This window comes from Roseovarius atlanticus (assembly GCF_001441615.1).
Taxonomy (GTDB): Bacteria; Pseudomonadota; Alphaproteobacteria; order Rhodobacterales; family Rhodobacteraceae; genus Roseovarius; species Roseovarius atlanticus.
Genome location: NZ_LAXJ01000027.1, coordinates 1 through 56629 on the forward strand (window position 1 = coordinate 1; position 56629 = coordinate 56629).

Consider the following 56629-nt stretch of genomic DNA (forward strand, 5'->3'; position numbering starts at 1 on the left):
TGATCGAGATGCCCTCGGGCAACCGCATCATCCTGCTGTCCGAGGGCCGCCTGCTGAACCTTGGCAACGCCACCGGCCACCCGTCCTTCGTGATGTCGGCCAGCTTTACCAACCAGGTTCTGGCGCAGATCGAGCTTTGGAAGAACGGCGGCGAGTACGAGAACAAGGTCTACATCCTGCCCAAGCACCTGGACGAGAAAGTGGCCCGTCTGCACCTGGACCGCATTGGCGTGAAGCTGACAGAACTGGCGCAGGACCAGGCGGACTATATCGGCGTGCAGCCCGACGGGCCGTACAAGCCGGAACACTACCGGTATTGAGGGGCAGGACATGACGGAACGAACACCGCATATCGTCGGGCTGGGCAACGCACTGGTCGATGTCGTCGCCGCGGTCGAGCCCGAGGTCGTCACGCGGCACGGGCTGACCCCGGGGGGGATGCACCTTGTGGATGCCGACGCGGCCCACGCTCTGTTCAAGGAGGTCGGCCCCGGCATCCGCCAGTCCGGCGGATCGGTGGCCAACTCCATCGCGCACCTGGCCGATACGCCTGTCCGGGGGACCTACCTGGGCAAGGTGGCCAACGATGATCTCGGCGATGCCTTCTGCGAAGAGATGTCCGGCATGGGGCTGGCCGCGCCGGTTGCCGTTGCCCAGAAAAGCGATCACGGCACCGGCCGCTGCGTCGTGCTGGTCACGCCGGACGGCGAGCGCACCATGAGCACCTATCTGGGGGCGGCGACCACGCTGATGCCCCCCGAAGCGCTCGTTGCCCTGCCCGAAACCTTCGATATCCTGTTCATCGAAGGCTACATATGGGATGCCCCGCATGGCGCCGCGGTCATCGAACGCCTGGCCGAAGCGGCCAAGGCCGCCGGTGCCAAGGTGGCGCTGACGCCGTCGGATCCCGGCTGCGTCGAGCGCAACATAGACGTCATGCGCAACTTCGTCTCGCGCCATGTCGACATCCTTGTCGGCAACCAGGCCGAGGTGGCCGCGCTGGCCGGACGCGACGGCGCGGACGCGGCCCTTGGCTGGGCCATGACGCGGGTGTCCATCGCGGCGGTCACAGAGCACGACAAGGGCTCCATCGTGGCCGATGCCGACGGTCGCCACCACATCCCGGCGGTCGACGTGGCACAGGTTGTCGACAGCACCGGCGCAGGGGATGCCTACGCAAGCGGTTTCCTGGCGGCATTGGCCCGCGGCCTGCCGGTGCAAGAGGCCGGCCAGTTGGGTGCGCAAAGCGCGGCCAGAGTGTTGGTCCACTACGGCGCGCGCGACGGGGACGCAGCCAAGGCGATCGCCTTGCCGGCGGCCTAAGACCAACCGCCAGCAGCCGTTCGCAGGCCCCGAGGGCCACGCACCTTCACGGTGCCACCGACCGGCGTCGACGAACCAGGTCACGGTATCGGCCAGACGCATTGGCTGGCCGATACCAGGCGCGCCTTTTCAGCAAGCCTCACCACCAGACCGCCAGGCGTGGGCCGAGGATCGTCATCACGGCCACGAAGCCCGGCACGCTTTCCCACTGCACCCGTGCCCTGGGTTCGACCAGCAACACCGTGTTCAACAGCGCGACAAGGTCGACAAGAGCAATCGCCGCCATCGACGCCGCCCCGCCGACGATCAGGGCGATGCCGGCGCGGATCACCATGCGCAACGGCGCAGGTGCCGTGTCTGCGTGCGGTACAGACGTCATTGCCTCAGTTCATTGGCCGGATCAGCACGTGACGGAACAGTGCGGCTGGCGCGGACGCGCAGGTCAACCCAGGCAGTGCAAGCAGGAAAACCTGGCGCGACATGTGCAAGGACTCGATTGGCACAAGACAATTTCCGCGGGATTCACCGATTCCGAGCGTTCCCGCGAACACGTGCCCTATACAGACCGCACCCTTTACAAGATGGTCGCCCTGGATGCGCTCCGACCGATTCGGTCACCGCAAACAATCCGTTCTGTCAATCTTGATTTGATCGCTTTTCTGCGCTTCGCTTCAAAATTGTATTGCGCAGCCATGGCTTCGCTGCTGAGACAGAGGGGCAAATTCATGTCTGCATTCAAGAACGCATCTTTCAATACGGTTTTCATCGTCGCGATGGTCCTGTGTCTGTCGATCGGCGTCTGGGGCGTCATCAGCCCCGAAAGCATGACCGGCTCGGCTCAGTCCTTCACCAGCTATCTGCTGAACGGGGCAGGCTGGATGTGGCTGGCCCTCTGCTCGTTCTTCCTTCTGCTCAGCGCCTACATGGCGTTCGGGCCCTATGCCAATATTCGCCTCGGCAGGGATAATGAAGAGCCTGAATTCGGCACCGGCTCCTGGATCGCCATGCTTTTCGCGGGGGGCATGGGGTCCGGCCTGCTGGTCTGGGGCGCGGCAGAGCCCATGTATCATTTCGTCTCTCCCCCGGGGATGGAGGGCGAAACCCCCGCCGCCGCCCGCGAGGCACTGGTCATCACCAACCTGCACTGGGGTCTGCACGCATGGTCGATCTATGGCTGCTGCGCGCTGGTGATTGCCTATTTCACCTTCCGCCGCGGCCAAAGCTCGATGATCTCGACGCCGATCAAGCATGTCTTCAAAGGGCGCACGGGCGAGAATGTCGGCAAGGCGGCGGACATCCTGGGCGTGATCTCGGTGGTGTTCGGCCTTGCCGGATCGCTGGCCATGGGCGCGCTCGCGGTGCGGTCGGGCATGTACTACGCCTTCGACACGCCGCAGGACAACACCATGTCGATGATCATCCTCGCGGCCCTCTTCGTGTCCTACATGCTGTCGGCCACCACGGGCGTCGACAAGGGGATCAAGATCCTGTCGAACATCAACATGATCCTGACGGTCGCCATCATGCTGATGGTGATATTCGCAGGTCCCACAGCCTTTATCCTGGAGGCTTTCGTCGATTCCATCGGCCAGTATTTCAGCGCCATCATCACGAAGTCCTTCACGCTCTACCCGTTCGAGGGCCTGCAAGGCTGGACCTCGGGGTGGACACTGACCTACCTGATCTGGTGGCTGGCCTGGGGGCCTTTCATCGGCATCTTCGTCGCGCGCATCTCGCGCGGTCGCACCATCCGCGAGTTCATCTTCGGCGTGGTGCTGGTGCCGACCCTCTTTTCCATGCTTTGGTTCGCAGCCTTCGGTGGCGCGGGCTTCTACATCGAAATGTATGGCGGCGGAGGATTGAAAGAGATCATCTTCGAGGACGTCTTTGCGGCGCTCTTCGCCTTCCTCGGTTACTTCCCCGGCTCCACGCTGCTGGCGGCGCTGGCGGCGTTGCTGCTGTTCATATTCCTGGTGACCTCGGCGGACTCGGGCACGTTCGTTTTGTCGATGATGACGACCGACGGAAACCTGAACCCCCCGATCATCCAGAAAATGATCTGGGGCATCCTGATCGCCGTGCTGACCTTCTCGACGCTGGTGACAGAGTCGGTGACCGTGGCCAAGGCGATGGCGATCACCGGCGCGATCCCGTTTGCGGTGATCGTCTGCCTGCAGGTCGTCGGCTTCCTGCGAGAGATCCGCAGGGAGATCACCGAACCCGAAACCATCGAGGCGCGCGGCGAGGCCGAGGGCAAGGCACCCGACCCCGCCGAAACGCCCGCTCAATGACAACCGGAATGAAAGGCATGTCTCATGTTTAGAAAGGCAGTCATCACCTTCATCGCCGGTCTGTTCATCCTGACCGGCTGCTCCGAGGACGAGCGGAAGATCCGCATCGGTTCGAAAAACTTCGGCGAAAGCCGGATCCTCGCCCACATGATGGCGGCGGTGATCCGCGAGCAGGGCCTGCCGGTCGCGGGCGTCGTGGAATACGAAAACACCCCCGCCATCCTCGAGGCGCTCAAGCGCGGCGATATCGACGCCTATCCCGAATACAACGGCACGGGCCTCGTCATGCTGGGGCAAAGCCCGCTCACCGACGGCGACGAGGCGCTGGCACAGGTCAAGAAGGTCTTCGAGCCTCTGGGCATCTCGTGGCGCGAACGCGTGGGCTTTGCCAACAACTACGGTCTCGCCATGACGCCCGACCGCGCCGATGAACTGGGCGTGACCTCCATGTCCGATCTCGTGCCGCGCAGCGCCGAGGTCACGATCGGGGTCGAGGATGATTTCACGCAACGCCCTCTGGACGGCCTGACGCCGATGAACCAGCGTTACGGCTTCGAATTCGGCTCGGTCTCCGAGGTGCCTTTGTCGGATCGCGGACAACTTTACGATCAGTTGCTCGACGGCTCGGTCGATGTCATCGAGGTCTACACCACCGACGGGCAGATCGCGGATTACGATCTGCAACTGCTGGAGGACGATCTTGATTTCTTCCCGGTCTACGAACTTGCGCCCATCGTGCGCACCTCCGCGCTATCCGAATTCCAGGGGCTCGGCGCCGCGCTGGATACGCTTGGCGGCATCCTGACCAACCAAGAGATGCAGGCCCTCAACCGCCGGGTCGACCTCGAGGGCCGCGCGCCCGAGGCCGTGGCGCGCGACACGCTGGCACGTCTCGGCATCATTTCCTCCGGTGCGGTCGAGGCCGCCGATCCGCTGACCATCTCCACCTCGCCCCTGATGAGCGAGGGCGGGCTGTCCGGCACGGCCCTGCGTGCCGCGCGACGCGCCTATGTGGGACGCGAGGTTGTGATCCAGCCCGCCAACCGGCCGCTTCAGTCGGTGACCGACGGCACCGCCCGTCTGGCCCTGGTGGGTGCCGAAAGCTTCTTCGACCTCTCCGGTCCGACACCGTCGCGACTGGACCAGTACGAAGGGCTTGCCGTGATCGGCACCAACGCGGTGCATCTCGTCGCCTCGACGGCGGACGACAGCGCCGGCACGATCCAGGACGCGACGGCTTTGCTCACCGGTCCCGAAGGCTCCGGGTCATACCTGATCGCGACGATCCTGAAGGACGCGCTCGGTCTGTCGGCGGACATCACGCCGTCCGACGCCGCGGCCCCGGGGGATATCCTGGCCGGTCTCTCCGGCGCACAGGTCGCCGTGATCGCCGCGCCGCCGGGGGAAAACAGGCTGGAAGCCGCGTTCGAAGAAGGCGGGCTGAAATTGCTGCCGGTGACAGGCTGGGAAGACGGCGGGAACCTCGTGAAATATCCGTTCCTGCGCCGCACGCGCGTGCCGGGCGGCACCTACGCCCTGCAATTCACCGCGGTCGAGACGCTGTCCAGCCAGGTCGTTCTGGCCGGCCCCGCCCCGGGCTCGGCCGATGCCGCGATCGGCGAACAGGGCCCCGGCGCCACCGCCGCGCCCAGCCTGAAACCCGTGCCCGACAGCACGGTCGTCGCACTGGCCGAGGGCGTGTCGGGCGGCGAGTTGATCGACCCGGTCCTGCCGGTCGCCGCCGCCTTCGCCCCGAAATTGCCGGAACCTCCGGCCGCGATGAACCCCTCGCCGGACGTGTCCCTGCTGAACCTCGGACTGACAGCGATGTTCGTCTGGCTCGGATGGCTGTTCGTCCGACGCGAAACACCCTGATCCCTGGAAGGAGTTGCAGGAATGGTCGAAAAAATTCTCGTTCCGATCGACATGGCCGATCAGGAGACAGGCATCAAGACAATCAAGGAAGGCGTGGTGCAGACCAGGGCGCGCGAGGGCGAACTGACCGTGATGACCGTGGTGCCCAATATCATGGCCGGGCTCGACTGGCGCTACGCGATCCGCGGATCGATGCAGGGGTCCGAAGACTACGACCTCAAGGCCATCGTGAAAGAGGCGCTCACCCAACTCAACAAGCTGGTCGAGGACCACACGCCCAGCGGCATGAAGGTCAAGACGATTGCGCGGCACGGCACCGCCTACGAGGAAATCCTCGAGGTGGCCAAGGATATCGGGGCCAGCATGATCGTGCTCGGCGCGCATCGGCCGTCCCTGTCCGACTACCTGATCGGGCCCACCGCGTCACGCGTGGTGCGACACGCGGAATGCTCGGTCAACGTGATGCGGGATACGTGATGGCCGCTTCAAGGCCAAGATTGCAGACACGGGGATTGCCCTCGGCAAGACCGCGAAAACCTGACTCGGGTCGCTGATGCTATTTGGTGAATAAGCGTTGCGCGATAGACGCGGATCACAGCTAACCCGCGGAACGCCGCGCCGCACTCAATCGATGCATGCGGTTCGCCTTTGGCCGATGCCTTGAGCGAAAGACGCATCCCTTCGGTCTTTCCGCGGCAGGCTCGGCCGCACTGTGCCCGCAGACCAAAGCCCGGCGTTTTGGCCTGCTCCCGGCCCCGACCGGACAGCCGCCGATCTGCTTCAAGTGCCGGCCGCCAGGATCGGCTCCGAGCAGTGAGCCTCAGTCGGCAACGGACGAGGATATGCGGTCTTCACCCACCAGATTGAAACATCGGCGCAAAACCGCGTCCACGTCGAGTATCATGATGGTGACTTCAGGCACGGGCTTGATACAGCCGCAAATGTCGTCGGCAACCTTCTTCGATTTGCTGTGGTGGCTCAGCGAAGGCATCTCGCCAACCTGGCTTTCCGTGGTGTTCACGATTTTATCGACGGAATCGACCACGAGCCCGTATTTGTGGCCGTCCTGCTTGAAGATCAGAACCCGTTCGCCACGACGTTCGGCGACCGGCATACCGTAGAGCTTGCGCGGATCGATGAGGCTGATCAACTCGCCGCGCAGATTGACAACGCCATCGACGAAATCGATTGCGAATGGCGGTTGCAACAGGGTTGTCGGATAGTCGATCACTTCGCTGACATCCGACGTGTTGAGGGCCAGGCGCATGTCGACGGTGAAGACGATGAATGTCAGCCGTGTGCTGGCAAGCTGGGTCTTGGACCGGGTCTTGGCCCGGTCCTCGACGGGGTGGATCTCGTTGCATCGCCGCGCCGTATCGACCAGCAGCGGGTCGCGCTTCAGGGCGTCGTGATCCAGCAGCATGATGATTGAATTGTCATTGCCAAGAAGACAGCCCCTGACGATATCCCCCCGCGGCAGCGCCAGCTTGGTGAATTGCAGTATCTCGTCCGCGAAACAGCTGACGATGCTGTCGATCGAATAGACGAGAAGCCCGATCGCGCCGCCTTCGGTTTCAACGATCAGCATCTTGCGCTTCGGCGGCACGGACTTGCTGTCCCTGAGGCGCGCCGTGTCCCTCATGAAGTTTCGGAAGTCGGCCACCGGGATGGTTTTCCCGCGGACATTCGTGATCCCGACAAAGCAGTCATGGACAAGAACCGACTCCATGATCTCCGGGGCGTCCATCACTTCGGTCACGTGGCGCAGGTCGATGGCGCAGGTCGTGTGCCCGAACTGGAACGAAATACAGTTAAGCCGGGGGCCACGCGACGCTGCCGCCACCTCGGCGCCACTGCCCGCCAGAATTTCGCCCTGCGGCACCTTCTCAAGGTTCAGGATCTCGAAAGGGTCGAGGATTTGGACGATGCGCCTGCCCCCGTCGAGCTTCAGAAGCCCTTCGACCACCACATCCTTCGGCTGGCCCTGCTTGGGGCCGAAATCGACCCGGGCGACACCCTTGGTATTCAACACCTCGCCCGTGCGGTCGACCATTAGGCCGATACACAGCTGCCCATCCTCGATGATCGCCACTTTGCGGTCGGGTGCGTCACTGTCCGGCACCTCCAGCAGCAGGCGCAGATCCACGATCGGAATGATCCGGCCACGCAAGTTGAACAGGCCCAGCATGAAAGGCGGGGACAGCGGCACCGCCGAAACAGCCGCCGGTGCGTTGACGACCTCCCGTATCGCGCCGGCGCGCAGTGCGAATTCGGTATTGCCCAGCCAGAAGGAGCCGTAGACAGCCGAAACACCGGCGCCGGATACGGGGGGAAGCACGTTGTAACCAGGGCTTGGACACGCGTGCACGAGCGGCGGCGTCACAATACAGGTGTTCGACGGTTGCCGAGTTGTTTCAGAAGTCATGCGTTCACCCCCAGGCGCGGGATTTGCGCGACCTCGAATTCACCCGTCGTGCAGTCGATCGTCACCTGGCGGCCGTGGACGCCACCGGTATCGACATGGATGTTGCGCAGTCCCAGGTCCCGGACCGCCTTGTAGGCGCTTCCGGAATTGATCGTACCTACCAGCCGCTTCGGGTCGGTGTCCGGCGGCATTGTCATATTCGCGCCTCCCACGACGATGGCCTTGATGTTGCGATACTCCGACGGCCCGAGCGCCATCAAAGAGACGAGCGAGCGCACGGCCTGATCGACGTGCCGTCCACCAATCCGGTCGTCCGCGGTCCCGGATTCCGACAAAAGGCAATGCGCCAGCCCAAAGATGCCACGGGCCGGGTGAAGGAACCCCAAGCCGATGCAGGACCCCAGGATGGCCGTGAGGATCTCACCGGACCTGCCGACCTTGACCTGTCCGATCTGGACGTGGATCTTGCTTGCCGTCGTCATGATGCGGCCTGGACCTTGCGCAGGACAGGCCGGTAGATGATCGGCTCGATCTGCTCGAAATCGGTTTCTATATGTTTCAGCGACTCGCTTTCGCCGATGAACAGCACGCCGTCGGGATGCAGGACCCTGCGAACATGCCGGAGGATCCTTTGCTGGTCTGCCGCCGTGAAATAGATCAGCACGTTCCGCAGGAAGACGGCGTCGAACTGGGCCGTGTTGGTCAGCGGCCCCAGCAGGTTATGGGGCCGGAACCGAAGGCGCGACTTGATCTGCGGCGCGACCGACCAGCCGGCCTCGTCGGACCCGATCATGTGGCGCTGGAAAATCTCCGGCCTTTCCTTCTGGAACCGGTCGACGGGACGTCCCTTGTACAGCCCCTTCGTCGCGATATCGATGACGCGGGACGAAATGTCGGTTCCCAGGATCGTGTAATCGAAGCCGCTGTCGCGCTGTCTGACCTCTTCCAGGAATACGCCGGCTGTATGCGCTTCTTCGCCGGTGGAGGCGGCAGCGGACCACACGCGCATCGCGCGATTTCTTGTGGTCGCGGTGAACCCCGGTACGAACACATCGTTGAAATACGTCCACACCCTCGGCGTCCGGTAGAAATAGGTTTCGTTCGTGGTGACGCGGTTCGTCAGCTCCTGCTTCTCCGCGGGGTCCTGGGCCACGCGGGCGATGTAGTCCTTGTAGCTGGACAGCCCGAGTTCCCGCAGCCGGGGCCGGAGCCGCGTGACCAGCAGGGATCGCCGTGCATCTCCGATGCTGATGCCGGTCTGGGCATAGACGACGGCGCGCAGTTTCGCGAAATCACCGTCGCTCATCATTTTCGGAAGTTCCATACATATCCCTGCGTCCCCAGTTCTGTCGGTCGGCGGTCAGCCGTCCAACTTGGCGATTTCTTCCGTCAGGCCCTGGGCGCCGTGCCTCAGCCCGTCTGTCGCACCGGCGATGGAGTCGCTGGCGACAACCGCCTGCTCTGACGCGTCGACGATATTCTGGATCGCCTCGGCCACGTCGCGCGCCGCCGTCTGCTGTTCGTTTGCAGCGACGGAGATCTGGGTGATGGACTCCGTCGTGTCCGATATGCCGGCAAGGATCTTGGTGAACGCCGCGCCCGCCTCGCGCGAGACGTCGCTGCCCTGGGCGACACGTTTCACCGTCTCGTTGATCAGCTTGCTGATCTCCTTCGTGGCCTGCGACGACCGCTCGGCCAGCTTGCGCACCTCATCGGCGACGACGGAAAAGCCCAGGCCGTGCTCGCCGGCCCGCGCTGCCTCGATGGCCGCGTTGAAGGCCAGCAGGTTGGTCTGCCCGGCGATTTCGCTGATCACCTTCACGATCTCGCTGATTTCTTCTGACGACGCATTGATCAGGTCCATCGCTTCGATCGACCGGTCGATCGCCTTCGCGCCAAGATCGGCCTCTTCCTTCGTGCGCTTCGCGATTTCATCCGACAATCCGCTGTTCTGGGCGATGGAGTCGATCGAGGCGCTCAGCTCCTCGACCGAGGCGTTGATCTCTTCGGTGGTGCAGCCAAGCGACTGCGCTCCTGCCGCCACCGTCTGGGCCTGCTCGGCGATTGCGGCGGATTTCGTGACGAAATCCTCGGCGATCTTCGAGACGCTGCGCTCCACGGCTTTCTGTGCCGAGATGTCGGTGGCGAACTTGACCACCTTGAACGGCCTTCCCTTGGCGTCGAAAATCGGATTGTAGGACGCGCTGATCCAGACCTCCTTGCCGTTCTTGCCGAAACGCTGGAACTGCCCCGTCGCGAATTCCCCGGCTGCCAGTTCGGCCCAGAAGCGCTTGTAGTCCTTGCTTTGCACATAGTCGGGATCACAGAACATCCGATGGTGCTTGCCGCGGATCTCGTCGAGCGCATATCCGGTCACGGCCAGGAAATTTTCGTTCGCCGTCAAAATCGTGCCGTCCAGGGTGAATTCGATCACCGCCTGCGCGCGGTCGATGGCGGCGATCTTGCCGTCCTGTTCGGCCGTGCGTGTCTTTTCGTCGGTGATGTCGGTCGCAAACTTGACGACCTTGAACGGCTTTCCATCCCGGTCGAAGATCGGATTGTACGAGGCGTTGATCCAGACCTCTTTTCCGCCCTTGCCAAAGCGCTGGAATTCGCCGGAGACGAAATGGCCCATGGCCAGTTGCATCCAGAAATCCTGATAGTCGCTCGACGCGACCAGCTGCGGATCGCAGAACATCCTGTGATGCTTGCCCTCGATCTCGCTCAGCTTGTAGCCGAGTGTCGTCAGGAAATTCTCGTTCGCAGTCAGGATCGTCCCGTCTAGGTCGAACTCGATGACAGCCTGAACGCGATTGATCGCATCGATCATTCCGGCCGCATCGCCGTCGCCGCCCGAAACCTCGACCGCCGCCACTGCTTTCTCTTCGACACCCATATGCCCGCCTCGATTTGAATCTCACCTGGCGGCAATCTACGCGTCAGAGCTTAAGGGCTGATTACTCGACGGACGCAAGCGCGAGAAAACTGATGTCAATTTGCGCCGAAATCGAACGGAACACACGGCACTGCACGCTCAAGGCGTTCAGGTCCAGGCGTTGACATGCGTCGAGGAACTGATCGCCGCGCTCGGGACGAATGCCAAGAAGCCGCCCGCCCACAGCCGGTATCGGCGTGGAACCTCAGTCTACAGGGCCGTATTGTCGCAAGTCACAGCGCCTTACAGGCGCCGGCAAGACCTCTTGGCTGACGCATGGCAGTGTCAGAGCAGCCATAGCTATGCCAACCGTAGAACCGACAATCGAAAAACCTCAATAAATCAATGTATGAAACTTTACGATCTCAAAATTGGCGGGCAAAGTTGCCAAGCAATCCAGTAATGTTTTGCCAAACATATTCGGAATTAGCCTTGCCAAACAGGCTTCAGGCAACAAAAAAGCCGCCCGATTGTGCGGCTTCATTCAGCAAGATCTTAGGGAACTGGGACTACAAATCGGCTCGCCTGTATATCGCGGCGTTCAGGAGTTCCCGCCTCATAATCGGCTTTATGTCAAGCTTCCGCAACTCCCTCGCAGTTGTCCTTGAGCTCTGCCCCCTCTCCTTGGCCAGCCCCGAATGCGTCACATAATCTGCCCGGAACCGTTTCACCTCTTCCTCCGAGAACCGATGTGGAACGGTCCCACTTGGGGCCACAATTTTGAGTGAGGATAAAATGGGCGGCCCGACGTTTCTAATTTTGTCCGAAGGTGCGTGACGCCAGACGGTAAAACCCCGAGACGTTTGGCGACATCATGCGTGGATAAGCCGGTCTCGCATTCGACCGGCGAGAGCACCGAGCAGACTTCTTCCGGGGAGATCAGTACCGAGCGAAATCCCACTTCCTCGGGCAAAAGTTCGACCGATGTCAGTTTGTGATCCAGAACAAGCTGAACGATGTCCATAACCGGAGTCTTCACGACCTCGGACGCAGTGATGGCGTCAATCACCCATCGCTTGCCTGGCGCACCGGTGTCCCGTTCGCCCGAAAGCGACAGACAAAGTCATCAAGGTCTCCGAGGGCCACCTTGGTCAAGACGCCGCCGCCACGACCGAGACCCGGCACCAGCTGAGATACGATCCCCCTCTTCACGAGCATTTGTGCCTGGGTCCGATTGCAATTCAGGTAGTCCGGGATCTTGTTGATCGAGATTGAATGATGAATGCGATCAGCCAGCCTTTCTCCCTCCCCTGCGTCGATGGTCAACCGGTCGTCTGGTTCAACATCAGCTGGAAGAACACCGGTGAGTTTCAGCGCCCGGCGCAAGGTCGACCTATGAACGCCGGTCGATCGCGACAGACTGGCCAGCGAATGACGGCGCCGCCCATCGACAGGGATGGTCGAACAGGGTGGTACCGGGGTCAATCGGCATCGTATCCAAGACAAACTCCCTTACGACATCTCGGACGGGGCGCGGGTCCACCTTCGACTTCTTGAATTGCAGCCACTGGTATATCCGGCCGAGGGCAGCTTGCGGGCCACCCTTCGAGCTTCGGCGAAAGGACTCTCTTGAGATCTCTTCAAGCGCCTTGCGCAAGCCATCCACGCCATCACGGGCCGCCTCGAATCCGGCGCTCCCTGCCTCCGACCATTCACGAAGCGAGAGCTTATCGAGGTTGGTATGCGCGCCGAACACAAGCCAGGCCCCCAGCATCTCACAAGCTTTGGACGCCTGATCCACATCCTGGGTGTCGAGCCAATCGGGACCGGGCACGCCACTGAAGCGCCGCTCGACATAGGACTGCAAGCCAAAAGTATTCGCTGACGGCGCATTGCCTGCCAGCTTCTCCAGGACGGCATCGTCCGGCGCCACAAGGTTCATATCCTGGAACTGCTCGTGAAACCCGCTGTTACGGCGCCGATGAAGAACAATCCCGTGCCGGCGGCATGTTCTGACCGGACTGAACATCCAGCCGATCCTGCCAACACGCCGCCCGGAGCTGGCCCCAGCCGGATCTGCATCCTCCAACAAGCAGGCCGGGCAAAAGATCGTATGGGTGCGCAGCGCGAACCGCATGCCGAAAACTACGTCACGATGCTTGAAGCGCGCCGCTTCTATACGCGAAATGCCAAAGACCCGAATGCGATCCTCAGAGACCCCGGTCAACTCATTGAGTCTGCCGATGCAATCATCGGTCATATCGACGACGCTCTGGCGACTGAACTGCATCAATTGCAGGAAGTGGGGACCGGAGAGGCCGGCATGAAACGGATCAAGCCGAGAGCACCATGAGACGGTGCTCTCCCCCTCGATCGGTGAAAGGTTAGGCAGCATGACCATGGTTCAACCCCGCTCGATCTTTTTCTTCTGGCGCTTGGAGCGCGCCTGCTCGTATTCCTCCGCCTCGGCATCCAATGGAATGGACATCCAATCAGGCGCGAAAAAAATGTTGGAGCCAGGATCACAACCTTCCTGCATGGCCCAAGCCTCGGCGAAGTGATCGACGGTCAGGAAAACCTCACCGTCCAATATTGCACACTCGATCGCGTTCACGATGGTCTCGATCGCCCGCCCGAAACGATAGCGGCTACCTGTCATCAGGCGCACCGCCAAATCTTCGGGCAGCCGTGCCGAGATACCAGCCTCGTTACAATAGGCATCGATCATCCCGAAAATGTTGTCTTGGTCCGAGCTGTGGTCGAGATCCGATGGCGCGATCTTGGTGAATCGCCGCGACACTTGCGGATCGAAGCTGGGCATCTCACCGAGCCTCCGTGTCCCGCTGAGGATTGGGATCACCACATTCTCACCTTGCATGAGCGTCTTGATCGTCCTCAAGGTCGTCTCGGTCTCGTTTGCCGACTGCGCCATGACAAGGTCCTGGGCTTCATCCAACCACAGCACCGTGATGCCCATCTGGCCCAATCGATTCCGTACGGCGCTCCAGATTTCCCAAGCCCTGGCACTCGACGAGACACCAGACATACCGGTTGCTTCCAGGATAGCCAGGCCAACGCTCTTGTGCGTCGCAGGACTGGGAGTTTGGATTTCAAGAGACCGCGGGAGACCAGTTTCAGGGTTCTTCTGCAGCGCGCTCGTCGATTGCAGGACAGTCCGGATTGCAATGGTCTTGCCGCCACCTGCAGCTTCGATGACGGCAATGCCGCGCGTCTCCTTATCCGCGGTGAATCGGCATGGTTCAGCGGTCACGGGATTGCGCAGGCAATACGCGACCCTCCGAATAAATCGGCATTTTGATTTCCTTTCGCATAGGACGACCACCCGCCGGGCTTCAGCCCGACGCTGCCCGAAGGCGGCGATCGTATTTTCGGGATTTGGTTGCAGCGACCGCTCGGATCTCAGATGGCGGTCATTTCAACTTCTTGGATCCAAGGATCCGAGTGGGTGGGTTGAGTGTTTAGCTTCCGGCGTTCACCTCGTTCTCCATTCTCTTTCAATCGCGTTTCCTGAACCCCTTACCCGGGCTCTTGGGTTGGGCAGCCAAGATGTTGGCCGGTTGCATTTTCGGCGAAACGATCTGGTTGAGCCGACCTTTGAAAATCGCCGTCCCCGGCCTCGTTTCGATGCTCAAAGTACCCAGCAGGCCACCTCGGACAACTGCTCATTTTGCCCAAAATTTTTTTCAGAAAATCATTTCCGCGCCGGATCAATCGATCCCAGTGAAATTCTCAGTTCCGCCTATTTAGCTGTTTTATATAAATTTCATTTCTTCTCACGCGGCTCGTGAACCGATGCTGAAAATTGCGCAAGATCTTACACGTGTGTTACGTCGCCGAATTGACCCAAAACACTCGAACAGCTGCGTGGCGGAAATGACACACGCTTATTGGATTTGAAAATTGTGACGGAGGTTCGAGCCATGTCGCACCGGAGAAATCGATTCGATTCCGATACCCACCCTCCACTCAAGTCACCGCGCTAAACCCCTCTTCATCTCTTGGCGTCGACGTTCGCCAAGGAAGGCCCGAAGCGCAAGGAGCCGGCGCGGCCTAATGCGGCTCCTTCCCAGCTTTTCCTTCTCAGTCCTTTGAGACGCGGGTCTGCAAATCTGATAGCGGCCCGGCAGTATGGCGAAAATATCAATAGGTATGCTCGGTATACCTGCATATAGGACTGGCCGTCGATTGCCGATGCCACGTGATGACGCTGCCCACGGACTAACTTTGAACATGCTGACCCCCGTTTTGTGCTAAGCAACGGGTTTCTGGTCACGACCGGCCCAATGCGGCGGTTGGTCAGCCAGTCTGGTGCCGCGGCGCAGCTTCACCGAAGCAGCCATTCGCTGCACGTGCATCATCCCGCTTCAGGTTGACGCTCATATACGGCCGAACCCCGCAGTGCGATGCCTTGCTTGCCGTTGCGCGAGACGTCGGGATCCCAGGAACAACTCGTGCGTTGCTCCGGTGATGGCAATCACGAGGAACGGAATGACAAACGACATCGGAAGCCTGACCGCCACGCAACTCGCGCAGGCCTTTCGGGAAGATCGCGCCACTCCGAGCGACGCCGTTCGGGCCGCTCTGGATATGATCACGCGCTACAACCCGGCGGTGAACGCCTATGTCCACGTTGATTATGCCGGCGCCGAGGAGGCCGCCCATGCCTCGGACCGACGCTGGGCGGACGGCGCTCCGCTGAGCGCAATCGACGGGCTGCCGGTCTCGATGAAGGATCTCACCGAGGTCGCCGGAATGCCCGCCCGGGACGGCTCGCTCCTGACGGGTGACGGGCCCTGCGACACCGACGCCCCGCCGGCACGCATGTTGCGCGAGGCCGGAGCGGTGATCCTCGGCAAGACCAACACGCCGGAATTCGGCTGGAAAGGCGTGACAGACAACCGGGTCTTCGGCACGACCCGAAACCCGTGGGACACCAAACTGACGCCCGGAGGATCGTCCGGCGGAGCCGCCGCCGCGGCAGCGCTCAACATGGGTGTCCTGCACCAGGGCGGGGACAGCGGCGGGTCGATCCGCATCCCGGCCTCCTTCACCGGAACGTTCGGGTTCAAGCCGACCTTCGGTTGGGCGGCGCAATGGCCGCCGTCCCGGGCACCGACCCTGTCCCAGATCGGCCCCATCACGCGGACTGTCGAGGACGCGGTCTTGATGCTGAACGTGATCGGCCGATACGATCAAGCTGATCCGTATGCGCACCGCGGCCAGCCGACCGACTGGGGCGATGACTTGGGCCGGGGCCTCGACGGGCTGCGGATCGCCTGGTCGCTCGACCTCGGCTATGCGTCGGTCGATCCCGCGGTGGCGGCCCGCGTTCGCGAGGCCGCCGAGCGCATGGCCGCACTCGGTGCGGACATGGTCGAGATCGATCCCGGATTCGAGAGCCCGATCGAGATCTTTCAAATGATCTGGTTCACCGCCTCGCTCGATCTCTACCGCCAATGCGACGAGGAAGAGCGTGACATGCTCGACCCTGGCCTCGTGGACAACGCTCTTCGGGCGGAGGCTTGGGACGCGGTCGACTATTTTCGCGCGCAGTCCAGAGGTGCCGAGTTCACCCGCCATCTCGAGCGGTTCAACCAGGACTATCACCTGTTGATGACGCCGACCGTGGCGATCCCGCCCTTCGAGGCCGGCCACGATGTTCCTCCCGGCAGCGCCAAGACCGACTGGACCGAGTGGTCGCCTTTCACATATCCGTTCAACCTCAGCCAGCAGCCGGCGGCCTCGGTGCCCTGCGGGTTCACGCGAGCGGGCCTCCCAGTGGGTTTCCAGCTGGCCGGCGGCAAGCACGACGACACCCGCGTGTTGCGCGCCGCGCATGCCTACATGAACGCCCACCCGCCGATCCTTCCGGATGCCGCTGACAGCCGCGGCGGACCGAAAAAAGCGAGCTGAAGCCGGCGCTGATCAGGTCAGGGTGACGGATAAGAGACCTCACATTCTGGATGTTCGGCAAATAGGTGAATGACGGCCCAGAGCGGTCCTTCATGGTATATTTTGCGAAGGTCCGGTCAGCTCCAATCCGGTACAGGCATCACGACCGGACCCCCAATTCCACGGCGTTCGGTGGTACCGCTCCGGGCAACAAGTCGGTCAGGGAATTATTTCCAACTCGGCTATTTTGTCTCCTTCCAGACGAAACAGATACCGCAGATCGACCGGGCTCCCCGGAAAATTGCCGACGAGATGGCTGGTTACGATAGTGCGACCGCCTTCCTCGGTCAGCGAGAATGGTTCCACGGTATAGGTATAATGCGTTGAGGCGTTGGCCATCCACTGCCGGATCGCCTCCCGACCCTTGTACGTATTGCCTTCATCGACAACGATCGCGTCATCGGTAAAGCATTCCGCAATCGCGTGCGCGTTGCCTTTCTTGTCGGCCGAGAAATACTGGGCGATCACTGCCGGTAGTTCGAGTTTCATCATCATTCTCCTGTTGCGGTCCAAGGCGCGACAACCCTCAGACCGCCGCGCCAACAGATAACCTAAGTGAGGATGAAAATTCGATAATAGGGATAAAACAACACGCCGAATTCCGGAATCCGGGATAATCAGTCTGCCGGAACCTCCCGGACATTATCCCGGATTTCAAGATAGCTCATGCCGTTTAATCCATATTTTTCGAACACACGACGTCCCTTAAATTTTCCAGAAAGCAACATTCAGCAATAAATCTGGAGCTCAGATCATGACCGATTTTCTCAACCTGACTGGTAAGCGCGCACTCGTGACCGGGGGCACCCAAGGTGCCGGAGCCGCGACTGTCGAACTGCTGCGAACGTTCGGCGCAACGGTCCTGACGACCGCGCGCTCGCGCCCGGAGCAGATGAATGCAGACGTATTCGTCGCCGCAGACCTGACGACACCCGCAGGCTGCAAGGCGGTGACCGATGCGGTCCGGGAAGAACTGGGCGGCATCGACATCGTCGTCCACATGGTCGGCGGGTCATCCGCGCCGGGCGGCGGCCACACGGCACTCGATGACGATCAATGGCAAACAGAGCTCGACCTGAACCTCTTTCCTTCGGTTCGGCTTGACCGGTTGCTGGTGCCCGAAATGGTGGCTCAGGGCCACGGTGTCGTCATTCACGTCACCTCGATCCAACGTCTCCTGCCCCTGCCGGAGGCCACGACAGCCTATGCCGCGGCCAAAGCCGCTCTTTCCGCCTACAGCAAGAGCCTGTCCAAGGAGGTCTCTCCGAAAGGCGTCCGGGTCCTGCGCGTTTCGCCCGGCTGGATCGAGACCGAGGCATCAGTGCGTCTCGCCCAGCGCCTCGCAGAGGAGCAAGGGACCGACTACGAGGGTGGCAAGCAGATCATCATGCAGTCGCTTGGGGGCATCCCAATAGGCCGCCCGACCAAACCCCAAGAGGTCGCCAGCCTGATCGCCTTCCTGGCGTCGGACCGCGCGGCCACGATCACGGGCGCCGAGTACACCATCGATGGCGGAACCGTTCCGACCGTCTGAGCGCCCGCCCCTTTGCGCGTCGGACCCCATAACCCCGGCGCCGGGCCGCATGGCCAACTTGTGGCGCTGCATCGTCCATTCCGGTGAACGGTGAAACCACCAACGGTGGTCTGTTCGCGGTGTGCCGCAGCAACCACTTCATCTCGACCAAACCGTTTTCGACATCAACACAGCCATCCCACGGAGAATCCTGCATGGACACCGATCCGACCCTGACGCGGCACGACCTCGCCGTCTTGGACAACCAGAAAGCCCTGCGCCAAGCGCTTCGATCCGAATACGACTTCATCGTCTGTGGCGCCGGGTCCAGCGGCTCGGTCGTCGCGGCCCGGCTGGCCGAACAGCCGGACGTCAGCGTTCTCCTGCTCGAAGCCGGCGGCGATGACACGGCAGACACGGTCACCAACCCGGCCCTTTGGCCCCTGAACCTCGGCAGCGAGCGTGACTGGGGCTTCTCGGGCGAACCCTGCCCGACCCTCAATGGCCGCAGGCTTCCGCTCAGCATGGGCAAAGGCCTCGGCGGTGGATCGAGTATCAACGTCATGGTCTGGGCCCGGGGCCACAAGGAAGACTGGGATCACTTCGCTGCGGAATCCGGCGATCCCGCCTGGGGGTACCAGTCCATCCTCGGCTATTACCGCCGCATTGAGGATTGGCAAGGCGCACCCGACTCTGAAAGGCGCGGCACGGGCGGCCCCGTCCACGTCGAACAACCGGGCTCGCCCCAGCCCGTCGCCCGCGCGATGCTCGAGGCTGCCGGGCAGATGGGCATCCCGGTCTTCGACAGCCCGAACGGGGCGATGATGGAAGGCCCCGGCGGGGCCGCTAGCGCTGATCTCCGCATCCGCGACGGCCGGCGCCAGTCAGTGTTCCACTCCTACACCCACCGCGTCATGCACCAGCCCAACCTGACCGTTCTGATCGGCGCCCTCGTCTCCCGCGTCCTGCTGGATGGCACGTCGGCGATAGGCGTCGAAGTCCTGCTCGACGGCAAGCCCCGGCAGGTCCGCGCACGCTGCGAGACCATTCTGTCGCTTGGCGCCATCCAGACCCCGAAAGTCCTGATGCAATCGGGTATCGGACCGCAGCACGAGCTTGCCGCACATGGCATCCGGACCGTGCGCGACCTTCCCGGCGTCGGCCGCAACCACCAGGACCACCTCGCCTTCGGCTGCACCTGGGCCTATCACAAGCCCGAGGGCGTCGGCGGCGGCGGATGCGAGGCGACGCTCTACTGGCAAAGCTCTGCGCGCCTCCAACAGCCCGATATCCTGCAATGCCAGCTCGAATTCCCGGTGCCCGCCCCAGAGGAAGCCGGCATCGAGACGCCACAGCATGGCTGGACCATGTTCGCCGGGCTGGCCCAGCCGAAAAGCCGGGGCCGCCTGCGGCTGTCGGGGCCAGATGCCGACGATCCGCTCCTGATCGAGCCGAACGCGCTCAGCGAACCCGAGGATCTGGAGACCGCATTTGCCGCCGTCGAGATGTGCCGCGACATCGGCAATCACGGGGCTTTCGCCCCGCTCGTCCGGCAGGAGGTCGCCCCCGGCGGTCGAAATCGAAAGGCGATGGCCGATTTCATCCGCAAATCGGCGGTCACCTATTGGCACCAGTCCTGCACCGCCAAGATGGGACGGGACGAGATGTCGGTCGTCGATCATCAGCTCAAGGTCTATGGCATCGACAACCTGCGCATCGCTGATGCCTCGATCATGCCCCGCATCACCACCGGCAACACGATGGCCCCCTGCGTGGTGATCGGAGAGCGTGCCGCCGACATGATCCGCCAGCAGCACGGTCTGACGCGCGCCGAACAGCCCCTCGCAACCGGGGCATGAACCAAAACCGACGCGGATCGGGGCCACGACATCCCCCGGTCCGCATGATCCGGCGCATCCAAATCAAACGGACAATGACACCTCCCGAGGCCGGACTGTGCCAGCCGACATCGCCCTCCATGCCGCATGGCCACGCACCGACAACCCGCTTTCTTCGAATCCGGAACTGTGCCTTAGATGATGTAGCAAGGCGCATCAGAACGCCCGACAGCTGCGGAAACCCGAACAATGCCGGAAGATCCTTTCAGCCCGGACCTCGATCGGATCGATCGAAATATTATGCGTGCGCTTCAGAAAGATGCCCGGATGGCCAATTCAGATCTGGCTCAGCTGGTGAACGTCAGCGCCGCGACATGCCACCGCCGCACCCAGCGTCTGATCGAACAGAAATACATCACGTTCGTCCGAGCTCAGATTGCGCCGGCCAGCGTGGGGCTGGGGACGCTCGTGATGGTCGGCGTTGTGCTGGACCGGTCCACACCCGAAAGCTTTTCCGAGTTCGAAGAGACCGTCGCAGGTATGAAAGAGGTCCTCGACTGCAACCTCGTCGCCGGGGATTTCGACTATCTGCTGAAGATCAGGACACGGGACATGGAAGGGTTCAACCTGTTGCACAGCCGCAAACTCATCACTCTGCCGGGCGTTCGCCAGATCCGCACTTTCTTCGTACTGAAAGAAGTCAAGGACAACGCGCCCTTGGCATTCTGACAGAGCCACCCGTGGCCCGCGTCCCGGACCGATGCGGTCGGACCCGAGGGGCGGCATGACCCGCCCCTGTTGCATGCACCCCTGGCGACCCGGCGGCCACCGGATCGCACGCGCACCGTCACGCCGCCCTGACCCGACGCACCGCCTGCGCCCATGTGGCCATCCGGCCCCCCTGGTGCCGAGCCGCACGCAACGTCGCCTCGGGAAGCGGCGCGCCTTGCCCGTCGGTAAAGCTGGTGCCGTACGGGTTTCCCCCGGCGGCATGAATCGCCGGATCTGTATACCCGGGCGGCACCATGATCGCGCCCCAGTGATAGAACACGTTGTGCAGCGCCAGAAGGGTGGATTCCTGCCCACCATGAACGTTCCCGGCTCCCGTGAAGGCACTCACGACCTTGTCGGTCAGCTTCCCGTTCATCCACAGACCGCCGCAGGTATCCAGGAACTGCTTCAACTGCGCCGCCGGCAGGCCGAAACGCGTCGGCGTGCCGAAAACGAAGCCATCCGCCCATTCCAGATCCGAGTGGGTGGCAACGGGAACTTCACGCGTTGTCTCAAGGTGTTTTCGCCATGCCGGGTTGGCATCTATTGCCGCGTCGGGTGCCAGTTCCGCCACCCGCCGTATCCTGACCGCGGCGCCGTGCTTTTCGGCGCCGGCAGCGATTTCCTGTGCTATCGTGAATGTGTTGCCGGTACTGCTGTAATAGACGATTGCCAGCCGGACGGGATCTTGATCTGTCATGTCGCTTTCCTTTGTTTGACGCGTGGAAAGTTATGTGCGCGCACCCGTCTGCACTACGGCGTCAAATTTCGTTTCACTGTCTGCCCGGATGGACGATCACATGTCTAAGACGCCCAGCCTCGATGACCTCGCCCGCTTCAGGAAAGTCGTCGACAAAGGCTCTTTCGCAGCCGCCGCCCGGGATCTCGGCATTCCCAAAAGCACCCTCAGCAAGGCCATCGCACGGCTGGAGCAGGATCTGGGCGTGCGCCTGCTCGAGCGGACGACGCGCAACATGCGGCCGACCGAAACCGGGCGGATCGTGGCGGATCACGGCAAGACGATGGTCGACGCCTTCGATGCGGCCCGGCGCGCGGCCAGCGACACCGACGGGCCGTCGGGCCGCATCCGTGTCGGGTGTCCACCGGGCCTGTTGGATGATCTGCTGGATGATGTCGTCGCCGATTTTCTCATCGACTTTCCCAAGGTCCGGATCGAACTGGTCGCAATGGCGGGCCCGCTCGACCTCGTAAGGGACGATGTGGATATCACGATCCGCGCGCGGTCGCAGGTCGAGGCCGGCGCCTCGCACGTCGTGCGGCGGCTCGGCGTGTCGCGTGGCATTCTTGTTGCCGCGCCGTCCCTTGCCGGTACGGGCCAACTGCTGACGCCCCGGGACTTGCAGACCGTCCCGACCCTGTGCCTGCCTGGCGACAGCCGCGTGTGGGAGCTTTTCGACCGGGTTGGCACAGCCCATACCGTCGACGTCTCCCCGCGGCTGGTCACGAGCGACATCGCCACCCTGCGGCACGCTGCAATCAGGGGGCTGGGCGTCGCCCTGCTGCCCGAACATGCCTGTATGCCGGATATTGCAGGCGGCCAGCTGATGCGAGTCTTGCCCGACATCTCGACGGTCGAGGGCACGATCTACGCTGTGTTCTCGCGCGACACCGCAAGGGCCTCGGCGCTTCGCGCCTTCATAGACCACCTTGCACGCGCCTTCGCCATCGCCCCATTCCGGCGATAGCCGGGCCAATCTTCACACCGCCCGGGCCGAGCGCGCCAGCTCGCGCGCAAGATCGACGAACACCTTGAACGCGGCCGGCGGGTTGCGCCGGCTGGGGTAATACAGGCACAGCGGCGCAACCGGCGGGGTCCAATCGTCGAGAATCCGCACGAGTCGGCCCGCCGCGATATCCGCACGCACGTTCGACTCCATGAAATAGCCGATGCCCACGCCATTGAGGACCGCGGTGCGCGCCAGGCTGGCCTCGTCCAGAGTCAGTGGCCCGTCCACGTCCACATGCACCGGCTGGCCCTCGGCTTCGAACTGCCAGCGATACAGCGCGCCGTTCGGCAGGCGGACGCGAATACAGGTATGCGCCTTCAGGTCGGCCGGCACGCGCGGGACATCCCGGTTCGCGAAATAGGAGGGCGCAGCCACGACGGCATGTCGGCGCGCGGGTCCCAGAGGAATCGCGATCATGTCCGACGGCACGAGGGTCTTGCTGCGCACCCCGAAATCGAACCCGTCCGCCACGATGTCCACAAGACTCCCCTCGGTCACGAGATCGACCTGAACTTGGGGAAACCGCTTGAGGAACTCCAGGATCAGTGGTTCAAGAATCTCCTGCGCAGCGGTGACGAAGGTGTTGATACGCAAGGTGCCGGAAGGCGTCTCCTGCTGCGATCGGACCGTGTCCAGAGCCTGGTGGATATCCCGCACCGCCGGGCTGACCTGATCGACGAACCTGTGCCCCGCCTCGGTCAGCGAGACACTCCGCGTCGTGCGATTGAACAGGCGCACGCCCAGTTGTCCTTCCAGCTTGGAAATCGCATTGCTGAGCGCGCTCGTTGACATTCCCATGTCGAGTGCCGCAGCCCGGAACGATCCTCTGCGGCTGATCGCTAGCACGGCATCGAAGTCGGTCAGCTTGTAGTTTTTCATTGTCCTGAATTCCGTAATTCAACATCTCACTTTATCCTAATTATCAAAACGCCGTCAAAAGCATTATTTACGGTCACACATCAACTGACCGAAAGGAGCAGACAGCACAAAAGCTTACCCGAACCGGCGCTGATTCGAGCGAGCCGGACATGAAATATTCTTTCAAATATTGGGTAAGCCTTGGCCGAAAAAACGCCGATCTTCAATCATGCTGCAGCGTATCCAGCAAACTATACGCCAAAGTTGCAAGCACCCGTCAGCGTCAAAACGCTACGATGCCGACGCCTGCGACAGGGATGCCATCCAGAAAAACAGACCGGAAAGCCGCCCTCCCACGGCCTTTATGGACCTCTGCCAATATCAACCAAAGGAACTTCAAATGTCCAAGAAACTCAAAACTGCCGTCGCCGCCGCTGCCGCCGCCGCGACCATCACGACCAGCGCAAACGCGCAAGAGACGATCCCGTCCGAACAGCCGGTCAAATCCGTCGTCCTCGTTCACGGCGCCTTTGCCGACGGGTCGGGCTGGCGCGGCGTGTACGACATCCTCACCGCGCGCGGCTACCGTGTCAGCATCGTTCAGAACCCGCTGACCTCTCTCGCAGATGACGTGGCTGCCACCGACCGCATCCTTGACCGTCAGGACGGTCCGGCGATACTCGTCGGGCATTCCTACGGCGGAACGGTCATCACCGAGGCGGGCATCAACCCCAAGGTTGCAGGCCTTGTATACATCTCCGCGCTGGCCCCAGACGTGGGCGAGACCACGGGCGACCAATTCTCTGACATCCCCGCTCCGCCAGAATTCATCATCGAGACCGGCGATGACGGGTTCGGCTTCGTCAACCTCGAAGAGTTCAAGACCGGCTTTGCCGGCGACACCACCGATGCGGACGCGGCTTTCCTCCGTGACAGCCAGGTGCCCATCAACATGGATATCTTCGGAACGCCGGTGAAACACGCCGCCTGGAAGGAAAAGCCGAGCTGGGCCGTGATCGCGACCGAGGACAAGGCCATCGACCCGAAACTGCTGCGCCAAACCGCCGACCGGATTGGCGCCGTGTCGGTCGACGTGTCCGGCAGCCATGTCGTCTTTCTGACCAAGCCGGATGAAGTCGCCGACGTGATCGATGAGGCCGCCCGCGCCTCTGGCGGAAGCTGAATTAGCAAGCGCGTGCGGCGGGGCCCGCCTCGCCGCATGAACCCGCAATCTGCTCAACCAAAAATCTCACTTGGGGAAATCACCCCGGCAATGGAGCCACACCATGTCCCATCTGAAAGTGAAATCTATACTCTCCTGGAGCGCGATCCTGTTCCTCATCTCGGTCGCGGCCGTCGCCGTCGCCTCCTGGATCGTCAATGTAGACAGTTTCATCGGTGGTCACGTTCAGGCGAACCGTACCTGCAAGCTGCCCAAATCCGACCCGTGTCAGTTGATCATATCGGGAAAACGCCATGTCCGGACCTGAACCAATCCGGCTCACCCGTCGCTGCGCGATTGCCGGCGGCACGGGCCTGTTGATTGCAGCGACCACACCGCTGCTGACGGCTTCCGGCCTGCGGGCCGAAACATCACCTTCCAACCAAGGATCTCAGACCATGACCCACATTTCCGCCAACGACGGCACGCAGATCTTCTACCGCGACTGGGGCCCGCGCGACGCGCAACCCATCGTGTTCCACCACGGCTGGCCTCTGACGGCCGACGAATGGGACGCCCAGATGCTCTATTTCCTCGGCAAGGGCTTTCGCGTGATCGCCTTCGACCGGCGCGGACACGGGCGCTCGGACCAGACGGAAACCGGCAACGAGATGGACACCTATGCCTCCGATGTCATTGCCCTGGCCGACGCGCTGGATCTCAAGGCGGCCGTGCATGTGGGCCATTCCACAGGCGGTGGAGAGGTCGTGCACTACGCCGCCCGCGCCAAGCCCGGGCGCGTCTCGAAGCTCGTCCTGATCGGTGCCGTGCCGCCCGTCATGGTGAAGAAGGACAGCAACCCCGACGGCACGCCGCTTGACGTGTTCGACGGCTTCCGCGAGGCGCTTGCCGCGAACCGGCCGCAATTCTACCTCGACGTGGCATCAGGCCCGTTCTATGGCTTCAACCGCCCGGACGCGGAGGTCAGCGAAGGCTTGATCCGCAACTGGTGGCGGCAGGGGATGCAGGGCAGTGCCAAGGCGCATTTCGACTGCATCAAGGCCTTCTCCGAAACCGACTTTACCGAGGACCTCAAGGCGATCCAACTGCCGACGCTGGTGATGCATGGCAGCGACGATCAGGTCGTGCCCATAAAGTCCTCTGCCTCAAGGACGGTCGAGATCATGCCGAACGCGACGCTCAAGGTCTATGACGGCGCCTCTCATGGCATGGCGGCGACGATGGCTGAAACGATCAACACGGACATCTCGGACTTCTTGCAGTCCAGTTAACGAACCGTACCAATCTGGCGCAAAACGCGCCAGCGCAGGCCTCGCCTTCCAAGCTTCCCCCGTCTCTTCCCGGGGGAAGCTATTGCAAGTTCAACCCGTATTGAGCCCATTCATTGAAACGATGTGCCTTTGAGCCACCAATCGGTTCCGGAAAAGCATTAGAAACTCCCACTTCAACTGACCGATGGCATCCAGACAGGCTGTACCTACCGTTCTACATTTGATCGACACCACTCTTACATGCATGTCGGACGTTGGAGCTATGTGCAGCGAATGTCGGCAATCCGCCCTTCCTGCTGGTGACCATCGCAGGTGCGACAAGAATTGAGCAAGCGCGGCGAAGGTCCGAGAGGTCCCACAAGCTGTCGCCCTCAAGTTTGGCCCGCCTACTGTTTTTTCCGTGGATATTAGAAAAAACCCCTTGGGACGCCTGCTCCAACGGCGAAGATCGGCAGTCGGCATCATGGGACCGATTGACGACCCTCGAAGCGAGATTTCCGGCAGCGCCGAAAAAACTGAAGTTTTTGCTTCGTGCGGCCGGCGATTGGCCAATCTCCATATCAAGACACCGAAACAACGACCATTCAGCCGAGGCAGCAAAAAGGAGGATCATCTCGGAGAAACACATTCGGACGGCTTGATGCTGCCACGAATGGCAGACGCGCAAAAGGAGGACCACAATGCTGCGTAACTTACCCACGAAGACCCTGTCCGCAGACCTGCAACTCGCTACCGCACGGGCGCATTTTGACAAGCACGGATCGGCTCTGTGCGACGGCGCGGGGCTGATCGACGGCGAGGCCGGAATGGCCCGTGTCCTGCGTCTTATGACCGGCTTGCGCGAAATATCGCGCCTTGACCGGGCGACGCGGCGTAGGCTGGTCGATCTGCACCGGCTCCTATCCTTCGATTTGGTCAGCGATAGTCTCAACCCGGAGTTGTCGTCTTGGCCCCTCCTCGATCCCGCGAGCATCGAGGTGGAAGAGCTCTACCTTCCGACCGACCGGCTCTATGACCTCCTCGTCGAGATCGGAGAACTGGACGACGAGCGCGATGCGCTGGCGCTTGCCCTCCCGGCGCGGGACGCCGCTTGCCCTCCCGGCGCGGGGCGCCGCTTGACCTGTGGCGCCGGCCATGCGCGGTTTGCACGGTCGGCGTCATGCCCTCGGACGAATGCAAGGTTCGATACCCAGCCTTCCACCGTCGTGGAACGTCTTCGCCGATGCGGCGCGACAGCAGAAAAGTCATGCGCCCGGCAGATTTCTTCTTCGTCATCCGAATGATCGACCAATGTTCTCGATACCAGCACAGAAGTCCAGTCATTGAGAACAACCGAAAGGAACCTGCCAACGCCCACCTTCTCTCTGCGACGGAACATGACGCCGATGAACCAGGCACACCAGCACAGTTTCCGCCACTGCATAAAGGGAGAACATCATGCTGAATTCCACCACCCTCAACACCACCACCATCGACACCGCCGAGGCGCGTCTCGGCGCGGCTTGCACTGTGGAGCAGCACCTCCGACGCCACGGCGCGAGCCTCTGCGACCTGCTGGATGCGCTCGATGATCCGAGCGGGTTCGCGGCGCTCTGTGATCTGCACGGCGTCTTCGGGCAGCCGATCCCGGATACAGATGCCGTCGAGGCCGCGCTGCGCGACGTCCACCGCGTCCTGGCAGACCAGACGCCCTCGTCGCTCGACCGGATCGGTCAAGAGCGAGGCCTGCCAGCCTCAGACATGATCCTCTGGCACGGCGCGCGCGTCAGCGAACTGCTCGCGCGGTTCCCTCACGCCGAGTGAAACTCGGCCGTGCCCTTCAGGTGGCGCGCAAGCGCCGCCTGAGCGTCCATCCTGACGAATTCGGGATGGAGCAGGATATCTGTGACGTTACGCTGTGGCTCATCGAGAAGCACAGCCTGTCTCGTGTCCACGCCTGGGTGATCCGGCCCGACACGCAGATCGACCGGAATGATCAAAAATACCTGCGAAGACACTTACGGTCACCAGTTCTGCGACGGGCATCACTCGAAACACGAAGCCATTCAGGCCCATGCGCGAGTCGAAGCCGCACTGCGGCGCTGGCGATCGGCAGGTAAACCAAAGGTTTCTCGAAGAAAGGGCGGCGAAAGCCGCCCTTTTTGTGCCTCGGTTCGCGGGTCGTCGTTCCTATGTTGTCTATCGCTCAATCCTATAACATCGAAACACTGGCAGACGCACTCATCTCGGTGAACTGGTGAACGGTGACAATTGCGCGAAAGTCCAGGAGCGGTATGCGGGCCCTGACCAAACCCAAAAAAGACCCCACAAGCGCTTCTGTGGCGTGTTTCCACTTCCCAAACCCATCTGGTCAGGCTCGAACCTTCGCTCGCGCAAGAAACCGCAGAAATACCGGAAAATCCAGCGCCTACGCCCGATTGACCTTTTTCGCTTGCAAAATGGACATTTCAAGCCCGCCGGTGGCCATTAATTGGTAGTCAGAACAACAAATCCGCCATTTTCCGCCTCATGCGCATTTGGAATGCCCGCAGGATGCACAGGTCAGGCAGCCTTCGACCTTGCGCATGTCATAGCTGCCGCAGGACGGACAGGCCGGCCCGCGCGGACCGTCCAGGCTCACCACGTTGGCCGTCGGGTCTTCCTTCAGGCCCAGCCCCTCGCCTTCGAGAAAGCCGATATTGATCATGTGGTTCTCCAGCACGCCGCCGATCGCGGCCAACATCGAGGGGATGTACTTGCCGTTCATCCACGCCCCGCCGCGCGGATCGAACACGGCCTTCAGTTCCTCGACCACGAAACTCACATCGCCGCCGCGCCGGAACACGGCGCTGATCATCCGGGTCAACGCCACGGTCCAGGCGAAATGCTCCATATTCTTGGAGTTGATGAACACCTCGAACGGCCGCCGCCGCCCGTCCAGCACGATATCGTTCACCGTTACGTAAATCGCGTGGCTGCTGTCGGGCCATTTCAGCTTGTAGGTGGCCCCCTCCAGCTCCGCCGGACGGTCCAGAGGCTCGGACATGTAAACCACCTCGCCGCCTTCCACGGGCATTGGCACCTTGTCCTCGGACGCGCCCACGCTCAGCACGCTGCCGGTGATGTCGTTGGGCCGATACGTCGTGCATCCCTTGCAGCCCGTATCCCAGGCCTGCATGTAGACTTCCTTGAACGCCTCGAACCCGATGTCGGCAGGCACGTTGATCGTCTTGGAAATGCTGCTGTCGACCCATTTCTGCGCCGCCGCCTGCATCTTCACATGCGCCTGCGGCTCCAGCGTCTGGGCATTGACGAAATACTCGGGCAATTCCGCATCGCCTTTCGTCTCGCGCCACATCTGCACGGCGTAATCCACCACCTCTTCCTCGGTGCGGCTGCCATCCTTTTGCAGCACCTTGCGGGTGTAGGAATAGGCAAAGACCGGCTCGATCCCGCTGCTCACGTTCCCCGCATAAAGGCTGATCGTCCCCGTCGGCGCGACACTGGTCAACAGCGCGTTGCGGATGCCATGCTCGGCCACCGCCGCGCGCACGTCCTCGTCCATCGCCTGCATCATGCCGCTTTGCAGGTACGGCTCCGCCTCGAAAAGCGGAAACGCCCCCTTCTCCTTGGCCAGATCGACCGACGCCAGGTACGCCGCACGGGCGATGGCCTTCATCCACGCCTCGCACTGCGCCGCCGCCGCGTCGTCGCCATAGCGCAGCCCGCACATCAACAGCGCGTCGGCCAGCCCCGTGACCCCCAGCCCGATCCGCCGCTTGGCCTGCGCCTCGGCGCGCTGCTCGGGCAGCGGAAATTTCGACACGTCCACCACGTTGTCCATCATCCGCACCGCCGTCGCCACCAGCTCGGCCAGCGCAGCCTCGTCGATGCCCGCGCCGTCCTCGAACGGCTCCGTTACCAGCCGCGCCAGGTTGATCGACCCCAGCAGGCACGCGCCATAAGGCGGCAACGGCTGCTCGCCACAGGGGTTGGTCGCCGCGATCGTCTCGGCATAATGCAGGTTGTTCGCGGTGTTGATCCGGTCGATGAAGATCACGCCCGGCTCGGCGAAATCATAGGTCGCCCGCATGATCCGGTTCCAAAGGTCCCGCGCTTGAACCGTCTTGTAGACCTTGTCGCCAAAGACCAGTTCCCACGGCCCGTCCGCCTTGACGGCCTCCATGAAATCATCCGTCACCAAAACGCTCAGGTTGAACATCCGCAGCCGCGCCGCGTCGCCCTTCACCGCGATGAACTCCTCGACATCCGGGTGATCGCAGCGCATCGTCGCCATCATCGCCCCGCGCCGGCTGCCCGCACTCATGATCGTGCGGCACATCGCGTCCCACACGTCCATGAAGCTCAAGGGCCCGCTGGCATCGGCGGCCACGCCCTCGACCAATGCGCCCTTGGGCCGGATGGTCGAGAAATCGTACCCGATCCCGCCGCCCTGCTGCATGGTCAGCGCCGCCTCGCGCAGGCCTTCGAAGATACCGCTCATGCTGTCGGGGATCGTGCCCATCACGAAACAGTTGAACAGCGTCACCGCCCGCCCCGTGCCGGCGCCCGCCGTGATCCGCCCCGCGGGCAGGAACCTGAAATCCTCCAGCGCGCGATAGAACCGCTCTTCCCAGGCCTCGGGCTCGGCCTCCGCCTGCGCCACCGCCCGGGCGATCCGCCGCCAGGTATCCTCGACCGTGCCGTCGATGGCCGTGCCATCCGCCTCTTTCAGACGGTATTTCATATCCCAGATGGCCTCGGCGATGGGGGCGGCGAATCGAGTCATACGAGGACCTGTTTTCTCTAGGGTTTCGGGGCAGCGTTAGTGGCAGACGAGACGTAGTACACTAGTCGTTGTAGCGGAATCGGTCAACCAAAGGCATCTCTTCCTCTGGCTGAAAATATCCCAGGGGTATGGGGGACTGGTCCCCCATGTAAAATGGGGTATGGGGGACTGGTCACCCTTATTAGGCCGGGGGTTTGGGGGCCTCGCCCCCAAGGCCTGCGTGGCCCGAACGCGGGTCCGACCTGCGTGCCACCGGCACACCTCAAGGTCGCACCCGCTTGAAATTCCCCACCCCGGCCATAGGATATCAGATGGTGGATATGGGGGCAGTGGTGGCAGACCAGAAGATACATCTCGTCAAACTCTCGGTCGGCTCGGAAACCGTCGAAAGCCTCATGGCTTGGCAATCCAGCAAAAAGGCGCAGGGCCCCGATGGCCTGCCGCGCCACGTCACCCGCATGTGGCCCCGGCGCGAGGCCGAGCTGCTCGAGGGCGGCTCGATCTACTGGGTCATCCAGGGCCTCATCCAGTGCCGCCAGCGCATCCTCCGGCTGGACGAAGTCATCCGCGCCGACGGCATCCGCCGCTGCGGCATCGTGCTGGAGCCGGACATCATCCGCACCACCACCGCCCGCAAGCGCCCGTTCCAGGGCTGGCGCTATCTTGCCCCCGCTGACGCGCCGGCCGACCTGCCCGAGAACCGCCAGAACGAAGACGCCCTGCCCGCGGATCTCAGCGCCGCGCTGGCCGATATCGGCGTTCTCTAAGGCGCGACACTGCGCGCGCGCACAGCCAACTGATCACCGGCGAACAGACACCCGTCGCCTTTGGCAAACTTCCGCCTTTTTCCCTTTGAGTTCAATTGGATTCCGGCAAGTTTCCGCCACCATTCCGGTGTTTTTCCGGCGCCATGCCGCGTCTCACACCGACGTGATCACATGTGCCTGGCTCCCCCCTTGCCGCAGTGTCGTCAAAGGACATATCTGCCGACAGACAGCGCGCTGAAAGACGCGCTGCGGAACGAAACAGACATGCCGAAAGGAACGCATGATGAAACGAGCAACACCGATCCTCGCGGCCGCCCTTGCCGTTGGCGCCGCCCCCGCATTCGCAGGCAACACCTCGGCCCCGGTCGACGACACCATTGTCGCCGCACCGCAACCGGCGCCTGCCCCGACCAATTTCGGCCCCAACTGGACCGGCGCCTACGGCGGTGTCCAGCTCGGCTATGGTGACGTCGACACCAACGTCTCGGGCAGCGACGACGGCGTGATCGGCGGTCTGACCGCGGGTTACGACTATGACTTCGGCACCTTCGTGCTGGGTGGCGGCCTCGATTATGACTTCGCCGATATCGGCGTGGCCAACAATGCCGCGACGCTGGAAAACGTGTTCCGCGCCAAGGTGCGTGGCGGCTACAAGCTGGGCGATGGCCTGCTCTATGCCACCGGCGGTTACGCACAGGCCGAAACCGACAACCTCGGCAGCGATGACGGCTACTTCATCGGCGGCGGGTACGAGCACATGATCACTCAGAACTTCTCGATGGGTGGTGAACTGCTCTATCACGAGTTCGACAATTACGGCGGCACCGCTGTCGACGTCGAAGCCACCACGCTCCAGGTCCGCGGCACCTTCCGCTTCTGAGGTGCGAGCGCCCATCGGCGCTCCCCACCTTTCCACGCGACCTGATGATGAAAAAGCCCGGGCCGGCATTTCGCCGGTCCGGGCTTAACTGTTTTGAACGCCCGCCGAACGGAAAAGTTCCGCGTTTTCGAGTGAGGCGAGTCGCCAAAAGCGGATTTCCGCCCAAGGTGTATCCCCCATGCATCGCCCCATGAAATAACACGTCCCGAACACTGCCAATCAGGCGCCGTCTATTGCACAGTCGCCGGCAGAAGCCATATCCCCCGCACAACGGCGCGCGCCTCCGCGTTCCGCCTCTCTTGGGTAGTAAACGGTCCTGAAAGGATAGCAGTATGAAACGAGCAACCCCCCTCCTCGCGGCCGCCTTCGCACTTGGCGCCGCGCCCGCATTCGCCGGCAACCTGACGCCGGTGCAAGACGATGTCGTCGCACCGCCCCCGCCGCCCCCGGTTGCCGCGACCCCGAACTGGACCGGCCTCTATGGCGGTGTTCAGCTCGGCTACAACAACCTCGATTCCAACATCTCCGGCGGCGACGAAACCGTCATCGGCGGTCTCTTCGTCGGCTACGACTACGATTTCGGCAACTTCGTGCTGGGCAGCAGCCTCGACTACGACTTCACCGAAGCCGACGTGTCGAACGCTCCCAACCCGCAGGTCGACCTTGAAAACATCTTCCGCGCCAAGCTGCGCGCCGGCTACAAGCTGGGCAACGGTCTGATCTACGGCACCGGCGGCTATGCCAAGGCGTTCACCGACAACCTCGGCGACGATGACGGCTACTTCGTCGGCGCAGGCTACGAGACGATGGTCACCGACAACTTCTCGCTCGGCGGCGAACTGCTCTACCACGAGTTCGACAACTTCAACGGCTCCAATGCCGATGTCGAACCGACCACGGTTCAGCTGCGCGGCACGTTCCGCTTCTGATCCTGGACCTAGGGTCTTGCCGTCCGGCGCGCCGGGCGGACCCAATGCAGGCGGGTTCCCGAAAGGCCGGGGACCCGCTTTTTGCATGCCCGCGACCCTGCGTGCGCAGCAGGTGCACCATCCGGTCTCTTAATCTCGGGCCTCGGGAAACCACACTGACACGATACAGACGGAAATACCGACGCGATACCGACGCGGTTTTAAGGATTTCCTCTGGATTAAGGGTTGAGTCGAAAAACGCCGGCTACAGGATCTCCAGCACCGCCTCGGGCGGCCGTCCGATCGCCGCCCTGTCGCCGACAAACACGATCGGCCGCTCGATCAGGATCGGATGCGCCACCATGGCCGTCAGCAGCGCCGTCTCGTCGCTGTCCTTGCCCAGCCCAAGATCGCGGTACACGGATTCCTTGTTTCGGATCAACGCACTGGCCGTCATGCCCAAGGCCGCCAGTGCCGCCCGCAACTCCGCTTCATCCGGCGCATCCTCCAGGTAGCGCCGCACCTTCGGTGGGGTCCCACGCTCTTCCAGCAGGGCCAGCGTCTGCCGCGATTTCGAACAGCGCGGATTGTGCCATATCTCGATCACAGCCATGCGTCTCGCCCCGTGCCAACCGCGTCGCCGACACTCGAAAATCCCTTTTCTTCCAACAACTTGTCCAGACCCCTTGCGATCCGTTCCACAAGCCCGATCCCCTCGAACACCATGGCCGAGTATAGCTGCACCGCACTCGCCCCGGCCCGGATTTTCTCCAGCGCCTGCTCGGCGCTTCCAACCCCGCCCACACCGATCAGCGGCATCGCGCCCCCGGTGACCTGCGCCAGCCGCGCCAGCACCCGTGTCGACCGCTCGAACAGCGGCGCCCCCGACAACCCGCCGGCCTGCTCCCGCATCGCGCTTCGCAGCCCGTCCCGGGTCAGGGTGGTGTTCGTCGCGATGATCGCCGCAACGCCTCCCGCCTGCGCCACGTCGGCCACTTCGGACAACTCCAAGTCACTGAGATCAGGCGCGATTTTCAGAAAGACCGGGATCGGCTCCTCCAGCCAGCTTCGCGCCTCCATCACGCCTTTCAGCAGCGCCGCCAGCGCCTCGGCCCCTTGCAGATCGCGCAGCTTTTCGGTGTTGGGGCTCGAAACGTTGACGGTCGCGAAATCCAAGTGCGGCCCGCACCGCGCCAGCACCCTAGCGAAATCCTCGGCCCGGTCCGCGCTGTCCTTGTTGGCGCCAAGGTTCAGCCCGATCACGGCGTCCCGCGGACGTGCCGCCAGGCGCTGCACCACATCCTCCATCCCCTTGTTGTTAAAGCCGAAACGATTGATCACAGCCCGGTCTTCGGTCAGCCGGAACAGCCTCGGCTTCGCGTTGCCCGCCTGCGGTTTCGGCGTCACCGCGCCAGCCTCGATGAACCCGAACCCGGCCCGCGACAGCGGCGACAGCGCCACCGCGTTCTTGTCGAACCCCGCCGCCAGCCCGATCGGGTTGGCCAGCCGCAGCCCCGCCACCTCGCAGCGCAGCCGGTCCGACGTGACCAGCCCCGGCAACGGCACCACCCCGGCCTTCAACGCCTGCAACGCCAGGCCATGCGCCCGCTCCGGCTCTAACCGGTGCATCAGGCCAAGCCCGATCCGGTCGGTCAGTGTCATACCGCGCCCGCCGGAAACTGGTGCACCCCGTCCACCAGCGGCAGTGGCTGAGCCCAGACCACGTCCTCCAGCCGCAAGACCCTGTAAAGATGAGGAAACTTGTCGCCCCCACGCGAGGTCTCCCAGCGCAGGTCGTCGCCCAGCCGGTCGGTCTCCACCGCCACCAGCACTAGGTCGTCCGCGCCCTTGAAATGCTTGGCCGCCGTCTCGGGCGCCTGCATCGGCGTCGAGAAATGGATATAGCCATCCGCCACGTCCACCGCCGCGCCGCGCGTTTCCTCGTCGGACCGCAACGCGGCCCACTCTTCTTGGCGGAAAATCTTGTATATCAGCATGGCGTTTTGATGCCTCGCCACATGGGCGCGGTCAAGCAGATTGCCTTTGACGCAGTGCCCACCATCCCGCACTCTGCCTGCATTCCTTCAGGAGACATGCTCATGCGACTCATTTCCCTTGCCCTTTCCGGCATCCTGTCCGCCACCGCCGCACAAGCCGATTACACGCTCAACATATTGCACACGAACGATTTTCACGCCCGGTTCGAGCCGATCAGCAAGTACAACTCCACCTGCGCGCCCGAGGATAACGAGGCCGGCGAATGCTTCGGCGGCTCCGCGCGTCTGGCCACGGCGATCGAACAGGCCCGCGCCGACGTCCCCAACCCGGTGCTCTTTGACGGCGGGGATCAGTTTCAGGGCACGCTTTTCTACAATTATTACAAGGGCAAGCTGGCCGCGGAGATGATGAACCGGTTGGGCTACGACGCGATGACCGTCGGCAACCACGAGTTCGACGACGGCCCCGAGGTGCTGCGCGGTTTCATGGACGCGGTCGAGTTTCCCGTGCTGATGTCCAACGCCGATATCAGCCGCGAACCGCTGCTGAAGGACGTCATTCAAAAGTCCACCGTGATCGAACGCGGCGGCGAAAAGATCGGCCTGATCGGCCTGACCCCGCAGGACACGGATGAACTGGCCAGCCCCGGCCCCAACATCATTTTCACCGATCCAGCCGATGCCGTGCAGCACGAGGTCGACAGGCTGACCGAACAGGGCGTCAACAAGATCATCGTGCTGTCGCATTCCGGGTATGGCGTGGATCAGCGCGTGGCCGAAACCACCACCGGCGTCGACGTGATCGTGGGCGGCCATTCCAACACCTACCTTGCCAATGACGACCCCGACGCCGCCGGCCCCTACCCCACAATGGTGGGTAACACGGCCATCGTGCAGGCCTATGCCTATGGCAAGTTCCTGGGCCGTCTCGACGTGGTTTTCAACGACGCGGGCGAGGTCACATCAGCCACCGGCAGCCCGCTGATCATGGACGCCGCCGTGGCCGAGGATTCAGAGGTGGTCTCGCGCATCCAGGAGGCCGCCAAGCCGCTGGACGAAATCCGCAACAAGGTCGTCGCCGAGGCGTCGGAAGCCCTCAACGGAGACCGCGACGCCTGCCGCGCGGGCGAATGCGCCATGGGCAATGCGGTGGCCGAGGCGATGCTGGCCCGCGTCGCCGATCAGGGCGTCGAGATCGCGCTGATGAACGGCGGCGGCGTGCGCGCCTCGATTGACGCGGGGCCCGTCACCATGGGCGAGGTGCTGACCGTGCTGCCTTTCCAGAACACGCTCTCGACCTTCCGCATCGACGGCGCCACGCTGAAAGAGGCGCTGGAAAACGGCGTCAGCCAGTTCGGCGAAGGCGCGGGCCGCTTCCCCCAAGTGGCCGGTCTGACCTTTGTGTTCGATCCCTCTGCCGAAGTGGGCAGCCGCATCACGGAGGTCACCGTCGGGGGCGAACCGCTTGATCCTGAACGCGATTATCTGGCCGTGTCGAACGATTACCTGCGCAATGGCGGCGACGGCTACTCCATGCTGCGCGACGCCGCCGACGCCTATGATTTCGGTCCTGACGTGGCCGATGTGCTGGCCGAGTACCTAGCGCAGAACTCACCCGTCTCGCCGATGACGGACGGCCGCATTCGCCAAGCCGGACAGTGACAGCGCACTGCGCGGCACGGGCTTTGCAATCGCGCTGCCGCGCGGCATAAAGGCGCCATGACCACGGTGCGCGACCAGTACGAGGCCTTTCCCTATCCCGAGCGGGATCCGAGGGACGAGAAAAAGCGCCTGATCCTCGGCTCGCCCTCCCTGCCGCAGGAGATCGACCACTACGTCTTCGGTGGTCAGCGCGACTGGTCGCATCCGCTGCGCATCCTTGTGGCGGGCGGCGGCACCGGCGACGGCCTCATTCAGCTGACCGCCCTTCTGACCCAGTACGGCAAGCCTTATGAGGCTACCTATATCGACCTTTCCACCGCCTCGCGGAAGGTGGCCGAGGCGCGGGCAAAGACGCGAGGTCTTAAGAACATCACCTTCATCACCGGCAGCCTGCTGGACGCCCCGGATCATGGCCCGTACGATTACATCGACTGTTGCGGCGTGCTGCACCACCTGCCTGATCCCGATACCGGATTCCGCGCCCTGCGCGCGGCCCTCGCGCCCGGTGGCGGCATGGGTTTCATGGTCTATGCGCCCTATGGCCGCTCGGGTGTCTATCCTTTGCAAGAGGCCTTTGCTACGCTTTATGGAGACACGCCGCCGAAAGACCGGCTGAAGGCCGCAAGGCAGGTCATGCAGAACTTGCCCGCGGGCCACCCGTTCAAGTCCAACCCCAATCTCAACGATCACAAAAGCGGCGACGCGGGCTTTTACGACCTGCTCTTGCACAGCACCGATCGCGCCTATGACGTGCAGACGCTGGCCGACACGCTCGACCGCACCGGCTGGTCCTTCGCGGGCTTCACCGTCCCGATCCTCTATGACCTCTCACGCCTCGCACCCGTGCCCGAGGGTCTTGACCCGATCCGGGCGATGGCCGTGGCCGAGAAACTCAATGGCACGATCCGCACCCACACCGGCTATGCCACCGACACACCGCGCTCCACCGCCTCCGGCAGGACCCGCACGCTCGTGCCGCACATCAAGGGTCTGCAAGCCGCGCAACTGGCCCGCGCCGTGGCGCAGGGTCAGACGCCGGCGCTCGACACGGACGGCATCAACGGCAAGCTCGCCCTGCCGATACAGGCCGCGCCTGTGATTGCCGGCATCGACGGGCGCCGCACTCTTCAGGACATCGCCGCGCAGACCGGCCTTGATCCGATCAGCTTTGGCGGGCTCTGGACACAGGTCGAAAAGGCCCTGCTCCCCTGGGGAATGCTGGTCTACTCGAACGTGCTGAGGTAGCCCCATGTGCGGACGTTTCGCCGTCACCCTGCCGCAGGACGCCATGGCACAGCTCTTTGCCGCGCGCCCCGTTAACGATTTGCCAGCGGTTCCCAATTACAACGTCTGTCCGACCAACGACGTGCACGTGGTGACCTCGGATGGCAGCGACCGGCAACTTGGCTCGATGCGCTGGGGCTTCATCCCGCGCTGGTACAAGAAACCCAACGATGGCCCGCTACTGATCAACGCGCGCGCCGAGACCATCGCGGAAAAACCCGCCTTTCGCGCGGCGGCCCGCGACCGGCGCTGCCTGATCCCGGCCAGCGGCTTTTACGAATGGACCAAGGACGAGGACGGCAATCGCCTGCCCTGGTTCATTCATCCGGCCAAGGGCGAGGCGCTGGCGCTCGCCGGGGTCTACCAGTCGTGGGACAAGGGCGATGAACCGCTGACCACCTGCGCCATCGTCACCACCGGTGCGAATGCGCCGATGTCGAAGATCCATCACCGGATGCCGGTGATCCTGGCCGAAAAGGATTGGTCGCTCTGGCTGGGCGAGGCGGGCCATGGCGCGGCCACCTTGATGGCGGCGGCCCCGGATGACGCGCTGGGTTTCTACCGCGTGGACCCGAAGGTGAATTCCAACCGCGCCAGTGGACCGGACTTGATCGACCCGCTCGACGACTGATTATTCGTACGAATAATCAGCACGTTACACCGCGCGCGGCCTGGCCCAAGATTATTCGTACGAATAATCTCGTCACCGCGCCGCCATCAGCCGCGCCATGTCCAGCATCCGGCACGAAAATCCCCACTCGTTGTCATACCAGCCAAAGACGCGCAGCAGGCCGCCCGCCGACACGCTCGTCTCCGGTCCCACCAGGATCAGCGACTCGGGGCGCCCCCGCAGGTCGGAGCTGACAAGCGGCTGCTCGGTCCAGCCGAACACGCCACCGGGATGCACCGCCTCGTGCAGGACCGAGTTCACCTTGGCCGCATCCACCGTCTCGCGCGTCTGCACGGTCAGGTCGATGCAGGACACGCTGGCCGTGGGCACCCGGATCGCCCGCGCCTCGATCCGGCCTTTCAGATGTGGCAGAACCAGCCCTGTCTGATCCTGCGCGCTGGTCGTCGTGGGCACCATCGACAAGGCCGCGGCACGGCTGCGCTCTGGCGCGGCGCGGGGCTTGTCCACCGTGGGCTGGCTGCCGGTATAGCAATGCACCGTCGTCATCTGCCCGCTCACCAGCCCGAACGCCTCGTCCAGACACCGCGCCAGCGGTGCCAGCGCGTTGGTCGTGCACGAGGCATTGGACACGATCCGATGATCCCCCAGATCGCCCTCGTTTGCCCCCATCACCAGCGTCACGTCCGCCTCGGCCGACGGACCGGACACCAGCACCTTGCGCGCGCCCGCCTCCAGCCCGCGTTCCGCCACGGCGCGCTTGCCGCCCATCCCGGTGCAGTCCAACACGATATCCACGCCCTGCAAGTCAAGCTGGCGCAGGTCAGGCTGGGCGTGAAAGGGAACCCGGCGCCCGCCCACGATCAGGGTCTGCGCCTCGGTGCTGACCTCCTCCGGCCACGGGCCGAACACGCTGTCGTATTGAAAAAGATAGGCGCAAGTGCTCAGCGGCTCGATATCGTTGATCGCGACCAGTTCGAAATCCTGTGCGTCGCGCAGCAGGATGCGCAGCAAGGTCCGGCCGATACGACCGAAACCGTTGATCGCGACACGGATCGGCGGGGTGGGCATGGCGGTCTCTCCTAAGGGTATTGCGCGGGCGAACCATCGCCGCGACGTGTGGCGTTTTCCAGCCGTGAAACATTATTTGATCAAATTCTTACCGCGCGGAAACAGCCCCGTCTTGCGGTCCGGGCGCGACCGACGCTTCCAGCGCCGGATACCGCTGCCACAGCGTGACCGCCCGCGCGATGAAGCTGATCAGCAGCGCCAGCCACAGCCCATGATTGCCCAGCCACGGCACAAGCGCCACCGCGGACAGGATGTAGATCAACAGGCTCAACGCCATCATATCGCGCATGTCCCCGGCGCGCGTCGCGCCGATGAAAATTCCGTCCAGCATGAACGCCGCCACGCCGACCACCGGCGCGATACAGATGTAGAGAATGAATTCGCGCGCTTCGGCCTGCACCTCCGGCGCCTTGGCCATCAGGTCGATGATCGCCCCGCCCCACAGCGCGAACGCCAGCGCCATGGCCACCACGATGGCCAGCGCCCACAGGCTTGTCAGAATCGCCGCCCGGCGCAGGCGCGCGACGCTGCCCTGCCCAAAGGCCTGCCCGACCAGTGCCTCGGCGGCAAAGGCAAACCCGTCCAGCGCCTGGGACGAAATATGCAGGAACTGTAGCAGCACCTGATTGGAGGCCAGCGTGACATCCCCGAAATCGCCACCCGTCAGCAGAAACGAGACGAAGATCACCTGCAACATCAGCGACCGCAGCAGGATATCGCGGTTCACCGCCATCATGCGCGTCAGCTGAACCCGGTCGAAGACCCGGTTCCAATCCCGCCACGCCGGAACGCCCCAGACATCGCGGCACAGCCACAAACCCAGGATCAAACCCGACCATTCGGCGACGAACGTGGCCCAGGCCACCCCGGTCACGCCAAGGTCCAGCCCCAACACGAACCACAGGTCCAGCACGATGTTGACGCCGTTCATCGCCACTTGCAGCACCAGCACCGCTCGCGTCCGCTCCAGCGCGATCAGCCAGCCGGTCATCCCGAACAGCGCGATCATGGCCGGTGCGCTCCAGACCCGGATCGCCATGTACTCGCCTGCCAAAGCCTCGACCTCGGCGCTGGCTGGCGACACGAGGAAGGCGCCGACGAACAGCGGCCCTTGCAGCGCGATGATGGCAATCCCGCTTGCCAGGCCGATCATCAGCGCGCGGGTCAGCATGGCCGCCACCTCGCCCGTGCGCCCCGCCCCGAACGCCTGGCTGGTCAGGCCGGTGGTCCCCATGCGCAGGAACGCGAAAATCGAATAGACCGCGGTCAGGATGACCGCACCGATGCCAACCGCGCCGATCGGCACCGCCTCGCCCAGCTGCCCCACGACGCCGGTATCGACCATGCCGAGGATCGGCACGGTGGCATTGGACAGTACGATCGGAAAGGCGATCCTGAGCACGCGTTTATGCGTGATCTCCGCCGGAGCGTCAGCCATCGCGGCGTGGCATCAGGAAGTGCCCGGTGGCCTGCGCAAAGGGACGCGCGCGGTTGTCCTGCCATGCCTCGGCCCGGACAGAGGCATAGCGCCGCCCCGATCGGGTCACGACCGCGCGGGCATAGGCATCCCGCGGCAGGCCCGAGCGCAGGTAATCCACGGTAAAATCAATCGTCTTGGGCAGGCGCGGCAGATCGCCGGCTTCGAACGTCTCCACCGCCAACTCGCCGGATTCCATCTCGTCCCACAGCATCGCCCAGCTCAGCGTGATGATCGACGTGACTTCCAGAAATGCCGCCGTGGCCCCGCCATGCAGGGCCGGCAACAGCGGGTTGCCGATCAGCTTTTCGTCGAAGGGCATCACTCCGGTCAGTTCGTCCCCGCGGCGATCGAACTCGATGCCCATGAAGCGAATATACGGCACGTGATCAACAAGCGCGTGCAAGGCCGCATCACGGCGTTGCTTGATCACCTGCACGGGTTCGGGACGCGAGCGGCTCATGTCTTGTCCGCCACGGTAAAGGTGCCGGTGGCCTGCGCCACGGGCCGGTCGGCATCGTCGTCCAGCGTCTGCGCCCGCACGAAGGCAACCGAGCGTGTGATGTGATAGCACTCGGCGCGCGCGCGGATCGCCTGCCCGGGCTTGGCGGGCCGCATGTAGTCGATGCGCAGGTCAATGGTCGCCGTGGCCCCGGGCGACTCCGGGTGACTCATCACCGCCGCGCCACAGCAGGTATCCATCAGCGCCGACACCGCGCCACCGTGGATCACCCCGGTTTCCGGGTCGCCCACCAGGTGCTCGGCATACTCCATCTTCATCTCCGCAACACCGTCGCCCACATGGGTGATCTGCATCCCCATCGCCTTGGCGTGCGGAATGGCGCCCATGAATTGCGCGGCGATCTTGTTGTTGTCGGTCATGAAATGTCCTGCGGCTTGCCTGCCCCGTTATGGTCCCGAATGCGGACGGGCTGCAAGGGTGCCTGTTGCGCGATCCGCCCTATGTCTCTTAAGTAGAAGCGAGGAGGATCCGAGATGCCAGAGCAACGCCTGTCATTCAAGGAGATGTGCGCGAAGTTCGACGTAACCCCGCGCACGCTGCGGTATTACGAGTATATCGAGCTGCTCAGCCCCACGCGTGAAGGGCGCTCGCGCTATTACGGCCCGCGCGAAGTGGCCCGCATGACGCTGATCCTGCGCGGACGCCGTTGGGGCTTCGCCCTCGAGGATATCCGCCAATGGCTGGAAATCTACGAGGAAAAGGGCACCGATGCCCAGTTGCGCACCTGGATCGACCTTGCCGACCGCCAGCTGGAAGAGCTGCGCACCCAGAAGGAACAGCTCGAACAGTCCATCGCAGAGCTGAAAGACGCCCGCGATTCGACCGAAAAGTCGCTCGGCTAGACCTTCGGCCGCTCGGCCACCTTCTGCATTTCCGCAAAATAATTGCGCAGGTCACAGGTTGACCTTGCCTGATCTTACGTAAAGCGCAAAGTGACGTTACGTAGTGGTTACGTAAAGCTGGCTATGTGTTGTACCGATAGCCATCGCCTCACATGTTCCGGCCAGTTGATCAGATTTACGGAAAGCGACATGACCGACGAAACGATGACAATTCGCGAGATGTGCGACGCGTTCAACGTGACGCCGCGAACCTTGCGTTTCTACGAGGCGAAAGAACTGCTCTTCCCCCGCCGGGAAGGACAGAAGCGGCTCTTCACCAAAAGCGACCGCGCCCGGCTCAAGCTGATCCTGCGCGGCAAGCGCTTCGGCTTCAGCCTCGAGGAAATCCGCCAGCTTCTGAACCTTTACGACAGGGGCGACCAGCAGCTGACGCAGCTGGAAACGACATACGAAATCGCCAAGGACCGCCTGGAAGAGCTCGAGCGTCAGCGCGACGAGCTGACAGCCGCCATCGACGACCTGCGCGACCAGATGAAATGGGGCGAGAGGATGATCTCCTCGCTCCGCCAGACACCCAAAGCCGCGGAATGATCCACGGCCCGACACTGTGATGATGTAGGGAGACCACCACATGCCGAGCTACACCCCGCCCACCAAGGACATGCAGTTCATTCTTCACGATGTCCTGAAGGTCAGCACCACCGACACCCCCGGCTATGCCGAGCTGGACCGCGACTTCACCGCCGCCGTTCTGGAAGAGGCCGGCAAGATCTCGTCCGAGGTGCTGGCGCCTTTGAACGTCGTCGGCGACACCGAAGGCTGCAAGCTGGAAAACGGCGTCGTCCGCACGCCCACCGGCTTCAAGGCGGCCTTCGACCAGGTGCGCGAGGGCGGCTGGACCGCACTGGACCTGCCCGAGGAATTCGGCGGGCAGAACATGCCTTATATCCTGGGCACCGCAGTAGGCGAGATGTTCTCGGCCGCGAACCAGGCCTTCACCATGTACCAGGGCCTGACCCACGGCGCCGCCTCGGCGATCCTGGCCCACGGGTCCGAGGATCAGAAGGCCACGTACCTGCCCAAAATGGCGTCCTGCGACTGGACCGGCACGATGAACCTGACCGAGCCGCATTGCGGCACCGATCTGGGCCTGATGCGCACCAAGGCGGAACCGCAGGGCGACGGCAGCTACAAGATCACCGGCCAGAAGATCTTTATCTCGTCGGGCGAACACGACATGGCCGACAACATCATCCACCTGGTGCTGGCCAAGATCCCCGGCGGCCCCGAGGGCATCAAGGGCGTCAGCCTCTTCATCGTTCCGAAGTTCATTGTCAAGGAAGACGGCTCGCTGGGCGAGCGCAACGGTGTCGCCTGCGGCAAGATCGAGGAAAAGATGGGCATCCACGGCAACTCGACCTGCGTCATGAACTACGACGAGGCGACGGGCTACCTGCTGGGTGAAGAGCACAAGGGCATGCGCGCCATGTTCACCATGATGAACGAGGCCCGCATCGGTGTCGGGATGCAGGGCTTGGCCCAGGCCGACGTGGCTTACCAGAACGCGCTGGAATACGCCAAGGACCGGCTGCAAGGCCGCGACGTGACAGGCGTCAAGAACCCCGATGGCCCGGCCGATCCGCTGATCGTGCATCCGGACATCCGCCGCGCGCTTCTGGATCAGAAAAGCTTCGTCGAAGGGGCCCGCGCCTTCCTGCTCTGGGGCAGCCAGATGATCGACCAGTCGCATCGCGGCAATGACGCCGCCGCCGAGGGCATGGTCAGCCTGCTGACCCCGATCATCAAGGGCTTCCTGACCGACGAGGGCTTCGACATGACGATCCTTGCGCAGCAGGTCTATGGTGGCCACGGCTATATCGAGGAATGGGGCATGTCCCAGTTCGCCCGCGACGCCCGGATCGCCATGATCTACGAAGGTGCCAACGGCGTGCAGGCGCTCGATCTGGTGGGCCGCAAGCTGGCGCAGGACGGCGGCAAGCACGTCATGGCCTTCTTCGACATGGTCAAAGGCTTCATCAAGGAAAACGAAGACCACCCGGCGCTGAAACAGGACTTCCTCGACCCGCTCAAGGAAAGCTCCAAGCACCTGCAACAGGCCGGCATGTTCTTTATGCAGAACGGCATGAAGAACCCCAATGCGGCACTTGCCGGGTCTTACGACTTCATGCACCTCTTCGGCCATGTCTGCCTGGGCCTGATGTGGGCGCAGATGGCCAAGGCCGCGCACGAGGCGATCGAGGCCGGCGAAGGCGACACGGCCTTCTACAAGACCAAGATCGCCACGGGCCGCTTCTACATGAAGCGCCGCCTGCCCGCGACGGGGATGCACCTGGCGCGCATCGAATCCGGTGCCGAGCCCGTTATGGAGCTTGAAGCAGAGGCATTCTGAAAACGGTAGGGTGGGTTTCAAACCCACCCTACGCAAGCAACGATGACTGGGAGGACATCATGCCGAAACGCTTTCGCCTGACCCGCCGCTTCAACGCCGCGATGACCGAGGACGGCTATCGCCGGCTGCGAAAATTCGCGCAGGAAGCCGGGCTCGACGAAGGCGAGGCACTGTCCTTTCTCTTCGAGAATTTCGACAGCGTGATCGACGAGGACACGTTCGGTCACCGTCTGCGCATCTTCAATTCAGAACTCGACGCCCGCAAACGCTAGGGAGGCACCTCATGTCCGCATGGATGACCGACGAGCACGAAATGCTCACCGAGATGACGGCCAAGTTCATCACCGAGGAATGGGGCCCGCATTTCGAGCGCTGGCGCAAGGCCGGCATCATGGACCGCGAGATCTGGCAGCAGGCCGGTGAACTGGGCCTGCTCTGCCCCTCGATCCCCGAGGAATACGGCGGCGCGGGCGGCGATTTCGGCCACGAGGCCGTGATCTGTATCGAGCAAAGCCGCGCAAACCTCGCCAGCTGGGGCAACCCGATCCATTCCGGCATCGTGGCGCATTACATCCTGGCCTATGGCAGCGAGGAGCAAAAGAAACGCTGGCTGCCCAAGATGGTGTCGGGCGACATGGTCGGCGCGCTTGCCATGACCGAACCCGGCGCGGGCTCGGACCTTCAGGGGATGAAGACCAAGGCGCTGCGCGAGGGCAATTCCTATCGCCTGACCGGCCAGAAGACCTTCATCACCAACGGCCAGCACGCCGACCTGATCATCGTCGCCGCCAAGACCGACCCCAAGCAGGGCGCCAAGGGCATCTCGCTCGTGGTGGTCGAAACCGAGGGCGCCGAGGGCTTCAGCCGCGGCCGCAACCTCGAAAAGAACGGGCTCAAGGCCGGTGACACGTCCGAGCTTTTCTTCGACAATGTCGAGATCCCGCCCGAGAACATCCTCGGCGGCGAAGAGGGCCGCGGCTTCTACCAGATGATGGAACAGCTGCCCCAGGAACGCCTGATCATTGCCTGCGGCGCCCAAGGCGCGTTGGAAGGCGGCGTTGCCCGCACCATCGCCTATACCAAGGAACGCGAGGCCTTCGGCGCGCCGATCTTCGACAAGTTCCAGACCATCCGTTTCACCCTGACCGAGTGCCTGACCAAGACCAAGGTCTGCCGCGCGTTCCTGGATGAATGCATCGAGGAACACCTGCACGGAAAGCTGAGCGTCGAGAAGGCCGCGATGGCGAAATACTGGCTGACCGATACGCAGTTCGAGGTGCTGGACGCCTGCGTGCAACTGCATGGCGGCTACGGCTACATGGCCGAGTACGACATCGCCGAAATGTGGGCCGACGCGCGGGTGCAACGCATCTACGGCGGCACCAACGAGATCATGAAAGAGCTGATTTCGAGGTCGCTGTGACGACTTCGGCGCGCGCCTCGAACACCATAACGGGAGTGAGACAATGACGATCAAGCTGCACTGCTTCGGCGAAAGCGGCAACGCCTACAAGGCGGCGCTGGCGCTGGAACTCTCCGGCCTCGACTGGGAGCCGGTGAAGGTCGATTTCTTCGGCGGCGAGACCCGTGGCGACGCGTATCGCCGTGACGTCAACGAGATGGGCGAAGCGCCGGTGATGATCGACGGCGATTTGCGCCTGACCCAATCGGGCGTCATTCAGCAGTATGTCACCGATCAGTCAGGCAAGTTCGGCGGTCGCGACCAAGCCGAGAAATACGAGGTTCTGCGCTGGGTGCTGTGGGACAATCACAAGCTTTCCAGCCAGGCCGGGATGACCCGCTTCCTGATGAACTTCTTGCCCGAGGACAAGCGCCCGGCGGAAGTCATCACCTTCACCCAAGGCCGCCTCAAGGCCGCCTACACCACGCTGAATGAACGGCTGGAGGAACGCGACTGGATCGTGGGCGACGGGCTGACCAACGCCGACATTTCGTGCTGCGCCTACCTTTTCTATCCCGAGCCCTTCGGCTTTGACCGCGCCGAGTGGCCCAATATCGACAGATGGCTTTCCAATATCGAGGCGCTGCCCGGCTGGAAACACCCCTATGACCTGATGCCGGGCTCCCCGGCGGATCGCGCCTGAGCAAAGCCTCGGGCGGCGAACGAGAAACAAACAGACACGACAGGACAACCAAAGGAGTCCGGACATGACCGAAGCCTATATCTATGACGCGGTCCGCACGCCGCGCGGCAAGGGCCGCAAGGACGGCGCGCTGCACGAAGTCACCGCCGTGCGCCTCAGCACCCATGTGCTGAACGCGCTGAAAGATCGCAACGGCCTTGAAGGGCACGCCGTCGAGGACGTGATCTGGGGCAACGTCACGCAGGTGATGGAACAAGGCGGCTGCCTTGCGCGGACCGCCGTGCTGGCCTCGGACCTCGATGAATCCATCCCCGGCCTGGCCATAAACCGCTTCTGCGCGTCGGGTATGGAAGCCGTCAACCTGGCCGCAAACCAGGTCAAGGGCGGCGCGGGCGAGGCCTATATCGCCGGCGGCGTCGAGATGATGGGCCGCGTGGCCATGGGCAGCGACGGCGCGGCGATTGCCGTGGACCCCAGTGTGGCGATGGACAGCTATTTCGTCCCGCAGGGCATCAGTGCCGACATCATCGCCACCGAGTACGGCTTCAACCGCGACCAGGCAGATGCGCTGGCGGTGGAAAGCCAAAACCGCGCGGCGGCGGCGTGGAAGGACAACCGGTTCGAGAAATCCATCATCGAGGTGAAGGACCAGAATGGCCTCACGATCCTCGACCATGACGAATACATGCGCCCCGGCACCGACATGCAGGCGCTTGGCGCGCTCAACGCCAGCTTCCAGCAGATGGGCGAGGTGATGCCCGGCTTCGACGCCGTGGCGAAGCTGAAGTACCCGCATCTTGAGAAGATCAATCACATCCACCACGCCGGCAACAGCTCGGGCATCGTGGACGGCTCTGCCGGTGTGCTGATCGGCTCCAAGGAGTTCGGCGAGAAATGGGGCCTGAAGCCCCGCGCCCGCATCCGCCAGACCTGCAAGATCGGCACCGATCCCACGATCATGCTGACCGGCCCCGTACCGGCGACCCAGAAGATCCTGGCAGACTCAGGCATGAACATCGGCGACATCGACCTTTTCGAGGTGAACGAGGCCTTCGCCTCGGTCGTTTTGCGCTTCATGCAGGCCTTCGACGTCGACCCCGAGCTGGTCAACGTCAACGGCGGCTCCATCGCCATGGGCCACCCGCTGGGCGCCACCGGCGCGATCATCATCGGCACGCTTCTGGATGAGCTGGAACGCTCGGACAAGGAAGTGGGTCTTGCCACGCTTTGCATCGCGTCCGGCATGGGCGCGGCCACGATCATCGAACGCGTGTAACCCGGGATACGAGGATTAGAGACATGACTGATTTCACGATGGAAAAAGGCGCCGACGGCGTCGCGATCATCACCTGGGACACCCAAGGCAAGTCCATGAACGTGATGAACATGGAAGGCTGGCCCCTGCTGGAAAGCCTGGTGGACGACGCGCTGGCAGACGATGCCGTGAAGGGCATCGTCATCACCTCCGGCAAGGAGGGCACCTTTGCCGGGGGGATGGACCTGAATGTCATCGCCAAGATGAAGGAAATGGCCGGCGACAACCCGGCGCAGGGCCTGATGGACGGGCTGATGAACATGCACTCCATCCTGCGCAAGATCGAGCGTGGCGGCATGGACGACAAGAACAAGGGCGGCAAGCCCATCGCCGCCGCCCTGCCCGGCACGGCGCTTGGCATCGGGCTGGAAATTCCGCTGGCCTGCCACCGCATCTTTGCCGCCGACAACCCCAAGGCCAAGATCGGCCTGCCCGAGATCATGGTCGGCATCTTCCCCGGCGCGGGCGGCACCACCCGCCTTGTCCGCAAGCTGGGCGCGATGGGCGCGTCCCCGCTCCTGCTCGAAGGCAAGCTGAACGATCCCAAGAAAGCCAAGTCCGCCGGCGTGGTGGACGAGGTCGTGCCCGCGGGCGAGCTGATCGCCAAGGCCAAGGAATGGGTCCTCAGCGAGCCCAGCTTCGTCAAGCCGTGGGACGAGAAAGGCTATAAGATGCCCGGCGGCGCGCCCTATCATCCGGCAGGCTTCATGACCTTTGTCGGCGCCTCGGCCATGGTCAACGGCAAGACCCAAGGCGCCTTCCCGGCGGCCAAGGCGCTCTTGTCTGCGGTCTATGAAGGCGCGCTGGTGCCCTTCGACACCGCGCTCAAGATCGAGGCGCGCTGGTTCACCAACGTCCTGATGAACCCCTCCTCGGCGGCCATGATCCGCAGCCTTTTCATCAACAAGGAAGCGCTGGAAAAAGGCGCCAACCGCCCCGACGTGCCCGACCAGAAGGTCAAGAAGATCGGCGTCATGGGTGCCGGCATGATGGGCGCAGGCATCGCGCTCGTCTCGGCCATGGCGGGGATGGAGGTCGTTCTGATCGACCAGAAACAGGAGGCTGCCGACAAGGGCAAGGCCTATACCGCCGATTACATGGACAAGGGCATCAAGCGCGGCAAGGCGACCGAAGAGAAGAAAGCAGCGACGCTGGACAAGATCACGGCAACCACCGATTACAACGCGCTGAAAGGCGCGGACCTGATCATCGAGGCGGTTTTCGAGGACCCGGGCGTGAAGGCCGGGGTGACGAAAGAAGTGCTGAAGGTCGTCGGCGACGATTGCATCTTCGCGACCAACACCTCGACCCTGCCGATCACGGAACTGGCCAAGGCATCGGACAATCCCGAACAGTTCATCGGCATCCACTTCTTCTCGCCCGTCGAGAAGATGATGCTGGTCGAGATCATCAAGGGCGCGGAAACCGGCCCGCGCGCCGTGGCCAAGGCGCTCGACTACGTGCGGCAGATCCGCAAGACGCCCATCGTCGTGAATGACGCGCGGTTCTTCTACTGCAACCGCTGCATCATCCCCTACATCAACGAGGGCATCCGCATGGTGGCCGAAGGCGTGACGCCCGCGCTGATCGACAACGCCGCGCGGCAGCTTGGCTTCCCTGTCGGGCCGCTGCAACTGGTCGACGAGACCTCGATCGACCTCGGCGCCAAGATCGCACGTGCCACCAAGGCTGCGATGGGGGACGACTACCCCGACGGTGCCGTGGACGAGGTGATCTTCTGGATGGAAAAAGAGGGTCGCCTGGGTCGCAAATCCAACGCGGGCTTTTTCGACTATGACGACAAGGGCAAGCGTCAGGGCTACTGGCAAGGGCTGGAACAGAAATACCCCCATGCCGAAGACCAGCCCGACCTGATCGAAGTGCAGCACCGCCTGATGTTCGCGCAAGTGCTGGAAGCCGTGCGCGCGCTGGAGGAAGGCGTGTTGGAAGACATTCGCGAAGGCGACGTCGGCGCGATCCTCGCCTGGGGCTTCGCGCCCTGGTCGGGCGGTCCGTTCTCATGGCTCGACATCATCGGCACGCCCTACGCCGCCGAGCGGTGTGACGAGTTGACCGAGAAATTCGGCGAGCGGTTCACCACGCCTGACCTGCTGCGCGAGATGGCCGGCAAGAACCAGTCCTTCTACGGACGCTTCGGCACCCAGGCAGAAGCCGCGTAACGGCATCCGTCGAGCAACAAAGCGAAACCCGCGCGGCCAGGCAACCGCGCGGGTTTCTTCGTTTCGGTGCGTGCGCTGCGAGCCGCTACGCCGGAACAGCCGCCGCCCAAATGTCCTGGGGAGAATTGGAGCACGCTGCGGCAATCTCGTCTTCGATCTGCACGGCCAGAAACCGCGCCTCGTCCATCGACAGGACCGAGTAGAACGGGCGCGCCTCTTCGGCGAAGGCCGCATCGACCATGTCGGCAAAGGCCGGGCAAAAGAACAGCGCCCCGTTTTCCGAAAACACCACCTGGTCGGCAGCGAAATGCAGCACAACGACCTCGACGTCACCTTCGGGCGGCGTCCGGGCGACTCCGTAAAGACCTTCGATCGCCTCGGCGGGCATCAGGGTGAAGGGGTCACCGTAAAGATCTTCTGCCGCGTCGCTTTCCACCATGATGGTCTGGCCGGGCAGCACATGCATCACCTCACGGTTGCCCAATGCCCCGGCGGGCACTTCCAGCGGCCAGAACTGGCGCGGGCAATGGTCCTGCCCGCTCCACAGACGCACGCGGCTGACCTTCGTGATCGTCTGAAGCCCGCCGTCGAAGGTCAGCACATTGTCGCCCTCGGCAATCGCCTCGACCGGGCGCCAGCCCATGCCGGTCGCCACTTTCGTGCCGGAAATCAGCCCTGATTTGACTGCCGTCGCGTTCGTGTTCTCAAAGCTTTCGCGCTTTGCAGGCTTGGACGTCCATCCGAACATTGATCTTTTCCCCTCTTGTGCCGTTGGCAGACGGCGTCAGCAGACAAGATCCATGTGGCGTGATTCTCAGGACGCTCCTTGGTCGGAAAAGTGTCACGATCTGGGCATTGTTTCGGCAACGTGCCCATTCCGGGGCTTTTCGGAAAACAAGCCTAAAACTTGAAACGAAAGCCGGTCAGAATTGGTACCCGAACCTTTGGATATCCGCCGCGCACAGCCGGGCCAACAGCTCCGCATCCGACTCGGAATAATACGCGCGATAGTCCTCTTCGCGGTCCGAGCGGTTCTCATGCGGCAGGTCCAGGCGGAACCCCAAGTGATCCCACAGCGGCTCGGCCTCAGCCTCGAAATGCTCCAGCCGGATGAACAGCCGGGCCTGATCCGGACCATCCGCGCTGCGCATGTAACGGGCATAGTCCCAGGCGCGGATCGCGGCCTGCATCTGTGGCGCATTCAGGAACCCGGCGAAATCGGCCGCCTTGGCGCAGGCGACGGCCGGGTGATCGAAACTCTGACAGCGCAGCCAGTGATAATAGCTGACCATCCTGTCCCATGGATTGCGCACCAGCGTGAAGCAAAATGCTGACGCCACGAAGTCGCGCGTCACCAGCCCGTCGATATCGGCCAGGGTGGAATGTTTCCACAATCGGCCCGCGCTCTGCACATCCTTGATCCGCCGCCGCCGCTTTTTGGCTTTCGGCGTGTCACCGATCAGGATGTCGTCGCGCATCGCACGTGCCTCCAGCGCCAGCGCCAGAGACGTGCCGCCGGTCTTTGGGATATGCACGAAGATATAGTTGCGGCCGGGCGAGATGATCATGGCCGAACGCTAGGCCATCGCACGCGCCTTGGAAAGATTGCCGCGGGTGCGAAACGGCTTTGCTTTCGGCCCGGAAATACGCGATACCTCCTGCCGATCAGGATAAACGCTTTCACGAAAGGACGTCTGGCATGGGTTGGATGAAGGACGAAACCGGTCTCGACAGAACCGCTGCGAACTATGTGCCGTTGACACCCCTGTCGCACCTGCGTCGCGCGTCCCACGTATTCCCCGATCACGAAGCGCTGGTCTATGGCAGCTTTCGCAAGACATATGCCGAATATTACGAGCGCGTCACCCGCCTCGCCTCCGCCCTTCAGAAGATCGGTGTCGAACCCGGCGACGTGGTGGCGACGATCCTGCCCAACATCCCCGCCCATGCCGAGGCGCATTTCGGCGTGCCTGCCTGCGGGGCCGTCCTGAACGCCATCAACACCCGGGTCGAGGCCGACACCATCACCTATATCCTCGATCATGGCGAGGCCAAGGTGGTGATGGTCGATCCGCAATTCCTGTCCACGACGCTCGAGGCGATCGACAAGATGGAAGGCCCCGCGCCCAAGATCATCGAGGTGCCCGACGATCAGGCCGGCGTGAAAGCCTATGGCGACCACCAGCTTTACGAGGATTTCCTGCAAACCGGCGACCCGGATTTTCAGTGGATCATGCCCCAGGACGAATGGGAAAGCCTTGCGCTGAACTACACCTCCGGCACCACCGGGCGGCCCAAGGGCGTGGTCTATCACCACCGCGGCGCCTACCTGCTGACCATGGGCAGCGTGGTGACATGGCCCCTGCCGCGCCACGCGCGGTACCTGACCATCGTGCCACTGTTTCACTGCAACAACTGGAACCATACCTGGGCGATCCCGATGGTCGGCGGCACCGTGGTCTGCTGCCGCGACATCAACGCGGCCAACATCTACAACGCCATCGCCGACGAGGGCGTCACCCATTTCGGTGCCGCGCCCATCGTGCTGAACATGATCGTCAACGCCAAGGACGCCGAGCGTCGCGACTTCGACCACGCGGTCAACGTCTTTACTGCCGGTGCCCCGCCCCCCGCCGCCACCCTGCGCGCGATCGAGCCACTGGGCTTTGACGTCACGCAGGTCTATGGCCTGACCGAAACCTATGGCCACGTCACCGAATGCATGTGGCACAGCCGGTGGGACGACCTGCCCGACGACGAACGCTATGCCATCAAGGCGCGCACCGGCATCCTCATGCCCTTCATGGACGACATCACCGCGCTCGATCCCGAGACCATGGAACAGGTTCCGATGGACGGCGAGACGCAGGGCGAGGTCATGATCCGCGGCAACGCCGTCATGAAAGGCTATCTCAAGAACCCCAAGGCCACCGAAGAGGCGTTTCGCGGCGGCTATTTTCACTCCGGCGACATCGCCTATCAGCACGAGGACGGCTATCTGAAGATCGCCGACCGCGCCAAGGACATCATCATCTCGGGCGGCGAGAACATCAGCTCGGTCGAGATCGAAGGCGCGTTGATGATGCACCCCGCCGTCCTTCTGTGTGCCGTGGTGGCCATGCCGGACGAGAAATGGGGCGAGGTGCCCTGCGCCTTTGTCGAGGTCAAGGAAAGCGCCACCGTCACCGAACAGGACCTGATCGCCTTCTGCCGCGAGCGGCTGGCCGGGTTCAAATGCCCCAAGAAGGTCGTGTTCGAGGAACTGCCCAAGACCTCCACCGGCAAGATCCAGAAGTTCGAATTGCGCAAGGCGTTCAAATAGAGCGTTTCGCCTTCAATCTGCGGCAGCGGTTGAGGCCACAACGCGTGCAACGGCTGTAGGCCGTGTCATCGGCAATTGCCCGCTTGCGTCTTGGCGTGATATGCTTGGCCGAACGCGCTAACGAGGCAGAGCAGGCCCACGCGACATGACGGCGTTAAGCGAATACGAACGGCTGGAGGCATCCGGCCTGTGGCGGGCATCTCCGGACGCGCAGCGCGTCGATGTCTACGTCTCGCTTGGGGACGCCACTCTGACCATCCTCGACCGGCGAGAACAGCCGCTGACCCACTGGTCGCTGGCCGCCATCGCGCGGGCCAATCCGGGCAAGCGCCCGGCGCTTTATCATCCTGATGGCGACGCGGGCGAGACGCTGGAACTGGGCGAAGATGCCTCCGAGGTCATAGACGCCATCGAAAGGCTGCGCGCCGCCGTCGACCGGGCGCGCCCGCATCCCGGGCGTCTGCGGCTGGTGATGTTCCTCGGCAGCCTGGCCGCTGTCGCCGCGCTGGCGACGCTCTGGTTGCCCGGCGCGCTGCGCGACCACGCCACCAAGGTCCTGCCACAGGTCAAGCGTGAAGAGATCGGCGATGACCTGCGTCGGCACATAGAACGTGTCACCGGCCCGGCCTGCGACACCCCGGACGGGCGCCGGGCCCTCACCGCGCTTGCCGACCGCCTTCCGGCCGGTGACGACCCCGGCACGCTCGACGTGATGCGCGACGGGGTCAAAGGCGCGGTCGCCCTGCCCGGCAAGACCATCCTTCTGGACCGGGCCCTGGTCGAGGATTACGAAGAGCCTGACGTGCTAGCTGGCTATATCGTCGAACAACGCCTCCGCGCCGACGTGCACGATCCGATAGACGCCCTGCTGCAACATGCCGGCACCTGGGACAGCATTCGCCTGCTGACGACCGGAGAGCTGACCGAGGACGTACTGGCGGATTATGCCCGGCACCTGCTGACGCGCACCGAAGAGCCGCTGCCGGACGAGACGCTGCTAAACGGCTTCGCCAGCTGGTCCGTCCGCTCTACACCCTATGCCTATGCGCTGGACGTGACCGGCGAATCCACGCTCGGCCTGATCGAGGCCGACCCCTTTGCCAGCGAAGCGCCGCCGCCGATCCTCAGCGATGCGGACTGGCTGCGGCTGCAAGGCATCTGCGGCGGCTAAGGCCGCAGATAAGTTTGATCACTTGCGGAAGTAGGCGTTGGGATAACCCGCGCGGCGCACGGCCCGCATCCCAGATTGAAGCTGTGATTGCGTGCCGAAAGGCCCCACCACGACCGAGGTATAGCGCTCGCCCTTGTGCGTGGTCTTGCCCATCCGTGCGGGAAGCCCGGCATTGGCCAGCCGCTGCGCCGCGCGGCGCGCCAGGTCCGGCGCGCTGAAGATTCCGACCTGCACATAGCGGTGGCTGGCGGCCTTGGCCGCCGCCTTGGGGGCGGAGGATCGTGTCGACACCGTAGGCTGCACGGCCTCGTTGCGGGGGGCGGTCTTGGCGATATTGCGCGTCCGCTTGACGGTGCGGACCTTCCCGTCGCGGCTGCGGACCACAGAGATCGGATCGGGCACCATCTGGCCGCGCGTGGCAATGATGACACCTGCCGCCCGCTGCTGTTCGAAGCTGGTATAGGGATACTGCAATCCGGGATAATTATGTGTCACCTCGCGCCCGGTGCGGCGGTCGATCAGGCGGCGCGGCACGGTCTTGGTCCAGGCAAGCTCCATCAACGCCTTGCCAGTAAAGTCCTGGTGGGCACGCCGCGGGTTCAGACGGTCGTCCTCCCAGACCGGCTGATAGCCTTCGGGCACGAAAACGCCCTGCGTGCTGCTGACCTGCCGCTCATAGACATGCCGCGGTGCCACGCGCACAGGCGGAGACACCACCATCCGCGGGGTGACCACTTGCCCAGGCCGTACCGCATATGCGGGCGCAGGCCGCGACTGCGGCGCCGGGGTTGTCGTTGTCGCTGTCGGTGTCGTTGTTGTCACGACCCGGATGGCGGTGCCGGTGCCGGACCCGCCGGAAATCACGTTCGTATGCGGCGTGGTCTGCGGCCCGCAGCGCACCGCAAGGCCCGGCTTGCTCTGAAGATAGCGTTGAGACACCGCGCTCGCGCCCGGGCAGGCGGGCTGGTTCTGCACCACGCGCCGGGTCTTGGGTGCCGGCGCAGGCGCGGGCGCCGGCGCGGCGGCCGGGCTGGGCGTGACCCTGATGATCTTCGGTGAAGCGGCTGCCGTGCTGGTCGTGGCGGCGGGCTTTGGCGCCGGCGCCTGGCGCACGACTTTCTTCGGCGCTGTGGCCACGCGCCGGGTCGTCGGGGCCGGGCTCGGTGCCGCGGCGGGCTGTTGCGGGACGGTGATGACTTCGGGCTGCTGTGCGGCCGGTTGCGCCGGGCCGGGCCGCGCCGATGCGGTCGCGGTACCCGCACCCAAAGACGGCTGGAACCCGCAGATCACCTTGCGCCCGCGCGTCACACGCGGCACCCAGGTGACATCCCCGTCGATCCCGGCGCGAATGAACACGCACCCTCGGCTGTCGACA

General features: G+C 63.2%; 54 protein-coding genes (1 of these 54 cut by a window edge). 31 read left to right on the forward strand and 23 right to left on the reverse strand.

Annotated features, from left to right (window positions below):
* Both XM53_RS19325 and XM53_RS19330 read left to right on the forward strand, forming a co-directional pair.
* Positions 1–320: adenosylhomocysteinase (locus XM53_RS19325; protein ID WP_144435617.1), on the forward strand; the 320-nt coding region annotated here is incomplete at its 5' end.
* A gap of 10 nt (positions 321–330) precedes the next feature.
* Positions 331–1323, forward strand: a complete 993-nt coding sequence (locus tag XM53_RS19330; RefSeq protein ID WP_057796367.1) for an adenosine kinase — start codon at positions 331–333, stop codon at positions 1321–1323.
* Between the two features lie 139 nt (positions 1324–1462).
* On the opposite strand, the gene XM53_RS19335 is transcribed toward XM53_RS19330, so the two are convergent.
* Positions 1463–1702, reverse strand: a complete 240-nt coding sequence (locus XM53_RS19335) for a hypothetical protein (RefSeq protein WP_057796368.1) — start codon at positions 1700–1702, stop codon at positions 1463–1465.
* 346 nt (positions 1703–2048) lie between these two features.
* On the opposite strand from XM53_RS19335, the gene XM53_RS19340 reads away from it, so the two are divergent.
* From XM53_RS19340 to XM53_RS19350, 3 genes are read left to right on the forward strand one after another with little or no spacing between them, the layout of a single operon-like run.
* A complete protein-coding gene (locus XM53_RS19340) occupies positions 2049–3614 on the forward strand; it encodes a BCCT family transporter (protein ID WP_082631142.1) in 1566 nt (521 codons plus the stop codon).
* 24 nt (positions 3615–3638) lie between these two features.
* Positions 3639–5489 (forward strand): glycine betaine ABC transporter substrate-binding protein, encoded by a 1851-nt coding sequence (locus XM53_RS19345; protein ID WP_057796371.1) that lies wholly within the window; start codon positions 3639–3641, stop codon positions 5487–5489.
* Between the two features lie 21 nt (positions 5490–5510).
* Positions 5511–5966, forward strand: coding sequence for a universal stress protein (locus tag XM53_RS19350; protein ID WP_057796372.1), 456 nt, complete (start codon positions 5511–5513; stop codon positions 5964–5966).
* 343 nt (positions 5967–6309) lie between these two features.
* On the opposite strand, the gene XM53_RS19355 is transcribed toward XM53_RS19350, so the two are convergent.
* The 7 genes from XM53_RS19355 to XM53_RS22730 all read right to left on the reverse strand — a co-directional run bounded on the left by XM53_RS19355 (position 6310) and on the right by XM53_RS22730 (position 14060).
* A complete protein-coding gene (locus XM53_RS19355; RefSeq protein WP_057796374.1) occupies positions 6310–7827 on the reverse strand; it encodes a chemotaxis protein CheW in 1518 nt (505 codons plus the stop codon).
* A gap of 83 nt (positions 7828–7910) precedes the next feature.
* The gene (locus tag XM53_RS19360; protein WP_057796376.1) at positions 7911–8396 is read right to left on the reverse strand and encodes a chemotaxis protein CheD; all 486 of its coding nucleotides are present in this window, start codon (positions 8394–8396) and stop codon (positions 7911–7913) included.
* Positions 8393–9238: a CheR family methyltransferase gene (locus XM53_RS19365; protein WP_057796378.1), complete on the reverse strand. Its 846-nt coding sequence runs from the start codon at positions 9236–9238 to the stop codon at positions 8393–8395. Before XM53_RS19365 ends, XM53_RS19360 begins: the two co-directional genes overlap by 4 nt.
* Before the next feature lie 36 nt (positions 9239–9274).
* A complete protein-coding gene (locus tag XM53_RS19370) occupies positions 9275–10810 on the reverse strand; it encodes a methyl-accepting chemotaxis protein (protein ID WP_082631134.1) in 1536 nt (511 codons plus the stop codon).
* 1044 nt (positions 10811–11854) lie between these two features.
* Entirely contained in the window at positions 11855–12175 is a 321-nt protein-coding gene (locus XM53_RS19375; RefSeq protein ID WP_236544567.1) for a hypothetical protein, read from the reverse strand.
* Between the two features lie 7 nt (positions 12176–12182).
* Positions 12183–13190, reverse strand: coding sequence for a TniQ family protein (locus tag XM53_RS19380; protein WP_057796382.1), 1008 nt, complete (start codon positions 13188–13190; stop codon positions 12183–12185).
* 3 nt (positions 13191–13193) lie between these two features.
* A complete protein-coding gene (locus XM53_RS22730; protein ID WP_160321419.1) occupies positions 13194–14060 on the reverse strand; it encodes a TniB family NTP-binding protein in 867 nt (288 codons plus the stop codon).
* A 1238-nt stretch (positions 14061–15298) separates the two neighbouring features.
* On the opposite strand from XM53_RS22730, the gene XM53_RS19390 reads away from it, so the two are divergent.
* Positions 15299–16723 carry an amidase gene (locus XM53_RS19390; RefSeq protein ID WP_082631136.1) on the forward strand — a complete coding sequence of 475 codons (1425 nt, stop codon included), beginning with the start codon at positions 15299–15301 and terminating at the stop codon, positions 16721–16723.
* A gap of 198 nt (positions 16724–16921) precedes the next feature.
* Here XM53_RS19390 and XM53_RS19395 read toward each other — a convergent pair whose 3' ends face one another.
* Complete coding sequence (locus XM53_RS19395; protein ID WP_057796545.1) at positions 16922–17251, reverse strand: nuclear transport factor 2 family protein; 330 nt, start codon at positions 17249–17251, stop codon at positions 16922–16924.
* A 265-nt stretch (positions 17252–17516) separates the two neighbouring features.
* Between XM53_RS19395 and XM53_RS19400 the strand changes: the two genes are divergently transcribed.
* The 3 genes from XM53_RS19400 (at position 17517) to XM53_RS19410 (ending at position 20842) form a co-directional block, all read left to right on the forward strand.
* Positions 17517–18296 carry an SDR family oxidoreductase gene (locus XM53_RS19400; RefSeq protein WP_057796386.1) on the forward strand — a complete coding sequence of 260 codons (780 nt, stop codon included), beginning with the start codon at positions 17517–17519 and terminating at the stop codon, positions 18294–18296.
* A gap of 194 nt (positions 18297–18490) precedes the next feature.
* Positions 18491–20134 (forward strand): GMC family oxidoreductase, encoded by a 1644-nt coding sequence (locus XM53_RS19405; RefSeq protein WP_082631137.1) that lies wholly within the window; start codon positions 18491–18493, stop codon positions 20132–20134.
* Between the two features lie 228 nt (positions 20135–20362).
* Positions 20363–20842, forward strand: a complete 480-nt coding sequence (locus tag XM53_RS19410) for an Lrp/AsnC family transcriptional regulator (protein ID WP_057796388.1) — start codon at positions 20363–20365, stop codon at positions 20840–20842.
* A 118-nt stretch (positions 20843–20960) separates the two neighbouring features.
* Here the strand turns inward: XM53_RS19410 and wrbA are convergent, their stop codons facing one another.
* The gene (wrbA, locus tag XM53_RS19415) at positions 20961–21584 is read right to left on the reverse strand and encodes an NAD(P)H:quinone oxidoreductase (RefSeq protein WP_057796390.1); all 624 of its coding nucleotides are present in this window, start codon (positions 21582–21584) and stop codon (positions 20961–20963) included.
* Positions 21585–21684: 100 nt separating this feature from the next.
* Between wrbA and XM53_RS19420 the strand changes: the two genes are divergently transcribed.
* Positions 21685–22590: a LysR family transcriptional regulator gene (locus XM53_RS19420; protein ID WP_057796392.1), complete on the forward strand. Its 906-nt coding sequence runs from the start codon at positions 21685–21687 to the stop codon at positions 22588–22590.
* A 12-nt stretch (positions 22591–22602) separates the two neighbouring features.
* Here the strand turns inward: XM53_RS19420 and XM53_RS19425 are convergent, their stop codons facing one another.
* Complete coding sequence (locus tag XM53_RS19425; protein ID WP_057796395.1) at positions 22603–23511, reverse strand: LysR family transcriptional regulator; 909 nt, start codon at positions 23509–23511, stop codon at positions 22603–22605.
* A 379-nt stretch (positions 23512–23890) separates the two neighbouring features.
* Here XM53_RS19425 and XM53_RS19430 point away from each other — a divergent pair, with 379 nt between their 5' ends.
* The 5 genes from XM53_RS19430 (at position 23891) to XM53_RS19445 (ending at position 27747) form a co-directional block, all read left to right on the forward strand.
* Positions 23891–24673, forward strand: a complete 783-nt coding sequence (locus XM53_RS19430; protein WP_057796397.1) for an alpha/beta fold hydrolase — start codon at positions 23891–23893, stop codon at positions 24671–24673.
* Positions 24674–24776: 103 nt separating this feature from the next.
* Positions 24777–24980: a hypothetical protein gene (locus tag XM53_RS23200; protein WP_144435619.1), complete on the forward strand. Its 204-nt coding sequence runs from the start codon at positions 24777–24779 to the stop codon at positions 24978–24980.
* Positions 24981–25110: 130 nt separating this feature from the next.
* Positions 25111–25944: an alpha/beta fold hydrolase gene (locus tag XM53_RS19435; RefSeq protein ID WP_057796399.1), complete on the forward strand. Its 834-nt coding sequence runs from the start codon at positions 25111–25113 to the stop codon at positions 25942–25944.
* A 680-nt stretch (positions 25945–26624) separates the two neighbouring features.
* Complete coding sequence (locus XM53_RS19440) at positions 26625–27227, forward strand: hypothetical protein (protein ID WP_236544569.1); 603 nt, start codon at positions 26625–26627, stop codon at positions 27225–27227.
* Between the two features lie 154 nt (positions 27228–27381).
* Entirely contained in the window at positions 27382–27747 is a 366-nt protein-coding gene (locus tag XM53_RS19445) for a hypothetical protein (protein ID WP_057796401.1), read from the forward strand.
* On the opposite strand, the gene XM53_RS23210 is transcribed toward XM53_RS19445, so the two are convergent.
* Both XM53_RS23210 and XM53_RS19450 read right to left on the reverse strand, forming a co-directional pair.
* Positions 27735–27878, reverse strand: coding sequence for a hypothetical protein (locus XM53_RS23210; protein WP_236544570.1), 144 nt, complete (start codon positions 27876–27878; stop codon positions 27735–27737). The genes XM53_RS19445 and XM53_RS23210 overlap by 13 nt on opposite strands.
* A gap of 572 nt (positions 27879–28450) precedes the next feature.
* Entirely contained in the window at positions 28451–30712 is a 2262-nt protein-coding gene (locus XM53_RS19450; RefSeq protein ID WP_057796403.1) for an adenosylcobalamin-dependent ribonucleoside-diphosphate reductase, read from the reverse strand.
* Between the two features lie 320 nt (positions 30713–31032).
* On the opposite strand from XM53_RS19450, the gene XM53_RS19455 reads away from it, so the two are divergent.
* The 3 genes from XM53_RS19455 to XM53_RS19465 all read left to right on the forward strand — a co-directional run bounded on the left by XM53_RS19455 (position 31033) and on the right by XM53_RS19465 (position 33288).
* Positions 31033–31479, forward strand: a complete 447-nt coding sequence (locus XM53_RS19455; RefSeq protein ID WP_144435625.1) for a DUF1489 family protein — start codon at positions 31033–31035, stop codon at positions 31477–31479.
* 283 nt (positions 31480–31762) lie between these two features.
* Positions 31763–32359, forward strand: coding sequence for an outer membrane protein (locus XM53_RS19460; protein WP_057796549.1), 597 nt, complete (start codon positions 31763–31765; stop codon positions 32357–32359).
* A 332-nt stretch (positions 32360–32691) separates the two neighbouring features.
* Complete coding sequence (locus XM53_RS19465; protein WP_057796407.1) at positions 32692–33288, forward strand: outer membrane protein; 597 nt, start codon at positions 32692–32694, stop codon at positions 33286–33288.
* 244 nt (positions 33289–33532) lie between these two features.
* Here the strand turns inward: XM53_RS19465 and arsC are convergent, their stop codons facing one another.
* The 3 genes from arsC to XM53_RS19480 are packed head-to-tail and all read right to left on the reverse strand — an operon-like array spanning position 33533 to position 35264.
* Positions 33533–33880: an arsenate reductase (glutaredoxin) gene (gene arsC / locus XM53_RS19470; RefSeq protein ID WP_057796409.1), complete on the reverse strand. Its 348-nt coding sequence runs from the start codon at positions 33878–33880 to the stop codon at positions 33533–33535.
* Positions 33871–34929, reverse strand: coding sequence for a quinone-dependent dihydroorotate dehydrogenase (locus tag XM53_RS19475; RefSeq protein ID WP_057796411.1), 1059 nt, complete (start codon positions 34927–34929; stop codon positions 33871–33873). The genes arsC and XM53_RS19475 overlap by 10 nt, the downstream gene beginning before the upstream one ends.
* The gene (locus XM53_RS19480) at positions 34926–35264 is read right to left on the reverse strand and encodes a DUF952 domain-containing protein (protein WP_057796551.1); all 339 of its coding nucleotides are present in this window, start codon (positions 35262–35264) and stop codon (positions 34926–34928) included. The genes XM53_RS19475 and XM53_RS19480 overlap by 4 nt, the downstream gene beginning before the upstream one ends.
* Positions 35265–35360: 96 nt before the next feature.
* Between XM53_RS19480 and XM53_RS19485 the strand changes: the two genes are divergently transcribed.
* From XM53_RS19485 to XM53_RS19495, 3 genes are read left to right on the forward strand one after another with little or no spacing between them, the layout of a single operon-like run.
* Positions 35361–36926 carry a bifunctional metallophosphatase/5'-nucleotidase gene (locus XM53_RS19485; RefSeq protein ID WP_057796413.1) on the forward strand — a complete coding sequence of 522 codons (1566 nt, stop codon included), beginning with the start codon at positions 35361–35363 and terminating at the stop codon, positions 36924–36926.
* Positions 36927–36983: 57 nt separating this feature from the next.
* Positions 36984–38171 carry a class I SAM-dependent methyltransferase gene (locus tag XM53_RS19490; RefSeq protein ID WP_057796414.1) on the forward strand — a complete coding sequence of 396 codons (1188 nt, stop codon included), beginning with the start codon at positions 36984–36986 and terminating at the stop codon, positions 38169–38171.
* Positions 38172–38175: 4 nt separating this feature from the next.
* Positions 38176–38841 carry an SOS response-associated peptidase gene (locus tag XM53_RS19495; RefSeq protein WP_057796416.1) on the forward strand — a complete coding sequence of 222 codons (666 nt, stop codon included), beginning with the start codon at positions 38176–38178 and terminating at the stop codon, positions 38839–38841.
* 72 nt (positions 38842–38913) lie between these two features.
* Here XM53_RS19495 and XM53_RS19500 read toward each other — a convergent pair whose 3' ends face one another.
* The 4 genes from XM53_RS19500 to XM53_RS19515 form a co-directional block, all read right to left on the reverse strand.
* Positions 38914–39909, reverse strand: a complete 996-nt coding sequence (locus XM53_RS19500) for a type I glyceraldehyde-3-phosphate dehydrogenase (RefSeq protein ID WP_057796418.1) — start codon at positions 39907–39909, stop codon at positions 38914–38916.
* A gap of 88 nt (positions 39910–39997) precedes the next feature.
* A complete protein-coding gene (locus tag XM53_RS19505; RefSeq protein ID WP_057796419.1) occupies positions 39998–41347 on the reverse strand; it encodes an MATE family efflux transporter in 1350 nt (449 codons plus the stop codon).
* On the reverse strand, positions 41340–41849 hold the full coding sequence (locus XM53_RS19510; protein ID WP_057796421.1) for a PaaI family thioesterase: 510 nt from the start codon (positions 41847–41849) through the stop codon (positions 41340–41342). The genes XM53_RS19505 and XM53_RS19510 overlap by 8 nt, the downstream gene beginning before the upstream one ends.
* Complete coding sequence (locus XM53_RS19515) at positions 41846–42268, reverse strand: PaaI family thioesterase (protein WP_057796423.1); 423 nt, start codon at positions 42266–42268, stop codon at positions 41846–41848. Before XM53_RS19515 ends, XM53_RS19510 begins: the two co-directional genes overlap by 4 nt.
* Positions 42269–42382: 114 nt before the next feature.
* Between XM53_RS19515 and XM53_RS19520 the strand changes: the two genes are divergently transcribed.
* The 8 genes from XM53_RS19520 (at position 42383) to XM53_RS19555 (ending at position 50761) form a co-directional block, all read left to right on the forward strand.
* Entirely contained in the window at positions 42383–42751 is a 369-nt protein-coding gene (locus XM53_RS19520; RefSeq protein WP_057796425.1) for a MerR family transcriptional regulator, read from the forward strand.
* 189 nt (positions 42752–42940) lie between these two features.
* A complete protein-coding gene (locus XM53_RS19525; RefSeq protein WP_057796427.1) occupies positions 42941–43342 on the forward strand; it encodes a MerR family transcriptional regulator in 402 nt (133 codons plus the stop codon).
* 40 nt (positions 43343–43382) lie between these two features.
* Positions 43383–45161 carry an acyl-CoA dehydrogenase C-terminal domain-containing protein gene (locus tag XM53_RS19530; protein ID WP_057796429.1) on the forward strand — a complete coding sequence of 593 codons (1779 nt, stop codon included), beginning with the start codon at positions 43383–43385 and terminating at the stop codon, positions 45159–45161.
* 59 nt (positions 45162–45220) lie between these two features.
* Positions 45221–45433 carry a hypothetical protein gene (locus XM53_RS19535; RefSeq protein WP_057796430.1) on the forward strand — a complete coding sequence of 71 codons (213 nt, stop codon included), beginning with the start codon at positions 45221–45223 and terminating at the stop codon, positions 45431–45433.
* Between the two features lie 11 nt (positions 45434–45444).
* A complete protein-coding gene (locus XM53_RS19540; RefSeq protein ID WP_057796431.1) occupies positions 45445–46584 on the forward strand; it encodes an acyl-CoA dehydrogenase family protein in 1140 nt (379 codons plus the stop codon).
* A 43-nt stretch (positions 46585–46627) separates the two neighbouring features.
* A complete protein-coding gene (locus XM53_RS19545; protein ID WP_057796432.1) occupies positions 46628–47266 on the forward strand; it encodes a glutathione S-transferase family protein in 639 nt (212 codons plus the stop codon).
* Positions 47267–47330: 64 nt separating this feature from the next.
* Complete coding sequence (locus XM53_RS19550) at positions 47331–48542, forward strand: acetyl-CoA C-acetyltransferase (RefSeq protein WP_057796433.1); 1212 nt, start codon at positions 47331–47333, stop codon at positions 48540–48542.
* A 23-nt stretch (positions 48543–48565) separates the two neighbouring features.
* Entirely contained in the window at positions 48566–50761 is a 2196-nt protein-coding gene (locus XM53_RS19555) for a 3-hydroxyacyl-CoA dehydrogenase NAD-binding domain-containing protein (protein ID WP_057796435.1), read from the forward strand.
* Between the two features lie 85 nt (positions 50762–50846).
* Here XM53_RS19555 and XM53_RS19560 read toward each other — a convergent pair whose 3' ends face one another.
* Both XM53_RS19560 and XM53_RS19565 read right to left on the reverse strand, forming a co-directional pair.
* Positions 50847–51509, reverse strand: a complete 663-nt coding sequence (locus XM53_RS19560; protein ID WP_057796436.1) for a Hint domain-containing protein — start codon at positions 51507–51509, stop codon at positions 50847–50849.
* Between the two features lie 175 nt (positions 51510–51684).
* Entirely contained in the window at positions 51685–52329 is a 645-nt protein-coding gene (locus tag XM53_RS19565) for a sulfotransferase family 2 domain-containing protein (RefSeq protein WP_057796437.1), read from the reverse strand.
* A 131-nt stretch (positions 52330–52460) separates the two neighbouring features.
* On the opposite strand from XM53_RS19565, the gene XM53_RS19570 reads away from it, so the two are divergent.
* Both XM53_RS19570 and XM53_RS19575 read left to right on the forward strand, forming a co-directional pair.
* The gene (locus XM53_RS19570; protein ID WP_057796438.1) at positions 52461–54083 is read left to right on the forward strand and encodes a long-chain-fatty-acid--CoA ligase; all 1623 of its coding nucleotides are present in this window, start codon (positions 52461–52463) and stop codon (positions 54081–54083) included.
* A 145-nt stretch (positions 54084–54228) separates the two neighbouring features.
* Positions 54229–55254, forward strand: coding sequence for a hypothetical protein (locus tag XM53_RS19575; RefSeq protein ID WP_057796439.1), 1026 nt, complete (start codon positions 54229–54231; stop codon positions 55252–55254).
* Between the two features lie 18 nt (positions 55255–55272).
* Here the strand turns inward: XM53_RS19575 and XM53_RS22735 are convergent, their stop codons facing one another.
* Positions 55273–56629: the 3' portion of an SPOR domain-containing protein gene (locus XM53_RS22735; protein ID WP_082631140.1), read on the reverse strand. It continues 134 nt past the right edge of the window; the window shows 1357 of its 1491 coding nt (coding positions 135–1491); the start codon falls outside the window, past its right edge; it ends in the stop codon at positions 55273–55275.

Bases quoted from the DNA above. Each gene is read 5' to 3' on its own strand.
- XM53_RS19330 (WP_057796367.1), top strand. From the start codon at position 331: ATGACGGAACGAACACCGCATATCGTCGGGCTGGGCAACGCACTGGTC.
- XM53_RS19335 (WP_057796368.1), bottom strand. From the start codon at position 1,702: ATGACGTCTGTACCGCACGCAGACACGGCACCTGCGCCGTTGCGCATG.
- XM53_RS19340 (WP_082631142.1), top strand. From the start codon at position 2,049: ATGTCTGCATTCAAGAACGCATCTTTCAATACGGTTTTCATCGTCGCG.
- XM53_RS19345 (WP_057796371.1), top strand. From the start codon at position 3,639: ATGTTTAGAAAGGCAGTCATCACCTTCATCGCCGGTCTGTTCATCCTG.
- XM53_RS19350 (WP_057796372.1), top strand. From the start codon at position 5,511: ATGGTCGAAAAAATTCTCGTTCCGATCGACATGGCCGATCAGGAGACA.
- XM53_RS19360 (WP_057796376.1), bottom strand. From the start codon at position 8,396: ATGACGACGGCAAGCAAGATCCACGTCCAGATCGGACAGGTCAAGGTC.
- XM53_RS19365 (WP_057796378.1), bottom strand. From the start codon at position 9,238: ATGGAACTTCCGAAAATGATGAGCGACGGTGATTTCGCGAAACTGCGC.
- XM53_RS19370 (WP_082631134.1), bottom strand. From the start codon at position 10,810: ATGGGTGTCGAAGAGAAAGCAGTGGCGGCGGTCGAGGTTTCGGGCGGC.
- XM53_RS19380 (WP_057796382.1), bottom strand. From the start codon at position 13,190: ATGGTCATGCTGCCTAACCTTTCACCGATCGAGGGGGAGAGCACCGTC.
- XM53_RS19390 (WP_082631136.1), top strand. From the start codon at position 15,299: ATGACAAACGACATCGGAAGCCTGACCGCCACGCAACTCGCGCAGGCC.
- XM53_RS19395 (WP_057796545.1), bottom strand. From the start codon at position 17,251: ATGAAACTCGAACTACCGGCAGTGATCGCCCAGTATTTCTCGGCCGAC.
- XM53_RS19400 (WP_057796386.1), top strand. From the start codon at position 17,517: ATGACCGATTTTCTCAACCTGACTGGTAAGCGCGCACTCGTGACCGGG.
- XM53_RS19405 (WP_082631137.1), top strand. From the start codon at position 18,491: ATGGACACCGATCCGACCCTGACGCGGCACGACCTCGCCGTCTTGGAC.
- XM53_RS19410 (WP_057796388.1), top strand. From the start codon at position 20,363: ATGCCGGAAGATCCTTTCAGCCCGGACCTCGATCGGATCGATCGAAAT.
- wrbA (WP_057796390.1), bottom strand. From the start codon at position 21,584: ATGACAGATCAAGATCCCGTCCGGCTGGCAATCGTCTATTACAGCAGT.
- XM53_RS19420 (WP_057796392.1), top strand. From the start codon at position 21,685: ATGTCTAAGACGCCCAGCCTCGATGACCTCGCCCGCTTCAGGAAAGTC.
- XM53_RS19425 (WP_057796395.1), bottom strand. From the start codon at position 23,511: ATGAAAAACTACAAGCTGACCGACTTCGATGCCGTGCTAGCGATCAGC.
- XM53_RS19430 (WP_057796397.1), top strand. From the start codon at position 23,891: ATGTCCAAGAAACTCAAAACTGCCGTCGCCGCCGCTGCCGCCGCCGCG.
- XM53_RS23200 (WP_144435619.1), top strand. From the start codon at position 24,777: ATGTCCCATCTGAAAGTGAAATCTATACTCTCCTGGAGCGCGATCCTG.
- XM53_RS19435 (WP_057796399.1), top strand. From the start codon at position 25,111: ATGACCCACATTTCCGCCAACGACGGCACGCAGATCTTCTACCGCGAC.
- XM53_RS19440 (WP_236544569.1), top strand. From the start codon at position 26,625: ATGCTGCGTAACTTACCCACGAAGACCCTGTCCGCAGACCTGCAACTC.
- XM53_RS19445 (WP_057796401.1), top strand. From the start codon at position 27,382: ATGCTGAATTCCACCACCCTCAACACCACCACCATCGACACCGCCGAG.
- XM53_RS19450 (WP_057796403.1), bottom strand. From the start codon at position 30,712: ATGACTCGATTCGCCGCCCCCATCGCCGAGGCCATCTGGGATATGAAA.
- XM53_RS19455 (WP_144435625.1), top strand. From the start codon at position 31,033: ATGGGGGCAGTGGTGGCAGACCAGAAGATACATCTCGTCAAACTCTCG.
- XM53_RS19460 (WP_057796549.1), top strand. From the start codon at position 31,763: ATGAAACGAGCAACACCGATCCTCGCGGCCGCCCTTGCCGTTGGCGCC.
- XM53_RS19465 (WP_057796407.1), top strand. From the start codon at position 32,692: ATGAAACGAGCAACCCCCCTCCTCGCGGCCGCCTTCGCACTTGGCGCC.
- arsC (WP_057796409.1), bottom strand. From the start codon at position 33,880: ATGGCTGTGATCGAGATATGGCACAATCCGCGCTGTTCGAAATCGCGG.
- XM53_RS19475 (WP_057796411.1), bottom strand. From the start codon at position 34,929: ATGACACTGACCGACCGGATCGGGCTTGGCCTGATGCACCGGTTAGAG.
- XM53_RS19480 (WP_057796551.1), bottom strand. From the start codon at position 35,264: ATGCTGATATACAAGATTTTCCGCCAAGAAGAGTGGGCCGCGTTGCGG.
- XM53_RS19485 (WP_057796413.1), top strand. From the start codon at position 35,361: ATGCTCATGCGACTCATTTCCCTTGCCCTTTCCGGCATCCTGTCCGCC.
- XM53_RS19490 (WP_057796414.1), top strand. From the start codon at position 36,984: ATGACCACGGTGCGCGACCAGTACGAGGCCTTTCCCTATCCCGAGCGG.
- XM53_RS19495 (WP_057796416.1), top strand. From the start codon at position 38,176: ATGTGCGGACGTTTCGCCGTCACCCTGCCGCAGGACGCCATGGCACAG.
- XM53_RS19500 (WP_057796418.1), bottom strand. From the start codon at position 39,909: ATGCCCACCCCGCCGATCCGTGTCGCGATCAACGGTTTCGGTCGTATC.
- XM53_RS19505 (WP_057796419.1), bottom strand. From the start codon at position 41,347: ATGGCTGACGCTCCGGCGGAGATCACGCATAAACGCGTGCTCAGGATC.
- XM53_RS19510 (WP_057796421.1), bottom strand. From the start codon at position 41,849: ATGAGCCGCTCGCGTCCCGAACCCGTGCAGGTGATCAAGCAACGCCGT.
- XM53_RS19515 (WP_057796423.1), bottom strand. From the start codon at position 42,268: ATGACCGACAACAACAAGATCGCCGCGCAATTCATGGGCGCCATTCCG.
- XM53_RS19520 (WP_057796425.1), top strand. From the start codon at position 42,383: ATGCCAGAGCAACGCCTGTCATTCAAGGAGATGTGCGCGAAGTTCGAC.
- XM53_RS19525 (WP_057796427.1), top strand. From the start codon at position 42,941: ATGACCGACGAAACGATGACAATTCGCGAGATGTGCGACGCGTTCAAC.
- XM53_RS19530 (WP_057796429.1), top strand. From the start codon at position 43,383: ATGCCGAGCTACACCCCGCCCACCAAGGACATGCAGTTCATTCTTCAC.
- XM53_RS19535 (WP_057796430.1), top strand. From the start codon at position 45,221: ATGCCGAAACGCTTTCGCCTGACCCGCCGCTTCAACGCCGCGATGACC.
- XM53_RS19540 (WP_057796431.1), top strand. From the start codon at position 45,445: ATGTCCGCATGGATGACCGACGAGCACGAAATGCTCACCGAGATGACG.
- XM53_RS19545 (WP_057796432.1), top strand. From the start codon at position 46,628: ATGACGATCAAGCTGCACTGCTTCGGCGAAAGCGGCAACGCCTACAAG.
- XM53_RS19550 (WP_057796433.1), top strand. From the start codon at position 47,331: ATGACCGAAGCCTATATCTATGACGCGGTCCGCACGCCGCGCGGCAAG.
- XM53_RS19555 (WP_057796435.1), top strand. From the start codon at position 48,566: ATGACTGATTTCACGATGGAAAAAGGCGCCGACGGCGTCGCGATCATC.
- XM53_RS19560 (WP_057796436.1), bottom strand. From the start codon at position 51,509: ATGTTCGGATGGACGTCCAAGCCTGCAAAGCGCGAAAGCTTTGAGAAC.
- XM53_RS19565 (WP_057796437.1), bottom strand. From the start codon at position 52,329: ATGATCATCTCGCCCGGCCGCAACTATATCTTCGTGCATATCCCAAAG.
- XM53_RS19570 (WP_057796438.1), top strand. From the start codon at position 52,461: ATGGGTTGGATGAAGGACGAAACCGGTCTCGACAGAACCGCTGCGAAC.
- XM53_RS19575 (WP_057796439.1), top strand. From the start codon at position 54,229: ATGACGGCGTTAAGCGAATACGAACGGCTGGAGGCATCCGGCCTGTGG.